The sequence below is a fragment of the Pirellula sp. SH-Sr6A genome (assembly GCF_001610875.1).
Classification (GTDB): Bacteria; Planctomycetota; Planctomycetia; order Pirellulales; family Pirellulaceae; genus JBKCUI01.
Genome location: NZ_CP011272.1, coordinates 519042 through 573244, shown reverse-complemented (window position 1 = coordinate 573244; position 54203 = coordinate 519042). Strand labels below are relative to the sequence as shown.

Here is a 54203-nt window from a genome sequence, read left to right as displayed (position 1 = left end):
CGTGCGTAAGCTCTTCGTTCTTTGTGTCGACCGAATCGTCGATGGCTTTCAGCGTTTGCCGTTGTCCACGCATCGATTGGGTACGTGCTATGAACGTCGGGCGAGATTCGACTGGCTTGTCCTTGTCGCTTGGCAAAACGACATCGAACGATTGGTTTGGTTCTAATGCAATCGGCATAGGTGCTACTAGGTTGCTGCGGTAAAGGTAATGGATGCTTCTTCATCGATAGTCGATCCGTTTCGGTTGCAGGCCCATTCGATTTCGTCGATGGTGATTCCTGCTCGATCGCCTGGGTTCACTGCAACAATCTGTGCCTTTGGTGCAGCGAAAGTAATCTTGCTGTTCGTCGGTCCATCAAGATCCCAGGTTAAAGCGTGCTCGCTCATGTCAAGAAGCTTCCCGTATCGGTCTTGGCTCGCTACGCTCAACGTCTGCGGATTCGCAGTGACTCGTACTGCACGGTCAGTGACCATGAAGTACTCGATGCCTTGAGCGTTTGCAGCGCACTCGATCGGTGTAACCGTGTTGCCAGCATCAAGCGTGATGTTTTCCAAGCACAATGCGATGCTGTTCCAAGTCGTGGTACTCGAAGCGTATCGCAATGGCATTTCGGTCGGATAGGTTGGGGAGACCATAGCCGTATCGGTAGTAGTTTGCAAAAGACCTTGGAAGGTGAAGTTGAACACTGCCGCTCGCCCAGTCGGACAATTGACGGTAAAGGTTCCGGATGCACCGGAAAGCAACCACCGAATACCGTCGTTGTAGACAGCCGCAGTCAGTGTCTTGACATTCGCTCCAGGTGCCTCTGTGCGAGGGGTGTAGACCTGTCCCGATTTCACCCAGCCGCAAGCAGGTAAGAACGCATCAGCCCATCCTGGCTCGGTCGCTGTGCCATCCCAGCCTGAATCGATCGAGAACGAAATAGTTCCCATTCGCATGCCCGGGATCGAAGACATGCGAGCAAACCCGCCTGGTGCCTCGCGATCCTCAAACGCAACGTTCTGTTGGAACGTGATGTTGTACGCATTGAAAGCCGCTTCTGCCGATGTCAAAGCCTCTGCGGTGCCTGGCGTCGTTTCGATTTTGGCGGCAAGCAATCGTTTCCGTCTTAGTTTTGGCATCTGTTAGTTTCCTTGTTGGTTGCCGCGAAGTTTGCCTTGTGATTTCAGAATCAGGAATCTGATTCGTCGTTGAATTTGTTTCGGCAGTTCTTCGCGTGCTACTCGTTCAGCGAGTGCCGGAATCCCTGCTGCTTCGTATCTGTCACCCGGAGCTGGCCCATTCATTCGAATGATTCGACCACGTGCCTTTCCTTCACGCTTGAAAACGTGGCCCTTGTATTTGTCGACGATGAACAAGTCTCGTTGCACCGACCTATAATTGAACTTAGGATCGATTCGGAAACTGACTCCGCCTTTTCGCGTGTTCACCTTGCGAGCCCCAAAGTACTTCAGCGGAATCGGGAATCCGTAAAGCAAAAGAATCGTTGCACGCAAGCTATCCACGCTCGCTTCCCGTCTCGACTTGATCGCCTTTTTCAGGATCTTCGACGGAACAGCGAGTTCTTTTCTTAGTGCACGTGAAGCCTGTATCCGCACCTGCTTAGCGGTCTGGTTGATCGCCTTGTGGACTTCCTTTCGCATGTCCTTTCCTAGGTTGCCGAACAAGTCCCGCAACCTCTGAACGGAGCCTTCATCGATCTTGATTTCCATACTAAGACCTCACTTGATATGGGTCGTTTTCGGAAACTCGATAGGTAATCGAGATTGGCAGGTTGACCCCATCAAAGGAACCGTCTGCTTGGATTGCTTCCATGCTTTGCCATGTTGCATCGATTGCCTTATCGCCGAATGTGTGCCAACGGCTATCGACTGCGCAGACCGCTTTTTTGACGTCTGCTGCAAACGTGTGAATGACCTTATCGATTGGTTCACACTTGCTTTCGTCGTTTTGCACATGGAGGTAAAGGTTGAAAGTGATTCGCCAAGCCTGTGCCGGTGGATTGCCTTCGTGGTCCAGTTCGGGAACTCGATCGTGCGAGGCGTCAGTCATAACGATCTGACGGTCCTTAATCGTTCGGTCCTCTAGTCGTCTCGGACGAATGACCTCTCTGACCTTCGTGTTATAGATCGTGTTGTTTACCATCGGCGTTAGACGCAGGTAAAGCGTTTCCGCAATGCTCTCGACAACGGTTGTTTGACCTATCGACATTCCAGTATCAGCATCCCTTCGTCATGCGAGACAAGACGAACGATCGCGCGTCTAGCAGGATCTTTTCCGATTCGGTCGGAGAACTCGAAAAAGTCTCCGCCTAGGTTAAGCTCCTCCGAAGTGATACCAGTCTCCGCGTTATTGGCGACATGGATCTCGAACAACGGAAGAACGTAAGCGCCACCGTCTTCATTGACTCCCGCATAGCTCTGACGGTCCACGACTGCGCGAATAGTACGAGCCCCGCCGTCTCTCTTGTGATAAACAAGAGTTTCGGCGAAGTCGTCTAGGTTGCAGAAAACTGCAACCGCATCTTCTTGCATCACGTCATGGAGCGTCATGGAGACTAGGATCGCTTGCAAATGACTGACACGTAATCAATCGTCACGGAGTCCACGTTTGTGTTTGCTGCTTTCTGCAACTGAATGATCGGTTGCAATCCAGCAGAGTAACCAGACATGTCAAAGACCTGCGAAGCTGCAACGCGAGCACCGTCGATGTAGAACTTGACGCTCGACTTTCCACCTGTGAAGTCGATATAGAACCGCTTGTACGTGGTTCCGAGAGTAACTCCGCTGGAGATGTCGTCAACGTCGCGAGTTCCATCGTCGGTCTCGCAGTAAACAACGGTTGTGCTGTTTGCACCTTCCATGCGAAACCAAGCGTTGGCAGCAACATCGTTTGCCGTGTCGCTTCTAGCAGATCCAAGACCAAAAGTAAGAATGGAACCGCTGGTGAAAGTCGCTGCGCCAATCTTGACGCGCATCTCGATTGACTGAATCAGATCGATGTCGAAGTCAAGTGCGTCCCCAAAGTGAAGGGCAACCACTTCGGCTTCGTTCGTACTAACGAGAGTAAGAACGGCTTCCGAAGTACCCTTGGTGTAGGTTGGGGTTCCAGACGACGAAACGTCATCAACGAGCCACGGAGATGCAGGATCTGCCGAAGTTGGGAACGTAGCGACAGTTCCGTTGAAATCGTCGCTCCATTCCTGGAAATCTTTAATACCAGCCATTTGTTTTTGTTCCTTGTCGGATTTTGTTTTGTATCGGAAAGACCTCGCCACCTATGCAGCGAGGTTATTTTTTGCCACTAGACAGGTCACGCAGAGTTGCGGAACAACCCACGCCAATCGATCGCCTTCGCACCCATCGTCTGGCGAATCCTGTACTTGTAGGTGTCGGTGTCGAAGTCTTCCTCTGTGTCGATCACTGGGCTTTCCTCACCTTGCAGGAAGGTGATTTCGACGGTATCGACCTGCGAAGGATCGGCAGCCAAGTACCAATTCGTGGAGCTTGCAGCGTCCAAAAGAGGCTCGGCAACAAGCGTTAGGTTCTTACGTTGTCCGCCTGGTCCGTAGATGTTCAGCGTATTGCTGTTACCAGCAGCACTACCACCTACAACAGGGTCGGAGAACGAGCCAAGAAGCTGCATTGCTGTCGCTTCGTAGTTGACCGGCACAATCAAGTAGCGAGGCTCGATGTTGAGAATAGCACTGGTGTTGAGACCAGTTTGCTTTCGCATTTTGAGGAACCCTGCGTTGAGTGTCGCCACGGCTGGAGCCGCTGCACTTCCAGACGTGTTATCGCCAGAAGCATGGCTGGAGCTGAACAGTGCGTTACCGTCGCCCATTGTTGGGTTCGAGGTCAGAACGCTATAGACCAACGCGTTTTGCGTGCGTCGTGCAGCAACACCCATTTTCGCGGTCGTTCGGCTGATGGCGTCCAAATCATCATTGATGATTGTTTCCCAAGAGACCGTAAACTCTGCACCGTACTTGCTGATCTGGTACGACTCTTTCGAATCGCTCATTCGGTTTTCTGGGTACTTCGCGTTTTCCGGAACCATTTCCAGGTTCGGGAATTCGCTTATCCGAGTACGGTAAATAGTCTTCAAGTCTGGAACAGAAGCAGCTTGACGCGCCCACATGCTCCAGGTGTATGGTGCTTCTTCGTACTCAGCCAGAAGCGACTTATTGATTGCATCCAAGAGGATGTTCGGGAAGCTGCCAGTGGTGTGGTACGCGGACCGCATCAGGATGTTGTGATTCTTGAGAACGCGAGGGTTACCCATCGCGGCCAGAACAACATCCTTCCTCGACATTCGCTCGATCTTTGCTCCGCTTCGAAGCAAACATTCGCGTGCGATTTCGTCCAATGGCTTGTTGACGAAATCTTGACCTCCTTCCAGTTTCAACTTCTTGGAAGCCTTGTTATGGCTTCGCATGATGATCCCGGCACTTACGGCACTGGCGAACTTGTCGTCTGCGCTCTCAGTGATCCGAACGTCAGCACCGACCGACGTTCCTAATGGTTCAGTTGCCATACGTTCAATGATCCTTTTTCGAGCGTCAGAAACACTTACAAAGCCATCGCAAAGCTCGTCTGCAAAGGAACGCTCAATCCTTGCGAGCTTGACGGCGGCTTGAATTTCTTTTCGGCGTGCAGCATCGGCATCGAGTGCACGTTTGATTTGCAACTCTGCGTCTTGCTTGCTGCGTTCGATTTTCTGATTTCCCATGCTGTTCTCGACCTTCTCAACAGGTGCAACAGGCGATTCGGCAGGTGCAGCCTCTGCTTGCTGCATGTTTTCTACTACAGGGTTTTCCGTCGACATGTTTTCAACAGGTGCAGCCTGTTCAACTGGTTCCATCTCCATCTTGGTCATCAACCAAGAAAGGATTTCGGTTGGGTCGGTAACGCCTTCTGGCAGACCCATAGAGGACAACTTCGCCATCTGGCTACCGTCCATAAGTTCTCTCCTTTGGTCTGCAAAAGACCGTTTGACATAGGAATAGTTGTCAGCGCCTGTAACGCATAACGTTGCGTTCATTGGTCGCCAACGGGAAACGATGATCGCAGGGCCTTCAACAAGAGTGCCCGCTTGTGTCGTGTAAGTACGCCCAGGAGAAAGCTCAAAGGCTTCCAGCGTCTCGGCGGTAATCGAGAAGTCGGTAAGGTGTCCCTCTTCGTATCGCGTCGCGATCTTTTGCGACTCTGGATCGCTCGCGAATAGTGGACGCGCTTGGAACTCAGACCCTACGATCGAAATATCTTTGAGCGATCCGAAGACGTTGTGAACGGTCGTATCGTCGTGCGAGTCAACGATCGGGATCGAGTGATTCCCTGGCCGCATCTCGCAACCAGCCATTTCAAGGACATGGACGATCGGCTTCTTGTTTTCTGGATGCAAATGCTCAACAGGGTTCTCCGTGGCGATCACGGCGAGACCATCGGTGAGTGACTGGAACTGCCTCTTGATGACAGAGCCACCGGCGAACACAACAGGCTTTCTCGCGTCCAAGTCTTTGCGTCTTTTGATCAATGCGGATTTATTCACTGGCGACATCCTCCGCAGGAATTGGGTTGTCTACCGTTCCATCCGAGGCATCTGCGACGATCGCCTCGATGTTCTTTTCCGTCAGTCCGATCATGCTGAGTTGTGCTCTCGCAAGGGCTGGAGACATTGATCCGTCCGAGAGGCCATTGAGCACATCTTGGAGGGCCTTGCGGTTTCTGTTCCATTGCAAGCGAGAGAGTCCCATCCATTCGCCGGTCGCTCCCTCTGCGTCTTCTTCTGCTCGCACTTCATCCGCTGGCCCCGATGCTCCGGTTTGAGCGGCCATCATCTGCGCGGTCTGCTCCTCCGAAGTCAGCAAACCGAGCTTCATGCGAAGTTTCTTTTCCTTGCTCGCTTGGTAGAAGGTCGCACGCCAGGACCGACCACGCGAGCCAAGCTCGTCTTGGTAAGTCGACATGTAACGATCGATGGATTGCTGCGCGGCTGTTTGCTCTGCTGCCGGATCGACCCATTCTTGCTCAGGCAATTGCCATTCAACTGGAGCAACACCACGGCGGTCTTCTAGTAGTTCGGATGACGTAGGAAAGTTCTCTGCGTTCACAACGGCAGCCTTGTTGCAGAACTCGTCCCAGACTGGTTGGCAAAGATGCCAAACCATGTAGTTTTGCCATCGCTTGTATCGAGTGCGATCTTCCAGCTTGCTAGTTCGGCTGGAACTGTACGAAGTGTTCGAGAAGTCTTTTGCAACCGCTTCGTAATTGGTGCCAGTGCCAGCAGCAATACCGCGAAGCATCAGAGAAATCCACGGCTCCGCTGCGCTGTTAGGTCGCGATGGGTTGATAACTTCGATGGACTCTTCAACGCCGATCCTTGTTACCATCCCTGGCTCAAGATATTCAAGCGTGTTTCCGTTGTTGTCCGTCGACTCATCGCCAGTGGGATTCTGTAATCCACGGCTCGGAGTGTTTGTCTTAACCACTACTCCAAAGCAAGACGCGACAGCAGATGCTTGCAGTTCGTTGTCGATGTAGATTCCCAGGTCTCGCATTGGAGACATCACAGGAGCAAACCAACTAACGCCGCGAGTTTGACCGATTCTGTCCAGTCGGAAAAGATGAATCACTTCATCCGCTGGAACTCGCTCAGGAACTTGGTTACCAACGCTGTACGGGCTGTTCGGGTGTTGCTGGTAGATCCAGTACGCTACAGGTCTACCTTTCTGATCAACCTCGATTCCACGTACTACTCGGTTTCCTTCCGCACGCGCCATCGACGACTTGTACGTGTCGCGCTCTAAGGATAGACGGTCGGCTTCGATCAACTCCAATGCCAACGGAACAGGGCGGGTAATTCCGCGATACTCTTTGCCGGGAGTCCGAATCTTCCGAATGAGAACTTCGCCAGCCTCGACAATCTCTCGCTGTGCGATTACCTGGATTTCCGCAAAGGTCAACTGCCCGTTGATGTCTGCGACTTCGCACCATTCAGCCCATAGCTTTTCCCGCGACTCGTTAACGTCTTCTACGTCTTCGCCATCCTTGGTTTCGTACACGCTTTGGAGCGTGATTCCGTCACCGATGACGTTTGAAACAATGGTATCAACAACGTTCCATGCGTAAGCATTATTTCGAACCATCGAGCGAGCCCAAGCACGCATGGCGTCAGCACCATACGGACCCATCAGTTCTTGGTCGGCTGATTGGTTCTTTGGTTTGGTGCCTGATGTTAGACGGTTCGATTCCGCGCCAGCGTAGCTTCGCTGCAATACTTTTCGAGCTTGTGCGCGTCTGAGACCTGCCGTTGGAGAAACGTAACCGATAATGCGATCTAGGACGTTCATCGAGGTCGCCCGATCTTCGCAAGCGTGAACATCCCCCCGCCAGACTGCCTAGCCAGTTCAGTCTGCAACATACGGCGTTGCTCAAACAGAGAATCTAGGTCGAGCTTAGTAACGTTGCGAGAACCAATAGCGTAAGACTGCACGTTGCCCGTAAGCAACTGCTCTATTGCTGTCTCGACCTGGTTAAGAAGATTTGCGACGTCTAAAGCCATGCCTACAACGGTAGGCTAGCCATATCGATTGGTCACGCATCGCAATAGCGTATTTACCAGCTAGCTGGTAAACGGGTTAGACTTTTTGCTTCCATGTGTGACCACAATTGCCGCATTTGCAATAGCGAAGGTTTCCCGCAGTGTGGTAGACGAATGAATAGCTAGTCTCTGGATCTTCCCGCAGTGCAACGCACATCGAGCAATCTTGCGGAACAAACTTCTGCCGTGCCTTTGGTTGTTCTTGGGTTACAGGTTGAGTTTGCTCGGTCTCTTGCTCTTTTGTTTCCATTTGCCGCCGTTGCTTCCTTGTCATTGTCGCCACCATATCGCTAGTATCTCCTCTTAGGTATCCAGCCGCCCGGACGTGTTCGGAAGTTCTTGTTCTGCCTGTGCGTGTCTTGCCGCTGCTGTCTTGGCTTCTCCGGTCCCTTCACCATCGCCGTTACTTCCTGTTCTGATGGTGCCAGCAACTTGATACCGTAGATTTCCGAAGCAGCCGCCGCCATGTAAGTCGCATCTAGCCAATGGTTATCGTCTCGCTTGCTATTCCAATACGTCTTGGTTCCCTTACCCTCGACGAACTCAGTAACCAACTCTTCCGCTGTAATGTGTTGCGAATAAAGAGAGTGGCGACTGTCGGATTGATAAAGCGATAGCGAACCGCGTCGAAGCATTAGGTTTTCATCGAATGGCGGAGTAAGGAACCGTTCGTGTACCCACTGCTTCCAGTAGTCCGTGTCAAGTTCGTACAACGCAACCCGCTGCGCTGGCAAAAACTCTGCGTGCAAGTTCTCGCCAACGAAAATCCTGTTCGTCTCCGCCTTCTTCTTCTTGTAGCTTCCAATCCCCTTCGATGGATGGAAGATTCCTCGCACCTGTCGGCAGAACTCGTAAGCGCAATTGGTAAACGTTCCGGAGTCAACCAAAACGTGGTCTATCCTTCGTGGAACGCCTGTAGCGTCAACGAACGCTTTCTGTTGCAACTCCTCACGCCAATCAAGAAGTGCAGCGAGAATATGCGGCTCCGCGCCGTAGCGATCCTGCGTGCGGTCGGTCCCAAGAACAGACTTGAAGCCGTAATCAACAACGCAACCTCCTGCACCATGCCACCACGCGCAGATAACCCAATGGCAGTAATACTTGCCAAGGTCGATTGCCGCTGTCACGCATTGCGTGTTCGCAGGTAGTTGCCGCTTAGACAAACCGTTCATTCGCGATGCTACGGTTTCGGGAGTAAGACCGTTTCCGACTGGTCCCGCTTCTTCCGGTGGGTCGTTGTCAATCTCTGTCGCTACTGCTTTCTTACCGAAGTCCGCGACGCGGTTGTAATAGCTCTGTATGGCGGAAAGCTCCATTGGCTCGCCATCCGCGTGAATCTTTTTGGAGTAGCTATACGGGTTCGATATTTCGCAACCGTGCTCGATCTCCTTTTGATTGTCCCGCCAAAAACGAAACGCTTCTCTTGCTTGCGGGTCATCCGCTTTACGTTGCTGCCGCATGTCGATGTACTGCTCAACCAAATCGATGCGGTCTGGTGGCTTAATCATTTTGCGATAGCGGCGACCGTTGAACGACGGCTTTTGCTTGCGGTCTGTGTACTTGTATGCGTTGCACTTTCTGTTTAGCGTTGTGCAAAGGTAGACCCGTGCGATACGTTCCGCAGAAGCCCCCATCCCACCAATATCCTCTTCGATGATGGATTCAATCTTGGCGATCTGTTCATCGGAACGAACCGAATCTTTGTCCTCAACATCATCGATAATCCCGACCGTAGGACGACGCGACCGGAACTTCATGCCGCGAATCTTGCCTTCTATCCCGACCGCCCCCATCACCTGGCCGTTGGCAAGTGATTCCATATGGTCCGGCCAGTGTGGTAGCAATCTCTTGGGAATAGTCGGCAAGCAAAAGAACTTGTCAGAGATTACCATTCGAATGTACTCACCTCCGACCGTCTGCAATCGTGCGTTGGCAGTGGCAGCACCTATCGCAAGAATCGGAGCTGCGATCTCTGGAAAGTCGGCTGCAAAATCATCGGAGTCAGCGATCCGGTCGACCAGTTCTCGAAGGTCCTTTGTCGATGCGTCTTGATTTTTTCCGATGACAACTGGGAAAGGCGAAAGACTCTTGAGCATCAAGCAATACGCACCATCCATTGCCAGCGTCGTCTTTCCCTCGCCGCGAGGTGCAGCAATCGCTTGGTCGCCTCCAAAGCGTGCAGCGTTCCAAATAGACCAAAGCATATCCCTACGGTCGCTGGTAAACGCTTCGCTGTACGTTCTTGGGAAGTACGTGGTAAGCAATAGCTCAGGATCTTCTAAGCACGCCAAGCGGCGTTCGTAGTCCGCTGGGACCGGAATGTAAACCTCCCGACCTGCTGCACGCTGCTTTGCCTTGCGCTCGCGGTCGTATGCTTTTTCGTCCCACTTCTTAGGCTCGACTAACTCAACAACATCATCCGACTTCGCGTCCGGATGGTTGCGAATCCATGCTTCCAATTCCTGGACCGACAGGTTTAACAAGTCCGAGCTTGACGGCAGCGTCGAGTAGTTGAAGTTTCCTTGTGTGCTCAGCGTCCAATCTCCTCTGTTCTTCCGCACGCTTTTTGATGTTGATTTGATCAGCAGATTGCAAAGCTTTTGCGGCAGCCACCTGCACTGAATGCTTCTCGCCAAACTCCTGCAAGTACACCAGCCGATCGATAACCTTCTTTCGAATCTCTGGAGTTACCGGCCATTCGTCGTTGATAGCCCTACCTGCCAGCCGAACATCGGCAACGGTGTTAATGTCTACCATTTCCCCCTACCCCAAACCGCCAAGTACCGGACGGACGGAGTTTTTGTAACTTTTTTGGGCGAAGGTTCCGCCGCAAGGCTTTTTAGGGTCCAGGAAGGACCCGTTGACTATGGGGGGGAGTGCCCCCTTGTTTGATTGTGCTATCACGTCTGCTTCTCCACTAGCGCCGTCGTGCAATCGGACATAACACGTGTAATCACTGTGCCGTTGTATTGAACTCCAACGCTCCATCGATATTGCCCAGGCTCCAAGTTCGCAGTGTCCGTGTCTTCAAGATTAAATCGAAGAGTCCACGTACCATCTTCGTTGTCGACCACGGTGCCGGTGACAAGCCAAGTATTGTCTTTGTACTTACCTCCGAATGTGCAGGTGCAGCTACCTGCTACGAATCCAGTCACCTCGTCCACTGTCCATTCGAACCCTCTGCCGTTGGCTAACAGGTAATCATCACCGATGATAATCTTGGCAATGGTTCCATCCGTTGCGACAGCGGCCGATGTAGTAACGCCGTTAGTGGTCTTGCTCAGAAGTTCAAGCAAATCGATTTCCCATTGCAAATTGACTGATGCAATATGGTCATCGAAAGAAGTTGGCGCTGTGGACCCTTCGAAAAAGTACCAAACAGGACCATAAGTGTCATCGTCAACACTGGCTTCAAACTCACCTACTGTTTCCGTTGCAAGCACGCGCAGAGATGCCCAGTTCGCAAAGTTCGCTTGCGAGCCTGGAAAGGCGTAGACAGTAGCGCCGGTAGTGTGAGTTGTGACAATCGTCTTTGCCAAGGTTCCCTCGCGTAGAATGAATCCTTTTCGATTCTACGGGATTGGGTTGCATCAACCAATGGTTTAGGAAATGGATGGTACGTTATGTATCAATAGCGGTTATTTGGTCCGCAATGATTTCAAAACAGACGACATTTGGTCCTCTGTAATTTCCGCGAACACTTCTTCCTCGGATTGCACGCGGAACTGCTTATCCCAATCCGCGTTTCGTCGGTCAAGTTCGTCCGCAATGAATCTCAACACTGCCGCACTCATCGCGACACCACCGGACGCAGGCCAAAAGTGAATGTAGCCACAATCTAGGGGAGCGAAGCAATCGCACTCTTCCAGCTTTTCAATGATGCGTTTTTTAGTTTCTTCGTTCATTTGCTCCGAACTTGTTCAAACGGTTCAATTCCAAACGTCTCGACGAAACATTGCCGCAATTGGCTTTCCATATAGTCCAAAGCGTCTGATGCTCCGTGATCAAATCCGTTTAGTTCGCAATGACGCAAAAGTTTGTGCATGTCTGATGCGAGTTGGGCGGTTCTGATGCTGTAGTTACATATAGCATCCCATCTAGCGTGCTTTGAATTCGCGAGCATTTCGCGTGTTTTTGCTTTGACCAATTCAGTGTAATCGCTTTTCATTTCTGCACGTTCTCCTGTAACTTTACCGACCACTGCCAAACCATACTCGCAGCTCCAGCGAGTTCTTCCGCGTGCTGCTTCGCTTCGTCGTCGCCGATTTCTGCTACCATCGCGTTGGCAACAATAGTCATGTGTTGGCTCAACATTTCCAAGCGTTTGCGTATCGTGAATAATTTGCTTTCGTCGTCGGTCTTTTTCATTTCATCATTGCCTTAAAGTAATCAATCTGCTCGATAGCTCGCTTCAAGTAAACGGCTTGATCAAGGCATTCCTCGTAGGCGTGCTGGAGCCACTCTCGCAGCTCTAGCGGATTCTCTGCGACGGTCTTGCCGTACTTCGCAATCCCCAACGCTTGGCGCTCTGCAATGTCCTCGCAGACTCTCGCTTCGGTCCCTTGTGGTTGTCCTCGCATTGCCGCCAACTCCTGTTCTGGGTCTAGGTTGTTCCAGTTGTTGCCTGGAATTGATCCTATGTTTTTCATTTCTGCACTTGTTCCTGTCTCTCTGCCAGATACTTGGTCACCGTGTATTTGACCTTCCGTCGATCAAGGTGCTTTACCTCTGCGTCCAGATTGGCTTCGTCGCAGAATACTTGCATCCGGCGAACGTCTGGCTTTCCATTGTACTCGCCCTCGATGTGATCCCATTGAACCAGAAACACGAGTTTAGGAGGGTGTACTGATGTCCATGTTGTGTGGGCACTCATTCCAAGCACTCCCTGACCCGCCTTTCGTACTCCGCTTGGCACCATGCCTTGGCGTCCTCTATGTCTAAAAAATCGGGGCAAACGCCACAGTCGAAAGGTGCCATGTACACTATGGCAGACTTGTCTTGGTATCGCTTTATGACGCGAAACTTGCCGAGTGGCGTTTCCGCTGTCCATTCGCTTATGTTTGGGTTTCCTTTGACCCATGCCAATGGCTTGATCTTCACTCCAGACATTCTCGCACCCGCCTTTCGTATTCGGACTGGCACCACGCCTTGGCTTCGGAAACTGACTTGAAGTCAGTAGTGTCGCAATCGAAAGGGTCGATTAACAAAAACGCTCCGTCCCCATACCCATGCAGGTTGATAAGCCCAAATGGTGTTTTGGCATTATGTACGGAATTCAGTGCGTTTCCGTGATCCGCCCACACTAGCGGCTTGATCTTCGGCACTTGCTCAGTCATCGATCCGCCCTCCCTTTGCTTCGTGGATCTTGACCCACACCCAAACCGGAATCGCTCTCGGCTCGCCAACTTCCTTATCCCAATGCACCCACACACCTAGATAGTCCGATACTGCCTTTAGTTTGCGTAACGCTCGCTTTGTGCTGCACCACTGCAAACCATCGATCTCTTTTCCCTGCATAGCATCCCAAGCCAAATGCTCGATTCCGCTGTACCATCCAGCAGCCCAACCATCTTCGCTAATCTCTTGGACCGTTTGCACCATCCACTCAACGAGGCATTGCCGAACAATGTCGGGTATCTTCGGCACGTCTGGCGGGTAATGCTCGCAGCCAGTGGTATAGCCCGCTGGCGAGTCTAAGCATGGTGCACCGCAGTGTTCGCAGTTGAAGCTACTCATTTACGCTCACCGTTACCGAGACAACCTTTCCATACGTCAACAGCCTTTCCCATTCTGTGTCCCTGCAATACCGATCTGGATGCCCGAATCTCCAACCCATGCTTGATTCGAGCATGTTCCACTTAACCTCATCTTCCGTTTTTGCGATCGAATTCAAATCGATACCGCTCGAATCCACGAACGCAAAGCCTCGATAGAGAGGCGGATTGCTTGCTGCGTTTTTTTTGCAACTCATTTTACCCCCAGTGCATTCTTGATTTGTTCCTGGCAAGCGGCGATGCCGTCGTTGTAGGCTTGACGATAGACGGACCTAATGAGGTTTCGAAGTTGTGCCGCGAGAACTTCACCATCCTCTTTTGTGGGCGATTGAACAGGCCATTGAGTACACCAACCATTCACAGAACTGTATACCCAGTAAAGATCGAACTCTTCGACGACTCTGGTTTCGATTCGTGGTGTATGGCTCATCGTCCTACCTTTTTGTTGACGCCGCTAATGCTGATAGGCTCACTCATTAAATGCTCTCCATTCTTCAAATGACTTGACAGCATTGGCGACCAAGGGCGCTATCATTTGCTCTATCCTGGCAATCTCTTCGTTTGTGACGTGGAATCCGCACGTTGGGCACTTGATCCCGAACACGCGAGGCTCACCGGGAATCATCCAGCTTCGTTGCATCAAAACCGGATCGTGTACAGCGTGGCACTTTGGACAGCTACCTTGCGCAAGCTCGCAACGCACAAAGTCCAATACGTCGACATCAACTTTCATGCTTTCTCCATTGCGGATCTCACATCCGCTAGTGTTCGATTACTTAGACAAGTCTCGCTCATCTGCTTTCCGAACTTCAAACCACAAAATGTGCAAAGGTTCTCCTAACTGCAACGGTTCGCCACGACCGTTCAATAATCCGATGTACTTCCTGCCGTCTTCGCCCGTGAAATCTTTGATCTCACCAGTTGCGGCGTCTTTGTATTTCGTTCCTCGATCAATCATGCCTCGGTAAACGTAACCGCCCTCAATTTTGTCTGGCGGTTCTCGCATTGTTTCCGTCCACTCTCGCATAAATCACCCGATTGCAAAATTCCCCTTGCCGTCTCGCTACTCGCTATTTCGCTACTTCATCCTGAACACGCAACTGAATGAACATCGCATCCCACATCGTTACATTCTTTCCTGTCACTCGATTGAACGCTTTCGCTTCCATTGCTGACGAACCCATCCACAATCCAATCACAAACAACACGGCAAGAGGATAGGCAATCCAAGAGCCTTTCCCAAGAATCAACCAATCCAAGAAATCCATAACCATCTCCTAAAATTGTTAGCAACATTACTTGCCGTCTTAACAGCCGCTAGTCTTTGTCTTCGTTCAACAGCAACAGTCCATCTTCTGTCACTCTTCCGCGACGCGGCTTTATCTGTTCCATTTCGCGAGTTGATTCAAGCTCGTCGATCCTGGATCGCATCGACAAAGCAAGCCGAATAATCTCACCGACGCACTCAACCGGAAGGTAGAGAGTGTCATCAGTGCACGGCTGGCACTTGTCGAGTTGCTCTACGATCTTCGCCGCATTGTCATCTCTCATTGTTCTCTCCCTTGCCGATACTCAGGCCGCACTGATTAGTTCGACAACTGTCGCTTCTCTTCCGTTGATCTAAACCGTCGTGTCTTCCAATTGCGTTTAGCTCTTTCCCTTCGAAGTACGCTGACTTCGCTCCACGCATCGTCGCTCAATTCAACCCAGTTTGATCCATTCGCGTTGCAGTCCTCGCTTGCGATTCGACCAAAACGAACGAAACCGATTTCGTTCCACTTTTTCGCGATCTCGACATCAGATTCATTCATATACCTGGAATCGACTCTTCCTGAGTGGTCCACAGACCTAGTCTCAAAGTAGAGAAGGAGCGAAACTTCGGCTTTCTTACTCGCAATCTTCATTACCAACTCTCTTCCATTGCGGCACACTTCGGTGCACGTGGTTATTCGAAGCGGCGTTCAAGACCGCTATTCTTTTTTGACTCTTACTGAAAACTTTCCGTCAATCACCGACACGACACAGGGGACAGCGTTTCCTCTGACTCCCATGTTGCATCGCGCTGCAAAAATCCCTACATCAGTCCTGAACTCAACTCCATAACCTCCCCATATACCTTCGTATTCACCATCAGGAATGCGAAAGTTAGCTGACTTGAGCGTGATGTTATGCAACACGGCATCCATCATTCCTCCGATGCGGTGGTTGGGGCCGCTGTTGTAAGTCTTTGGATTTCCTCCATCACGTCATCCATAGCTTGATCGTAACCTTCGCAGAAATTCCGTTCTGCGTCGTCAGATTCGCCGCTCCAGCAATTGTCCAATCGACTCTTATTTGCTTTTGCGTGCAGATCTATTGCGTTCACGATTGCATTAATTAGCTGTGCAGCGTTCGCGCTCATCACTCCCCCTCTGCGGACTGTGCCGCACTTGTTTTCTTTTTACCGACGAAAGCCAAAAGGTTCTCGGCTATCTCCCTGATCGTCTCTTCATCTGCATCGGTAAGAAATCGCCCATACACACAATTGGATTCGATCGTCAAAACGTGCTTGCCGTTGATGCGAACATCGCACCCCCAATGCTCTACTTTTTTCATCTCGTTCCCCTTGCGTATATCTAGGCCGCACTAACCAAACGTTTTTGCATCCTATCGAATTGTCGTCGATTCGCCACGACTGACACGATCCAACCACTCGGTGGATTCCAACGAAGACGCCAACTCATAAATTGCTGACGTTGCTCCCCAAGATTATTTAAGCAGCTTTTTGTTACTAATTTTTTCCATCGCTTCTTCAATTTGCGAGGATTTTTAATGCTCGACAACATCTTCATGTGTACTTTCCCTCCATCACTTCCAAAATTCTGAATGTGCCGCAATGACTTGCTATTTGGCATCTATGTCCAGCAAAGCCGGAACAATATGCGGAACCCAAAGCTGATTCCAAAACGCCATGAATTGCGGATCTGGTTTTGTTACTCCGTACTCCCACGCCTCACACAAATTGCTTTCGTCAACGTATCCACGCCAGTCGATGTACCCATCTTCGAGTTGCTCGATCAACTCCCATTCATGCCGCGACTTGTCTTTTGACAGATCGCCTTGCCGCCGCATCTGTAAGACAACTTTGCGAAGTTCGCTCACTGTTCCTTCGTCGTCTCGGACATAGAACTTCCCACCAAGAAACTTGCGACCTATGTAGTCGTAGTCGCAAGTAGCTAAGAACTTGGCAAGAGATTGCTTACCGATGGAGTACCAAGCGTAAGACCAGTCGCCGTATTCACTATCCACAAAGACGCGACCTCCAGACTCTCCCTCCCTGGTAGGCATCAATCCGTCCAGTACCACCCTAGCAACACCTAGCGGGCGTCGAACTCGTACTTCCAGCACAGTTTTCTTTTCGCATTCGACGTGTACTTTTTCTTCGGTATTTGCGGACATGTTTCGAATCCCTGCGGCTGCTAAATCGGCACTTGACGGTGCACTGGTTTGTTATTCGAGTAGTCAAGAAATACCTGACTACTGTTCTCGCTGCTCTGACTCGTAATCTTCGCGTCTCTCAATCCAACGCTCAACGTCTGAGAGCCTTTTCGCCAAATGTTCAAGCGTCAGCTTGCCAGCTTCGACTTTTGCAAACGGCTTCATTCTTTCCAGGATCTCATCGCACGCAGTTTGGTATCCACGCGAGAACTCGCCCATGTGGGGCCAAAAAGACTGACTGCGTACATACTTGACCTCGCTGCAAATCCTTGCCAACTCTCCAATTAGCAACTCAATTTGCTTAGAGCCGTTACCGACTACGCAGCCCTGAATAGCTCTGGCGATTAGTTCCTTATCTTCCATTGCGGTCTCCTTTGTTCCAAAGCCCAGCTCTGCGCGGTCTTAAAACACAGAGCTGGGTGTCCGAAATCCCCCCGGACTGGACTTGCTTGTAAGATCGCGGGGCGGGAGTCGAACCCGCACGAGGATAGCTAAGCCTTGTGGCTACCAATTACCACCACCCGCGAATGCGCCGTCTCTCCGGCTGTCACGGTCTCCATGCTTTGCATCCACCGTTCGCTGCTGTCAGTCATGGCCCCGGCGACGATGTAAGCCATCGGTCTCGTCGCTCCACTACTTGGATGGCTAGTGCTCAGTGGATCGGGCAGGATTCGAACCTGCTTCATTCGACGGAGCGATCAACTCCCCGCCAAACTAGGACTCCCTACGCTAATCACCAGATGCCTCCAGTTTTCACGCCGCCGATCCGTTTGGCCGTCTCTCCGACCTGTCACGCCTCCGAAACCATTTGGCATCCTCGACCTGTACCGCATTGCTTTACATCGCAATGCGGCCCCGAATCGTCGGTTGTTTCGTGCCTCCCAATAACCATTTTTCGTCATCTGCGATCGCTGCGTTCCGATCCCAGCTCCGTCAGCAACTTATCGGTCTCGTCGCTGAAAAGGGGCTCACTTGCGTGCTCACCGTTGCCCTCTCTCACATTTGGTATTTCCACTAGCGGCTGGCTACTCCGCACTTCTAAACCATCGCTACAATTTGCGTTTTGCATCGTCTTTTGATCGCGTCTGCAAAGTGCAATGCTTCTTCCATTGTGCATTCGTCGAAGACAACTCGTCCTGTGTCTTCAACAACCTGATAAATCGCAAACGAAGCCTCGCACCAATGCGACGGATGACACCTATCTTTCGTGTCCGTCTTGTACCAAGCATTTGTTTCAGCACAATAAAAACCAAAGCAGTCTTGCTCACCATTATCTTCAAATCGCAAAACAACCTTCCGGCTGCTATTCGGCGGATCGTTAGCTAATCGCATAAAAACCTCTTTTCCCTTTTCTTCCCGCATTGATCAAAACATCTGTCTTATTCGTCGTCTTCCAATCCGGTCTTTTCAAAAAGACCGACATCGACGCTCATAAGCTCCATTTCGTCGACCGGAAGATCGTCCCAATGTCGCGTTATTTCGTACCGGACAGTCACAGCCTGCATCCAGCCACGCGGGCGCAACCTTGACTCCATAATGTTGTTTTCCGAACTGTACTGGTCAATGACACCATCTACCAATCCACATAGCTCGTCCTGCGTCATTCGCTCGGCATCCTCTTCGAGCAATTGCAGGTTCACGCAAACCGGCACCTTGACCTGCACTATCGTTTTCCCGTCTTCTTCTCGCATACCAAAAGCCATCATCACCCCTCCCCTTGCGGCTAAACCATCCGCTATTCTGATTTCTTCGGTCTATTAGCTGGCGGACGCTCGCTCAGCTTCTTTCGAATCTTCCACGGAAGCCTCTCCACGCACGCCTCGCCAATCCATTCGGATAGGCTTACACCTGCCTTTTGTGCTTCCTCTTCAAAAACCCTCCACCAATCTGGTGGTTGGGTTATGTTCTTTCTCTCGTTCGTCACTACGCAACCTTCAACACTTCGTAAATCCTTGGACTTTCCTTCGACTCTTGGCTTATGACGGCCTCTACCTCGTAATTCTTCCCGATTTGGAAAGAACCAGCAACTCGCGACCGAAAAAGAACTTTGTTGTGTACAGTTGCGTTTGGCTTGATGTCGACAATTTTGACCGCAAAGCACGGTGCACCCAAATCAACTTGTCCAAGATACTCCGCTGTAACGCTGTGCACTTCAGTAATCATTTTGCCGTCTCCTGGTTGGTGTCCGTTGCGGTGATGCTGTAATTATACACACACTATCGGCAAGAGTAAAGAACTATGCGCACACTTTTTAGAAAAAGATTCCAGCACCCACAAAAGAGGGGTGCGAGTCAATTGCGGACGTGTTCGGTGCATCGTCTTGTCTGTGACAGGCTGTCAAAAATCAAGTGAGGATGAACAATCCGCTATTGCCCGTCCGCAACGTGAGCTTCAGACCGCACGCAATCGCGCAGCAACTCCGCGACTCTATCCGATGTCACAATCCCTGCTTGCCCTAAGTAGCCGATTGCTTGCTGCATCTCCGGCGAATCCAGAATGATCGGCCAATCATTTGCTACCCACTGCGTGAGCATACCGACTATCCCCTGGACGGTTTCGTCTTGCGAGCCAGCCAGTGTAAGCATCTCACTCGCTGTGATGCGAGCGACAAACGCTTTGGCTTCCATGATCCTGGGATTCCACGGCAATGCTTCCTCTAGCTCTGCAATGCGAGCTTGTGCTGTCGCGAGTTGTGCCTGCAATGCGTCCCTCTCTGCGACCGCCGCCGCTGCAAACGCTTCTGCGAACTGTGTGAAGGCAGGATCGGAAGTGTCGGATAGAGGTACGGGATCAAGCTCAATCGCTTTCTCTCCGACTGTCAGCAGGTGGCGAACATGAACGCCCGCGATGGTTCCATCTGCATTAAATCGTGCCAATAATTCGTATGGTGTTGTAGTCATTAGTTAACCAACCAATTCAGCCCGTTTGAGAATACCTTCACCCGAGAAGTTCCGCCGCCTGCAACGTTGCTTCTGTACGTAGTAACGCTGCTATCAGTAACCTGTGCTTCTCTTCCTGCGTTAGAGGAGGCGTTTGGGAGCGTTGCCACGGTGTAAGTCCCTACGGAGAATGTTGCTCCGCATGCCAATGTTCCATTTACGGTGGTCGCTGGGGTGATCGTAAATGCGGATGCGGTTAGCGTGATCTGATTCGAGAAATTGATCGCGAAGGCAAGTTGCGTCAAAGCACTAATACGGAGACCTGGCGCCCCGGTAGTACTAAAAACGAGAGCATTGTTCGCGTTATTCCCCATGTCGATGGTCGATGATGTGCCGGACGACTGCACACGAAGATTCTTGTATGCCACCACAGCGCCGGAATTGCAAGACATTGCGGGTTGGCCATCATACAGAATCAATAGATCATTGTCGTAGTAGCCTGGGTATCCCATGATGACTTGGCCAATTTTCCCAAGCGTAGCCGTTGCATCCGACACTCGGATGCCCTGAAAGTTGGAGCCTTCAGATATTACTGATAGCGACTTCTGGACAGTCTGAGGCTGAGAGAATGTGTTGTTCAAGTTCGTTTGTGGAACGGTCGTAATCAAAGCCCAGGAATTTGAGCCAGTACGCTGCGCGAAGCCTGTACCCGACAATGCAGCAATCGCTGATAGGTCGGCGTCGCTCGGTTGCTTCCCGTCTAGTGCCGTTTGAAGATTCGTAACATCGGAAATCGGATGGCTGTGAACGATGGGAGCAAATGCAGCAACAATCTGTGAAGTTGTCGAGTATTCTGCAAGTGCGGCTTGCAGATCCGCATCTGTCAGCGGCTTTTTCTGTGCGTGGACTTTGCGGTCTGTCATTGGCCTTTTCTCCCGTCGTCTTCGCTCTTCGCCTGGCTTGACTGCGAGAAGAAGACTCGGCCAGCTTCCCATGCGCGAGTCAAAGCCATCTTCCCAAACTTGTCTCTCTCTTCTCCAACAGCGCCTACCAATGCCGCCAGACCAAGTGCAGGCCAATTAAAGGAGCCACTACGAGTAGCACTACCGAAAAAAAGAGTAACAATCCCGAAAGCGATAAACCCGCTTGTGCAACCAGTATTAACGACGTCCCAGATAGAGACACGGCCGCGCTTACGGCTGCTCCTACCCAACGACGCCGCAAAGCCGATGCCCCAGACAAGCGAGTGGAAAATGATTTCCTCTGTGGTGATTCCATGCACTCAGACCTCACTTACTTCCCAGTGCTTTCTTCCGGGCTTCTTCATACGAGTTCTTAGTCAGATACGTGTTGACTTCGAAGCGGAGACCGTCTCCATCTATGAGCTCGAACCACGGATAACGTTTTCCTGCGATCGCATCCTTCAACGGATCAGGGATTTTCCACCCGATCGTTTTCCACACTGGTAATTCGACTCGAACCCACCGGTCGCATGCAGGACAGTCAAACGATGCGGAGTGCACGATTATTGTGGGCTCCACGGCTTTCACTTCCTGGATCGATTCCGACTGCATTGGCTTCGCAATCATCGCCGCCTCCACTGCAGGAATTGGCTTTAACACGATCGGCTTAGGTGCTGGACATCCAAGCACAACAGCCGCCACGACCGCATAGATTCCAAACATCATTGATCGATGGAACATAGTTAAACCCTCAGTTTCGACTTCCAGTCCTCAATTGAAAACTTGCGAGGTTTCGCGGCGGGCATGTCGGAGATGCCAATCATTTCCGTCCATTGATGACGAAGCATTTGGCTGATAGCGTTCGGACTCCATTCATGCCACCCTGGATGCTCACGCGAGCCAACGTTCTGACCCCATGAATTCATAATCCACGCATAAGGCCTCCCTTGTGAGTCCACTCGATCCGACAAGCACAACCCAGCTATCGCGTGCCCACCCATTCCAGGAGAGAAGGATTCCACAACAGCTTTACTCATCGAGTTACCCCAGGCAATACCTATGTGGATTCCGCCTTGCAGGGAACCAGAGAAGGCGCGAAAGTCGTCGTAGGTCCGAATCTGCACCGCGCGCCCGATCTTGTACTTGGCTGCGTTCTCTGTAATCGCTTGCCAATTGCCCGGTCTAGTTGGCTGGTAGCGTCCGGTGTATGGCCACAATGGCTCTTCACAGAGCCCGACGTTCTTCGCCAACTTTACGCCGCCGCTAATGGTGCTTCCACGGTCTCCGTTGATGCCATCAATGCGTTGCGTCTCGTAATAACCCATCGCACGCGAGAGCTGTTGCCGTTGGCCGTTGGTCGCAATGACGTAACACCATTCCATACAGCTCGATAATGCGTGTCCTTGACACGACCCAACAGAGCCTTGGTTCTCAACAGGGATCAATTCGCGAGGGTCTAAACGCTGCTCTTCGTATGATCCAAACAGTGGAACGTTTCCTTCTGCATTTGGAAGCGACGAAAGGAACGCACGGTCCTCTTGTTCAATTGGGTAGCCGCTAAAGTCGCTCACTTGCCAGCCTCCAGTGCTTTTGCGAGTTCTTCCGTTTTGCCAGTGTCGATCGCTTCGGATAAACGATCAACATATGCCTGAAAGTCAGCAATTCGCTTCGTTTCGCTTTCTCTGTTGATCCATTCCAGCTTCGCTTGATCGTCTGCAAAAGTGTTGGCAGTGATGCCTTTGAGTATCGCAATCTTCGATACTCGATCAGCCTCGTAGCACTTCGCGAGGATCTTTGAGATTGGCTCAAGAACGACTGGCTTGTCGTCTTGCTTTCCGTCATCCGTGGAAGGCTTTCCGAGATACAACCAGCCCAGGACACAGACGACCGTCGCAAGGGCGATCGTCTGGCCCGTCCTGGTAGCGAAATCCCAGACGTTAGTTTGCTGCGAAGTTGTCATAGATTCGGCTGACCTGTTGAAGAACAATTGCTTTGAGTGCCGAATCCAACCAAGGCTCCACAAGATTTGGAACACCCGGGATGTCGATCGGTGCAACGTAAGCGTCGTATGCCTCAGCGACTTGTTTCAACAGGTCAGCCTTGGGCGGCAATGGAATGTTCAATCCGCGAAACCATTCACGGAAGTTTTCAATCAGTGCACCGCTTGCAGCAACTTGATTTCCGTTGAAGTTGCTGTGGAGTGCAAACGTATTTACCGGCATGGCTTGCTCCTTTGTGTGAGAGTCAGTACCCGTTCATAGATTCGGATCACCCCCTCTCTTGTGCTTGAGTTGAATCAATCTTATGCGATTGGTCCTCTTGCGTCACGCTTGCCGAAACGGATGGTACGCTGCGTATCAGAGTGATGGAAAGATCTCTTATTTCGTCCGCCTGTTCCTTCGTCCAAAGATGCCTTCCTGCGTGGCTTATTAACGGTCCAGGGATCTTCTCAGACTGTTGCCACCTGCGAATTGTTTGCCTCGATACATCGCAGTGTTTTGCGAGTTCGATTTGCGAATAGACTTCCATGACACCACCTCCTGATTGTTAATCGACCGCCTCAATTATGATTTGCGTTTTCTGCTCGGCTTTCGTTTTGACTTTGACTTGCCGATAGCAGACTTCTTCGACGTACTTTGGAGAATCGTCTGCAATGACTCCGGCATGTACGAGTCCGTCAATTGCTGCTTTGCCGCTTGTCCCGTCTGCGTCTCGCAATCTTGCGAGATACGAAACGATCGTAATACGAACTCGTGAACTGAATGCCGGACCTTTGCGCGTCGCCAGTGATTCATCGCCAGCAATGCGTTCCAGGTAGGCAATACGATCGGCAACTCTAGGACCAACTTTTGCATGACGCACTCCCATTTAGAAATCCTTTGAAAACTCGTTGTCGACCATCGCTGGGATAAACTCATACTTTGGTCCGTTGTATTCGAGAGACAGCTTACCGGTACCGCAATTTCGACCCTTCGCAAGTATCAATGTTGCGTCCTTCGATTGTCTGCTTTCTCGATGCAGCAACAAAACAGCGTCCGCATCTTGCTCGACTGAACCGCTGTTGCGTAATTGTGCAAGCGTCGGTATTGCAATCTGCTTTTCCTTTTCGGAGTCACGGTTCAATTGAGACAACGCAAGTATCGGAACCTTCTCGGATTTTGCTAGTTGCTTTAATCCTTTGCTGACCTTCTCAGTCACCTCCCACGCAGACTTGCGAGAGTCATCGCTGGACACCAAACCGATATAGTCAACCACGACAAAACCTAGTCTCTGCTTCGCGGAGTATTGCTTAACAAGCATCTCTAGCCTGTGCATTGTCAGGTTCGAACGGTCCTCCACATACAGAGGAATTTCGTTTTGATACGCAGTCGCTAATCCTTTCAAGCGATTTACGTCTCCGATTTGCAAAGTCCCATCGAGAATATGCTGCATGTTGATTCCCGTCTCGAACGCCATCGCTCTCGCTACGGTTTCCTGTGCAGACATCTCCAGCGATATGAACAGAGTTTTCGCACCGTCCTTTGCTGCATTGATTGCCATCTGTGCAGCCAATGCGGATTTGCCAACGCTAGGTCGTGCAGCCAAAACGATTAATTGACCATCGCGAAATCCACCCATCTTTAAATCGAGCGTGGATATTCCGCTAAACACTTTTCGAACCGGTTGCTGCGTCTCTTCTGACAACGCCAAGACATCCATCATGATGTCACCGGCTCGGCTCTTCCGCTTCGATAGTTGCGGGATAGATGCAAGTCCGCTGCTAAGCGAATCCGCAACGGAATCCACATCGCAGTCTTCTCGGTCGAGTTTTTCTAACGCATCCGCAGCTAGTTTCAACAGCCTTCGCTTCCGTCGTTGCTTCGTCAACGTGTGAATGTAAAAGTTCTCATTCGACGGCAACCCAGCTTCATTTGCGACCCTAGCAAGCGACGCCGGTGCAATACCACGCTTGCGAACTTCTACGGCTAGCGAAGTTAAATCTGCCATCGGGAAGTTACCACGACGCAACTCGCACAACACCGGCCAAATCTGGCTAGCATCGCTGTCGACGCATCGGTAGTCGTGGAGTTCTATTTCGCATCGATCGATTATCGACGGATGAATAATCATCAACCCGACCAGTGCACGCTCAGCGCGTGTGGTCTCGGTATCGCGAGTCTCAGGTATGCTAAGCATCGAGATCCTCGTATTCGGCTAGTGGGTCATAGACTACTCCAACCGGAGTTTTGCTTTCGTACTTGCCCTCCATGATCTTCGTCACCGAGTCTGGTTTCAAAAACCAATCCAGGTCAGCACGCCAACCCCGATCGTTGTCACCGTTGAGGAACGGCATCTCGACAGCGCGTTCGATTGACTCCCGCCAGTTGTCCAACCACCATCGGTCTTCCAGCCTGGCTCGGAACGCCTTTCGTCGCTTGTCGGTAAGCCGATCCTTTCGCCGCATCCGGTCGTTCCAGATGGTCAAAAGTTCTGTTTCTTCGGATCGATAGACCTCCTCTTTTTCTTCTTTTCTTCTATCTATCTCTATCTCTATCTCTGGTGACGCTGTTGTTACACTTTTTGCGCTACATTTTTGCGACGCCTTTTTTCGATAAACTTGCATTCTTTCCTGTGAATGAGCACGTTTTTTAGCGTTCTCCGACAGGTGCCGATCGTAATTAGGGACTTCGAGCGAGCCATTGCGGACCCGAAGCCAACCAACTTCGATGAGCGTTTGTGCAAATCCGTCGCAATTCAGAAGCGCATCGAGCGCTACAGGTGTTACACCAATTGCGCTACCGGTTTCTAGGTTGTCGTCGCACCAAATCCAGAACCGAACACACAGCCCGAAGGCGTGGTCCAGGTGCAAATTCAGCTTGGACGCAATCCGCAAAACCTCCGGCTTCCGTGCCGTCACCTTCTCCACTTTCACCCATTGAAAGCTCATGACTACGCCTCCATGCCTTCCTGAACGTCCGCAAGCTCACGCAATACCGCTTGCCTACGCACGTCTGTTTCCTCACGCTGGAGCCTACATACATCACACTCGCAGCGTGCGTCTATAACCCCAAACTCGCATTCCAAATCGAACACGTTGTTCATCTTCTGACCTTCCTTTTCTCGGTCCCTTAATTCCTACAAAACCTGACGGCGGGATTTGAACCCGCAACTGCTTAACGCCGTGTTGCCTGGATTAACACCACATCAGGAAAGCACTAAAACAATAACGCTTGGTCGTGTTCTGGCGTCCTGTTTTTGACCGCCGATGTAATATTCTTGCAAGCCTGCTTGTAATACTCTGGCTTTAATTCGCATCCGTAAAAACGCCTTGGGTCGCGTATCGATAGCTTCGTCTTTGGAGACTTGCCACCGACTGAAACAAACCCTTCAGAACCGATTCCAGTGAATGGAGAAAATACAACTTCGTCGGGATTAGAAAACAGCAATACGCATCGACGTATGACTTCCAACTGCAAAGGGCAGATATGCTTTGTATCGTCCTCGCTTTTAGCTGCTGCCGTGTTCAGCGTGTCTGTTTCGTGAATGTCGTCCCAGCAACCTTCCGCCCACTTAATCCAGTCGTTGCGGCTCACCTGATCTTTTGCATTTATCTTGACTGCGTTCTCGCCTGGTTTGCGGAACTTGATCAAGTAGTCTTGCAATGTTCCACGCTGCGCAGACCTGTCGGATTCAAGACCAGCAAATTGCAATTCACGGCTCCGAGTTCGGATCGCTTGTGCTTGCGGATTCTTTCTGACAGACCAGTCATATTCATAAATCAATCCGGCTCGCTCTCCAAGTCTGATATTGATTCCACGGAAATCGCAAAGACCAACGCCGCCGCTTCGCTTCATTCTAGGTATCTGGCAAACGTGGACGATTGCAGCCCTCCCTGGCTTCAACACGCGAGACAAACCACGGAAGAAAAACGAAAGGTGTACTCTCGCTTCGTTGTCCATCGCGTCAACGTTTCCGATGTCAGAAACCGAATCGGTGTATGCGTAAAGCGACGGGAATGGAGGACTGAAAACCGCAAAGTCGATCGACTCTGGCGGCATGTCGTCCAGCATGTGCGGTATGCAATCGCCGTTGTGTACTTCCCACTCTTTATCGTTGAAAACAGGCATGTCCTACCTCTCTGAAAAGTTCTTCTTGCTCTCTAGTGTCCGACTCAACTCTTCCAGCCTTTCGCAAAACGTTTTCGACAAAAGGCATCTCCAATTCCGTAACTGGTATGTGAACGTGCAGAGGTCGCGTTGAACCAATGCGGTTGGATCGTTTCACCGCTTGGTAATACTCTTCGTAAGAATCCTTCAACCCGCTGAAAATCTGGCGGGTGCATATCTGCAAATTCAAGCCGAACCCAAGGATCTTTGGCTTGCTGATCAGAACCTTTGCATCACCAGACTTGAACCGATCGACGTACTCTTGCCGCTTGTGTTCTGGAGTGTCTCCGCTGATTGATACAGCATCAGGAAAAACACGCTCTAGCGACTCCTGCTCTTCGTTGTAGTTGCACCAAATGATCGCTGATTCGTCCGGCCAAGATTCCACCATCGACTTAATAAACGATGGCTTGTTTGTCGCCATGCCCCCTTTGCCTTTGGCGATCTGCGATAGCTTTCCACGCTCTCCAATACCACCGACGCTAGTCGTCAACAGATTTCCAGTTAGTTGCTGTGCTGCTTGTCGCTGGTCGTCCGTTAGGTCGACGTGTTCGATATGAACGTGAATAGGTGGTGTGACTCCGACGTTATCCTTCCATCCGTATGTTGCTGGATTCGTTAGGAAAATGCTCCAGTCTGCTAGGTTTCGGTAAAACGGCTTCAATGCGTGCGGTTTTAACTCCCATCGGTTCTGCGTTTCTCCGCGATTGATAAAGTAGGACGCAAGAAACTCATTGACGGTCTTTGCTCGATCGAGAAAGACAGCATGGTTTGCGAACTCGATTCGATCGTTTGGAGCTGGAGTGCCTGTTGCGCACAACTTCCACTGCAACCCTCTCCCAAGTTCGATCAACCGCAATCCCCAAGCCCCGTAATGACTTTTGAGCATCGAAGACTCATCAAGGATCAGACCTTTTAATTGACCTGCAATCAACCCTTCTCGGATCGCTTCGTAGTTGGTCAATCCGATTTGGCATTCATGTTCGACCGTCGTATTCATCCAGTGGTTAAGATTGCTGGATGGAATGACTCCAACTCGCAAATCTGGATACCACTTCGCCGCCTCATCCATCGTCTGTTTGCAGACCATGAGCGGAGAGACAATCAAAACCTTGCCGTCGCTGGACTTTGCCGCATGTCTTGCAAACTCCAAAAGCATGAACGTCTTTCCTAGTCCGCAGTCTGCAAAGATTGCAAACTTTCGTTTTTGAATTGCAATCCGTGCAATGTCTTTTTGGTAGTCAAACAGGAACGAACTAGGCTGATAGTCTATGTTCGCGTCGATGCTTGAGTACCCAAACGCGGAACTGTATTCATCGGGCACAAATGCCGATGTGCCTTTGAATCGATAAACAGGACATTGCCGAACTTTCAGAAATGTTCGGTAGCTGTCTGTGGAATCGTACTTAAAATCAATAATCATACTTTTGTCAACTTGCTAACCGCCTCTTTCATTTCCTGCTTGCAAACTTGCGGCATCGCTCTCGGTTCAACACCAACCAGCCGTGCCGTCTCGTAAAACGCAACCTTGTTCGCCTCCGCTTCGTTCACCCCGCCATCGATAACCATGATTGCGACGCGCTCGCGGAACAGTTCGATGATGTCGGTGTCGGTCATTGCGTTTCGTCGAAGCATGTCTTGCAGAACTCTGCTGCAATACCGATAAGCCTTCGAAGCGACTCATAATGCCTAGCACCCTCATCGGTTGATAACGATGGCAATTCAAGCTCTTCTAAAAAGGTTCCAAATCGAATCATCTTCTCTCGATCTGGCTTCATTTCTTCTATTCTTTTTGCTTGCTCGGCTGCTTCGATGGCGTCAAGTCGCTCTTGCTCTTTTCTCTCTTCTTCCTCCCATAATCGTTGCTTGATGGCTCGATCTGCCTCTTCTCGTTCCCACTGCTCTCGATCTAGCCGATCCTTCTCAGCTTGAATCGCCGCCCGTTCAGCTTCGAGCTTTTCGCGTTCAATACGCTGCGCCTCTTCGATCTTGGCTCGCTCTTCTGCAAGTCGCTGCCGTTCTATAGCTTGCTCGGCTTCGATACGTTCCCGCTCGATCCGTGCAGCCTCATCGGCCTCTTTCCGTTGCCGATCTAGTTCGGCGCGTTCTGTGGCTAGGCGTTCTTCTTCAATCCGCATAGCCTCGCGTCGTTCAGCTTCTTCCTTGGCCTTCCTCTCTGCCTCTTGCTGCTCAAGACGCTTTGATTCTTCCCAGGCCTGCTTTGCGGCTGCAAAATGACTATCAAACTCCTCGTCGCTCCAGTCAGAGACAACCATTGGATTGATTCGCGAATTGACGGATGCCAATAGCTCTAAACGAGCGTCGATTTTCTTTCGCTTAGCTTCTTCCGCTTCCCGCTTAACCCGTTCTTTCTCTTCGTCCACTCGTGATTTCTCGGCCTTCAATGGCTCTTCTATTTCTTCGAGGCGTTTCGTGAGTCGCTTTGCTTCAGCGTCAACTCTTCGACCGTACTCAAGTGCATCCTCTTTCAGCTCCTTGCGGCACTTCTCGACATCAGTCCGAAGAGTTCGGCACACGGCGATTGCCTTTGTGCATCGCTCATAGTCCTTGCTGTCGAGGATCTTTATCCCTGTGAACTCGGCTCGGATTTCGTCAATCTTTGCATCCGATACGCGATACAAAACCGGAACAGACCCACTGACTATCAACTCTTGTTTTGTTTCAACTACAGTAGCCATAAATCACCTTTAGGTAAGAAAATTAAATGCCGGTGCACGTCCACGTTCCAAGACGCCACCGGCTGCACCGATTGGGCGAGTGAAGCAACCCGGCTCAAGTGCGCACCAGACCATTCAGGGTGTTCAGCTCCACCACCCAAGGCAGCCCAGCCTTTGTCTCAGTCAAATAAAGTCCCTTGCATCGGTTTCGCTGTGACAGCAACACTGATGTTGCCGCCTACCTCGACTAGCTTGCCGCTGTCGATTAACGATTGCAGTTCACGTCGCCAATGCTCAGCACTAGCACGCGGCCATGCTGCACCGCTTTCGCCTAGCATGGCTAGTTCTCCAGCAAGCTCGTAAATGCTCGACGGCTGTGCACCGCGAACGAATTGGAGGAGGTCGTCGGTCATTAAAAAGGAACCTCGACGTCTGCCATTATGCGATCTCTGATGTACCGCAGAAACCGAACCTCTTCCGTCGTGATTTCTTCGATTCCCCTTCCAAGAGCACCGTCGTAAATCACTTTTTCGTCAGTGCCGGTATTGTGGTGCGTCAGAAGATGTGACTCGATTATCATGCTGATGCAGGAAAGCCTTGAGTTGAGTCGAACTCTCTCCTTATCCGCCTTTGTACGCAACTGGTCTAGCAATTCATCCTGACGCTTGACCTTTGACTCGCACAGCGATAAGTTGCGAATTGCGATGTCGAAATCGTTTGCGAGCTGCTGGTACTTATCAGCCCATTCATCGCAAATCTTTTCTTTTGCGTCCAACATCACCTGGAGTTGTTGTTTCGTCGGTGTCTTCATGATTACTCTGTGTCTCCCGTTTCGTTCGCACCAATCAGCGGCATAGCAGCCTTGGAGAGCCTCTGCGTGACCGCCACGCTCACCGCATCGATAATCCTGTCGTCGTCTCGCTCCATAGCGTCCGCTTGCTCTGGAGACAAAGGCAGCCACTTGGAAGCCCGACGATAAACGGTCTTCTTCGCCATCTCGGTATAGTGGTCTTTCCACGGTCCCGAATTTCCTGACCTCGACTTCGCCTTTATCGCGTCGATTTCCGATGCCGTCATGACTTCGTGCTTCTCGATTCCGTCAGCCATCGTTACCACGCAATAGGCAGCTCGAAAATGTCCCTTGTGTTCCGGCTTATTTGCGTCGTCTCGGAACTCCCAAGGAATATGCTGGCAAACAGTCCCTAGCGAATAAACAAAGATGTCACCCTCAAAAACAACATCGGCATGGATCTTCTTGACCCATCCGCTTCGATACGCGAGAGTCACTAAACCCTTGTAATCCAAGACCAGCGTGCACTCAGTCCCGTAAGGAATGAGGTGCGCGTGGCGTCCGTCTGGCACCAGTCCCCAAGAGGACAAATCCAAAAGGCAACGCATGAAGCTTTCTGGCGTGCAATCGGCTAGCTTCGGAGTTCGGGACACTGCGTTGAGTGCAATACGCATCACTCGCTCCGGTGCCATGTGCTTGGGTGCAACGCTGGCTATCTGCGTCTTCAACGCGTCGCTCTTTAGCCAGTCCTTAATTCCGTTCGGCTTCTTTGCAATCGCCGTTTCCGGCTTCGCTTCTTTCGTTGCTTCACTCACTTACTTGCTCTCCTTCGTATTGATAAATCCCACTCTGATACCAACGTGGCAACGACAACGTGTTGATGCCCTTGGAAAACTCTGGTGACCAGTCGTCGTTTGCGAGTCGTACTCGATACTCTGCAATCAACGTCTCCAGTTCTTGCTCTCCCTTTTCGATTGCATCGAAATCCAGCTCGTAGATTGCCGATTCAAATGGTGCAGAAGTCTCAACAACGACGAACAGGAATCGGAAGTACTCGCCATACTTCTCCTGCAATGCGTGGCGATAGAACGCCGCTTGCCGATGGTAGCCATACTCCGCGACAGACTTGGAGAAAGCTGCTGGGCTGGCACCCTTTGCGGTCTTGATGTCGAAGCAAAGACGAGATCCAACATGCACCATGTCCGGCTTGCATCGGCAATCATAGTTTGCGAAAGTAAAGTCGATTCGCTCTTCTATGACCGACTCGGTAATTAGCTTTGCGAATAACTTAAAGTCTTGGTGCCATAGAATAGAACTCGCACAAAGCGACGCAAGCTGTGCATCTGCTTCGGTAACCAATTCCTTGCCAATCGCCAACTCCTGCGACTGAGCCCACGCTGCTTTTCCTTCCTTCGTTCGCCTGTCAACCTTCGGTGCAATGTAGTACCGATTAGGAATCTCCTCCGGCTCCAGAACAAGCGTATGCAGATAGCTACCAAATCGCATTGCGTCCGTTGGCTCTTCCGCCTCTCCGAGTATGTACCGCTGGTAAAACAGCCTTGGCGACCTCTTCAATAGCGACATCATCGAGTTGCTAATGCGGCTCGTGTCCGCATGGTATTCAGCATCGCTTTTCATCTCACTGCTTTCTTTCTCAAAGGAAAACTCGTGCACCCAATTAACTCTTGCGTTAAATCGTCGTAGGAGCGACCGCCCCCAACAGTCCCGTCTTTGTTTCGCTCGGACTCGACGCCGCTTTCGGAAACGATGACAAGCTTGCGTAGGTACGGGTCGTATCGCTCGACGTACCAGACAGCTCCGTCGCGAGCGACCCAGAACTCGGTGGGGAATGGTCGGATTGTCATACTCTGAACCGTCCTTTCCTCACGAAGTTTGTCTTCGCTCGGCAAATGCACCCTTTGCACTCGCCGAATTCAATAGTCTTCTTGTCCGCCAAACAGCCACACTCAGTGCACCGCTGCACGTCTTTCGGCTCTCGCTTCTCGTTGTTTTTCGGCTTCTTCTCCGACTCAATGCGGAGCTGCCGTTGAACTTTAATAATTTCAAACGCAGGGAAATCCATCTCCGCTATTTGCTTCGCTGTCGCGCCCTGTCGCAACAAAGTGCGAATCTGTACTGCACGGTCACTAGCCTTGCTGTATGGATTGACTCGCTTGATGCTCATACGCGAAACCGACCTTTCCATTGCTCGTTGACAATCTTCCGCGTGTGGCATCCCTGACAAACGCCATTAACAAAACACGGCTCGTAGCTCTTGTGACCGCATTGCTTGCAGCGTTTGCTAGGAGTCTTTTCATCGGGAAGCCTTTTGCTCCGCTCGTACTGCTCGATCGCTTTATAAACAAGCGTGCCTTTAAACCCCATCGCACGAAGTTCGTCCTTCGTCAAACCGTCGTGATACAGTTGCTTAATTCGCCGTAGCAATTCAAGATCGATGTTCATCATTTGCATCTAGACTCCACTAACGCTTCCAGCTCGATAGCCTTTTCGCAGTAATGCATGTATCCGCTTTGATCAGACAGGCACGTCAGCACGCTGATATTGCCGCTGAACTCTTTAATCGCAGCGTCTTCGAGTTGCTTTCGGTAAAGCTCAATACTGTGCTGCTTCGACAAACGCGAATGACGCTCGACGATTTCGTATCGTTCAATGGTCTCGCTGTACTTACCAATGACCTCAGCGTCGTGAATCTCGTTCAGCGGAACGTGAAGAGGTGCGCGAGCGACACCAAAGTATCGCGTGACTCTTATGTAGAAATAGAAAATCTCCGGCTCAAGAAAGTTAAACAGCCCCATTGCTTGCAAGCTCCTTTGCTTTTTGTTTCTTCTGATAGACTTCTTGTCGGAAGATCGGAATGTCTTTAGGTGCAGTTACAGCCAACCGAACCTTTCCACCTCGCACCGCAACGACTTCAACAAACACGTCGTCGCTGATCCGAATAACCTCGCCAACCTTCCTCGATAAAATCAACATCCATAAGCTCCTTGCTCAAACAGAATCCTTACCAAACCCTACAGCCCAACATCGGGAATCGAACCCGACTACAGACCACGCCCAATAATCTGTAGCCACGCCAATGGTGTTGGTGGATAACCTCGCCATGCCCTACCATGCCCAGCCAAGCCGGACCCAACCACGCCGCACCGAGGTTAGCTGCGACGCATCAGCAAGATTCCGCTCTCGCTGCCAAAGTGGTTCGGAATAATCGAGGCCACGCGATAACCGGCCGCTTCGAATTCTGGAATACGCTCACGCTCCAGCTCGGAGATAATCACGCTGGAGAATGGAGACGCGACGTCGTAAGCGTGCACGCTCTTGCCGGTCACATTGCACTTGCGTCTCCCGACAATGCGAATAAGGCCCATCGCGCAAAGATCGCTCGCTCTGCGTCGTATCGATCCGATCAACCCGATGTTGCTACCAGCGAAGTGCACGGCTACCTCGTTCGCAGTCGCAATACCAAGCACGCGAATCGTGCTCAGAAACTGGCGGCATCGAACGTTCAGCTTGTCAGCGATCTCGTCCGCTGCGTCGTGGCTCGTCTGTGGGTCGCTGCGACGAGCAAGCACGCTCACCGCAGTTGCCTCCTGTGCTCTTTCCGCGAATTCGAAAAGATCCATGACCAGTCCTCCGGTCTTAAGTCGTTAATCGACTTGGTTGGCAGAACGCCAAAGAAGTCGTTGTGGTATTCGGCTGGCGGCTCGTGTTCTACTACTTGCCGTCAGCTAACTGAAAAGAACTGTACCAGAATGCGGGACAATTGCAACAGGGATTTACGGATTTTCTTTCGGTCGTCCAGGACCACGCTTTTCGGTCATGTATCGATCGCACTCAGACCGCAAAACAACTAGGTTTTTGCCTAGTTTTTGTGCCTCAATCAGTCCTCTGTAGACATACCGACGTACCGTGTCCTCCGCAAATCCGAGGTAGTCGGCTGCTTCGGCAGTGGTCAGAAAGCAATCATTTTTTGTTTGCAAAGGCATTAGCATGCACCTATTGTAACTGGACGCGGGACAATTACAAACAAAGAAAAAGTTGCTGGGTAGAACTTGATTCCACAACGTGAACCAAACCAGCAACCTTTTCTTTAAGGCGAGGTCGACGGGTCTCGAACCCGCAACCTCCGGATCGACAGTCCGGTGCTCTAACCAATTGAGCTACGACCCCTTACATGCGGAGGATTATAGCCCTAGGTTCGGTCGCTGCAAGCGTACTTGAAGAGTTCCTAGTGCGTTTTTTTATCGACCGTAAGAGCGGGAGTTCCGGTTGTTCCGGCCGAACAAAATGGTGGGTTTAGGAAGGTGGAATGGGGCTTATTTCGAGGAGCCTGGTTCGCTCGATTTCAGTGTCGTTCCACCGGCGGATGCAGGGCGATCGGGAGTTTTGTTCTCACGACGATAGTCCCAAGGAGCCTTCGGGGTTGGCGTCGACCATAGCCCCAGTTTTTTCGATTTCGCCATCTCTTCGATCGCCGCCAATTCCTTGGATTGGTTGTAGCGTTTGAAATGCCACGCCATTCCCAATCGAAGCATTTCTGAGTTGATGTGAGTTTTGTTTTTATCGGTGACTTGCGCGAGCAATCGGCCGTAATTGTCCTTAGCCGTCCAGGACACTGTGACCACCGAATCGACCGGGAGCAATTTGGCGAGCGCCTGCTTGGATTCCGGTCCGTGGGCTTGAACCAGTTCGGGTGCGTCGATCCCTTCGATTTGCAATTCCATAGCCACCGGTTCCGGTTTGCGAAGCTCGAGGACGGACACCGAATCGCCATCGATCACTTTTTGGACGACGACCGTTGTCGTATTCATTTTTTCTACCTTGGTTTGCGCCTCAGAAGGTGAGTTCGAATTTTGAGCGTCGCAGAGTCCGGCAGTCGCAGCGAATACGGAGAAGGAAGCACAACGTATCGGCAAGGAAAGAAATGCCATGATGTATTCCGGTTTCGGAGGGATCGGTTTAGCGAAGGTACATTCCAAGGGCATCATTGGCGATGCGTCGAATGGTCCAGTGCAATATAACGGTTCGATCACGTCGACATGCTGGAGGGAGCGCCGCGCCTCCGCTAATTTTTGATGAAACATTTTCCAGAAGACAGCAAGGTAACAGAATGGCCCGGCGGGTAACCTGTTTTGTATCAGGTAGAGTACAAGGAGTCGGATTTCGATTTCACACCAAGGAAATTGCTAAGAGGTTTCTGGTGGTGGGTACGGTACAAAACTTGGAGGATGGTCGAGTGAAGATTGTCGCGGAAGGAGAGCTTCCAGAAGTCGAACAGTTTCTCGACGCAGTCGAGAATCCCATGGCTGGAAATGTGACCCGATCCGAGCGGTTTGAAAGCGAAGCATCCGGTGAATTCAACACGTTTGCCCCTATCTGGTAAACTGGTTTGGGTCCCTTTTGCGTCGACGACGACTCCTGCCACACTCCCCCGCACCCCAGTCGGCATCCCCCCTCGTTCGGAACATATTATGAAAAAGCTCAAGGCTGGCGGTGGCTGGCAAGCGGTTCGCTATACCTTTCGCAAAGGCATCGAAGCTGGTGGGCTGTGGAAGCTCTACAAGGCGTTGCGTTCCCGCAATGCGTGCAAGACCTGTGCGCTCGGAATGGGGGGCCAGCACGGCGGAATGGTCAATGAGCACGGTTCGTTTCCCGAAGTGTGTAAGAAGTCGATTCAGGCGATGGCAGCCGACATGCAGCCAGCCATCACCGCCGACTTCTGGAAGAAGCATCCGATCCATCAAATGCGGCAATACACACCCCGGCAGATGGAGATGAGTGGCCGATTGATCCAGCCGATTCTTTACGAGCAAGGCGCGGAGTCGTATCGCACCGTCACTTGGAACGAAGCGTTGGATCGGATTGCGGCACAGCTCAAGAAGCTGACCCCCGACGAAACCTTTTGGTACTTCAGCGGCCGCAGCAGCAATGAAGCTGGGTTTCTGCTTCAATTACTCGCCCGGCTCTTTGGGACCAATAACGTCAACAATTGCAGCTACTATTGCCATCAAGCGTCCGGGGTTGGGCTTCAATCGACGCTGGGAACCGGAACCGCGACGCTCGTTCTCGATGATTTAGAGGAGTGCGATACGGTTTTTATTATCGGTGGAAATCCACCGAGCAATCATCCTCGTCTCATGACCACACTCATGCACGTGAGAAGGAGAGGAGGGAAAATCATTGTGATCAACCCTCTGCGTGAATTGGGGTTGATCCGGTTTAAAGTGCCCAGCGATCCCATCAGCATGTTGTTTGGTACCAACATTGCGACGCACTATTTGCAGCCACATATTGGAGGCGATCTCGCCGCGATGGCGGGTATTGCGAAGGCGGTTCTTGAGCTTGGTGCAGAAGACACGTCGTACATGCGAGAGTATTGCGATCGATGGGAAGAGTATGTTGCCGGTATTCGCTCCACGAGTTGGAAAGAGATTTGTGAAAAGAGCGGTCTGACCGAGAAGGAGCTGCGGCAGGTTGCCGATGTGTATGCGGAGAGCAAAGGTTCCGTTTTCTCTTGGACAATGGGGATCACTCACCATACGCACGGTGTGGAGAATGTCCAAGGAATCGTCAATCTCGCCTTGCTGCGCGGCATGATAGGTCGCAAGGGGGCTGGCATGATGCCGATTCGCGGTCATTCCAACGTGCAGGGTATCGGTTCGGTGGGAGTTACTCCCAAGTTGAAGGATGAGATCTTCGATAATCTGCAAACACATTTCGGCGTGCGGCTACCGACTCAACCGGGGCGCGATACGCTCGAGTGCATGGAGGCGGCAGCGAGAGGAGAGATCAAGTTCACATTCTGCTTGGGAGGGAATCTTTACGGCTCGAACCCCGATTCTCAATTTGCGGATAAGGCGATGGCTTCTCTCGACATGTTGGTCATGTTGAACACGACGTTGAACACAGGCCACGCGAATGGCTTGGCGAAAACGACCATTGTCTTGCCTGTGCTCGCGCGCGACGAAGAGCCAGAGCCCACAACGCAAGAATCGATGTTCAATTTTGTACGCGTCAGCGACGGAGGACCAAGACGGCTGCCAGGTCCGCGAAGCGAGGTGCATATCATCGCCGAATTGGGGAGGCGATTGTTTGGCGATGTTTCCCCCATCGATTGGGGGGAGATGGAGAAGACCCAGACCATTCGGCATTGGATTGCCAAGGTGGTTCCGGGATATGAGCAAATCGAGCATGTCGGCGCGACCAAACAAGAGTTTCAGGTTGGAGGGCGAACGTTCCATACACCTGTATTCAAAACGCCGAATGGTAGAGCCCAAATGGTCTCCCATGCACTCCCCGAGCTTTCGGTATTAGGCCCTAACCAATTGCGATTGATGACCGTCCGATCCGAGGGGCAATTCAATACGGTGGTGTATGAAGATTACGATCTTTATCGGCATCAAGAGCGTCGCGATGTGATACTGATGCACCCCGAAGACTTGAAGAGAATGGGGCTCGAGCACGATTCGTTGGTTACCGTGACGAGCGAGGCTGGTCAGATGCGAGGTATTTTAGCTCGCGGCTATGACGACATCCGAGCCGGTTGTGCGATGATGTACTACCCGGAGTCCAATGTGTTAGTCCCTCGATCGGTGGATCCGAAGTCACGTACTCCACGATTTAAAAACATAACCGTCACAATTGCTGGCGAAGGCAGGGGTTAGAATGCGCATTTCTCGACGAACGATACTCAAGCAAACTGGTTACGCGCTGGCCGCCGCATCGGTACCGTACCAGCGTGTTTCTGCCTCCCTGGTAAACACCAAGGAGTCGTCGCTCACGATCGGGATCGTTGCGGATCCCCAGTATGCGGACATACCGACTTTAGGGACAAGGCATTATCGACAGTCGATCCGAAAGTTGACCGACGCGGTCGAGCACTTCAATGAGCAGCGTGTTGGGATGGCCGTCAATCTCGGGGATTTGATCGATCGCGATTGGGATAGTTTTGAAGCCATGAAGAGCGTGTTGAGCAAGGCCGCGCAGCCTTTCTATCACGTGTTAGGTAACCACGACTTTGAAGTGCAAGAAGCGAAACTACGCGAAGTTCCCGATCGAGTTGGCATTCCAGCCAAGTTTTATCGTGTCGCTGCGCCAGGTTGGCGTTTTTTGTTTTTGGATACGAATGATATCAGCATGTATGCCTCTGCCGATAACATGGACGAGCGACGCGAAGCGGAAAAGATTTTGCAGGAAGCCAAGGAGCAGAAGTTACCGCAAGCGCAGAGCTGGAATGGCGCGATTGGGAGCAAGCAGTTGGCATGGATTCGCGAGGAGTGCGTTCAGGCAAGCAATTCCGATGAGCGCGTTCTGCTTTTTGCGCACCATCCGATTTATCCCGATAACAGCCACAATCTCTGGAACGCAACGGCACTGAAGGAATTGATCGCGGAGCAGCGGGTGATCGCAGCGTGGATGAATGGTCATAACCATGCTGGGAACTATGGTGTTTGGGAGGAGGTTCCGATGATCACCTTCAAAGGGATGGTCGAAACCGAGTCGTCCAATGCATATGCGGTTCTCACACTAGAGCGGGATGGCTTGGACATCGCAGGCACAGGCCGCGAGCCATCCCGCCGAGTTGCGTTCCGAAAGGTGTAGTATTCGGAACATTCAGGCTGGATGCCGGGCCTAAAGTTGGGCCTTGAGGGCCTCGAGTGCGGGTCCGTAGTTCGGCTCTTGAGCGACTTCCGGGACGATTTCGGCATACACAACTTTGCCGTTGGCATCGAGGACGTAGACCGCGCGGGCCAGGAGTTTGAGTTCGTCGATCGTTAGACCGAACTTCGAGCCGAATTCACCGGATTGGTAATCGCTGCCGACCTTCATCGACTTGATGTCTTCCGCGCCGCAGAATCGGTTCATTGCGAAGGGCAAATCGCGGCTAACGGTAACCGCGTTGATTTTGTCTCCTAGGGCCGCGAGTTCGGTATTGAATCGCTTGGTCTGCAATTGGCAAATACCGGTGTCGAGTGAGGGGACGATGCTCAAGATCGAGGGCTTACCTTTGAGGTCGGCCAGAGTGATTGTTTTGAGTCCGCCTTCGAAGTAGTGGAGTGTGAACTCGGGAGCGTTGGCACCCACTTTGAGTTCGTCTCCGAGCAAGGTCATCGGGGAGCCTTTGAACGTTACAGCGCCGCTGCGTGCCATGGGAAAATCCTGATCTAGAGGAGGTTTTCGTTACAGGGCCAAGTGTCCTAGCCCCGTGCAAATCGATATCTTCGGCGGTACGGCCGGAGCGATTGCGAGCATAGGGGAAATCCGGACTGCGTCAATAGACTCGTGCCAACGGAGCAATCGCTTCGATCGATGTAATCGGAATGGCATTCTGGGAGCCGATTGGATTTTAGGGGAAAGAGATTCATTTCCGACCGAAACGGGGAGGTGGGAGGGTTGGGGTAAGTTTGCAATGGGACCGCAGTCAAGTAGGATAGGGTAGGTTGTGGCCCCTCCTCTAATTCAGTGCGGATACATCTATGCGAATGAAAACTTGGTCCATCGTCGCGCTCGTTTCAGCTAGCTTGTGCAATGTTGCATCGGCACAGGATCCACTTGACGAAATCTACGGCCGCGCCGTCCATCATTACTTTCGCGGGGATGTCGTCACCGCCGAAGCATTGTTGAACGAAGTCATCGCGGCGGGGAGCCAAGATCCTCGTGTCTATTTCTACCGCGGATTGGCGTTGGTGCGAAACGGCCAAGCTGACGCAGCGACCACCGATTTCCAAAAGGGAGCGGACTTGGAGATCGCCGGGAAGAAAGTTGTGAATGTCGGGAAGTCGTTGGAACGAATCCAAGGCCCCCATCGTATGGAGTTGGAAAAGGCTCGATCGCAGGCGAGGCTCGCGTCGCGGTCCAAGGTATTGGAAATCCAGCGTGCACGATACGAAGCGATGCAGAAGCAGGGTGGCGCAGCGGCTGGTGGGTTGGTAGTTCCTCCCCAGGTTGGCGTGCAGCCCTCTCCACTTGCTCCAAACGATCCATTTGTCACGGGGATGAAACGAGGAGAGCCAACGCCGGTTGAGGCACCTGCAACCCTGGATCCCGCTGTTCCGGTGCCAACAGGTACGCAGCCAGCGACCGAAACGACTGTGCCGGCTGGGGATGATCCATTTGGAACTCCTGCGCCGAACACCCCACCCGCATCGGACGATCCGTTCGGAACAGGCAACTAAGGCGCGGGATAAACCCGGCGTTCCAAGTTGCCGTTCGTTTCCATCGACCTAACTGGATTCGCAAGGTCATTGCCGCGGGTTACTTCGGAACCTTGGTGTTCTTCATCAGGATAAGGGATCGGTCGAGACCGTTGCGTCGATCCCTTTCAAAGGTCGGTAGAGTTCTTGCCAGGAATCCTGCAATATCAGAGCATCGCTGTGTGCTCATGTCTCGCACGATTTGAAGCAGGGAATTCTGGTTGAGGTGCGAGTAGGGCATCGTTCGGCGGCTGCGACCCCGGCGTGGGTTCGGTTCATAGACTTGTTCGTCGACGATGTCCGATGTGTACGCGATGAGGATCTCCGATGGCTGCAGGACGAAGCGATGCGGGATGAACGTGGGGTCTGGCGAAGTCGCGATAGGGCTGCAGCTAGCAGCGATCGGTCTAAAACCTCGTTCTGATACCACGAACGCGTGTACGTTCCCCGCGTTGCAAAGAGAGCCATAGCCCGTTTCGGGATTGATATAGAACAGAGCCATCGAGGCTTTCCAGTCGGCATCCTGCATACTCCAGTGGAGATCATTGATCGACTGCATGATGGAACCCAACGAGGCTTGTTGGTTCCACTGCATGCGCGTCATCGACTGGATACTCGTTGCCACCAGCGCCCCCTCGGGGCCTTGCTGATTCGCGTTGCCGACCAGCAAACCCAGCATGCGATTGGGGGTTGCGTCCCACTGGTGAAAACCGCCGCCGAGGCTGCCGTTTTGGAACGTCCAGCCATGCACATCGAAGTGTTCATGGAGGCGTTGCGCGTCGGGAAGCATGCTTGCCTGGGTCACGCTTGCGGTATCGATTTGCTTACGCATTTCTCGCGACTCTTGCAGTTCTTCGCCCAGCAAAGAGTGTTCGATTTCGTTCATGATTCGGCCGGACGCCAAATTGACGATTTCGACTTGGGTAGCCGAGTAACCGCGATTTTTCTCCGACCAGAACCAAACGGTTCCATAGGGCATATTTTGGGAACCGATGGGTGCGACGATTGCGGCACCGAAGTCCTCGGGGCTGGGCCATTCCGGCATCATTTCGATATCGGTGAGGAGAACCGCGTTTCCGAGGAGTGCTTCCAAGTCCCCGAGCGAGCCTTTCAGGGGGCGAGGTGGGAGAGTCAGCCGGCTCTTGGGCAATCCGATACAGGCTCGCATTTTCAGGGAGGTGGTTTCCTCATCGAGCAAATAGATCGCCGCAGCGCAGGCACCGATCGACTTGGAGGCGCTTTCGAGGATGGATTCTAAACGGTCCGCCGTTTCGCGATTTCGGTCTTGGGACGACGTCACTCCAACGGTGGTAGCGAGTTCGGCTTCTTGTCGGCGGACCGTTTCCTCCGCGCTCTCCAAGCGATCGACGAGGCCTTCGATGGCTTGGAGAAGCGATTGTGCTCGATCCATCGACACGGATGGGAGGTCGGAAAGATCGCTTGGATCGAGCAACCCGTCTTGAACGAGCGATTCCACCAGACGCCAGCGCTGGCCTCGAAGTCCTGTCATCACGTGCGGTGATGGGACGGCGCTGGAGTTCTCCTTTTGGGGGGACCGGGATGAGACTGACCATCCCGTGGCTTCGGAGAACGCTTTGAGTACACTGCGAATTTCGTCTTGTTCGAGCCCGGCATAGCTGCGGGAGCGCTGAACGGCAAGGGTGTCTCGCGATGACGAATCTTCGGCGTGGATTTTCAAATGCGACGGATACCTACGTTTCACGGTGGACTCGCTCGGGAAAAACGGATTTGGAAATCGGAAAGCTGTCGGCTCAACAGATTTTGGAGCGGTGAGACGCGGCTTCACGGAGGGTCTATCGTGAAAAGGGGGGCTGGGGGTGATGCGAAAGCTGGGGTGGGTGGGCAAACTCTCCGATTCTCCGCGGACTTTCCGGAATGTATGGAATTTGCCGTCTAGCGTTGCCGACGTTGACCGTGGAGTTCCCCACCCGGTAAAATCTCACGACCTCTAATCAGTAGGAAAACGTATGAGAGCTCCCCGTATTCGCACATTGCTATTGTCCCTCGCACTTTTTGTGCTCGCCGGGATTCCCAGCGCGCTCGCTCAGTCGAGTTCATCGAAGAAAGGGTTGAAGGGATTCACTCTTCCGAGTGCGAACTCCATTCCGTGCACTTTTCAGGCAAGTTACGAGTTGGAAGAAGGAGGAACCCGAGGAGTGTTGCGTGTGACCGCAACTCCTGATCCTGGGTACCACATTTTCTCGGTGACGCAGCCAGACGGTGGACCGGGGCGAACGATCATCACCTCCAAGGATAGGTCGATCAAGCTCGGGACCTTTGAACCGGACCTTCCCCCTCATATCTCGCTCGATGAGGCTGGCTTTGAAGGTTTGCAAGTGGAGTCGCACGAAGGCGCTGTGACGTGGGCGGCATCTATGGAGTTGCCGACGGTACCCGACAAGCCGGCACCCATCGAGCTTTCCATCAAAGCGCAGGTTTGCATCGAAGGGAAGTGCATTCCGATCCTCGGTGAGAAAGTGATGGCCGAGTTCGACAGTTACTATGCCTCGGCAAAGAGTTTGCAAGGGAAAGGTCCCTTTCGTGAGAGCGAATCCTTGTCGGCTTGGACGGTTTCCCTTTCGCATGAGAAAGCGAAACGGGGCGATACCGTTGAACTGATTTTGAAAGGGACGCCGGATCCATCCTTTCATTTTTACAAATACGATTCCATGGATCCATCGGTCGAATCGCGCACGTTGATCGTGCTCAAGCAGAAAGCGGGCATGAAGGCGGGTGCGCCGGTCGCGAGCAAGCCCGTAGTTCACCAAGACATGGGGGCGGGACTCGAAGTCGACTACTACGATGGGGAAGTGGAGTGGCGGATCCCTCTCAAGGTCCCTGCGGACGCGATTCCCAATCGGTACCCCATCAGCGGACAGGTTGGCTATCAGGCATGCAATGAAGGTTCATGCGACCAGCCTCGAGGATTGGAGTTCCGCGTGGAGCTAGAGATCACCGAGAACGAGTCTGTCCCGACCCCGGTATTCGCATCGATCAAGTCGATTCCATACAAGACGATCGCCGAGCTACCGAAACGGAGTCAGTGGATCGATGAACGACGCGTGGCGCTGACGCTCAGTTTGAATGAGATCCTCACGAAGTTCTGCTTGGCCATGCTCGGAGGATTGATTCTCAATGTAATGCCGTGCGTGCTGCCAGTAATCGGACTGAAGATTCTGGGGTTTGTAAGTGAAGCGGCAGGGGATCGACGAACAGCGAGTCGGTTGACCTTTGTTTATGCCATGGGAATCATCTCCCTGATCTTCGGATTGGGACTGCTCAGCGTGGTGGTGCGGCAGGTGACAGGTCAGGCGTATGGTTGGGGCGAACAGTTCGGGTCGGTGGCGTTTCGGATTGTTTCGACTTCCTTTATGTTCGCACTTGCACTGAGCTTTCTGGGCGTTTGGGACATACCGATCCCCGGGTTTGCGACGGGAGGAAAGAGTGCGGAGCTGGCGGGGCGCGAGGGTTACCTGGGCGCTTTCTTCAAAGGGTTGATTACGACGATTTTGGCGACACCGTGCAGTGCTCCTTTCTTGGGAGGAGTGTTCGTCGTCGCGCTCAACCAGCCGTCGTGGCTCGTATTGTTGATATTTACCGGCGTTGGTTTGGGCATGGCATTGCCGTATTTGTTGATCAGTTTCCAGCCTAGTTTGTTAGGGTTTATTCCTAAGCCTGGCCCGTGGATGGAGACATTTAAAGAGTTCCTGGCGTTTCCGATGCTCTTGGCCGTGGTCATGTTTGTCAATGGCTTCACAGGGGATCAGAAGATTGCGATGCTGGCATCGCTGATTTTTGTGTGGTTCGCGTGTTGGTTGATAGGTCGCGTCCCTGCTTGGGCGAGTATCGGACCGAAGCTTCGCAATTGGGGGATCGGCGTGGCCGTTGCGGTGGCGGGATCGATCGGATCTTTCTACATGATGAGTCCTTCGCCATATTCGTTGGCTTGGAAGGCCTATAACGAGGAGACGCTCGATCAAATGGTGGCGGAGGGGAAGACGGTTTTGATCGATTTCACTGCCGAGTGGTGTCAGAATTGCAAATTGAATTTGAACCAAGCCATCCATACCAAGAAGGTGAAGGATTGGGTGGAAAAGAATGGGGTCGTCGCCATGGAGGCGGACATGACCGAATATCCACCCCATATCAAAGACAAGCTCAACGAGTTGGAAAGCATTTCCATTCCGGTTTTAGCAATCTATAAGCCTGGAGATACCGAAACACCTATTGTGCTTCGAGACCTTGTCAGCGAAAAAGACGTCTTGGAAGCATTGAAGGAAGCGGGTCCAAGCCGGGCGTTGGAGTCGGTGCCTCCTTCGCTCCCTACGGCGATGCCTGCTTCGACAGCAGCGAGCGGGCTCGAACCGGTTAATTGAAACTCTGCACCCGACCCGAACAGACTCCTCCAGGAAGGATTGAAATGGACAACCCGTCGCAGCTTGCAAATCTGGAGGCTGCGGAGTCGAAGATCATCGAGTATCTGAAAAAGATAGTTGGTGGGGCTCCCAGACCAGATGATTCGCTAGCAGTGCTTGGAGTGGATTCGGTTGCCATGGCTGAGCTTACGTTCGAGTTGGAGAAACAATTTTCGATCCAAATCGACGACGACATTCTCGATGTCGATACGATTCGCGAACTCACGCATTACGTTCTTTCCCGTCAAAAGCAGTAAACGATGATTGCGAAGCACGGTGATGATTCCGGTGATGATTCCGGTGACGTCATCACTCTTTCTCCCCATTGCGTCGCGCTCACCATTGCGGGTTCTGATCCGAGCGGGGGAGCGGGGCTGCAAGCCGATTTGAAGACATTCCAGCAACTGGGTGTGTATGGAATGTCTGTTGTGACGTTGGTGACCGTTCAAAATACGCTTGGGGTCAGGCGCGTGGAGGTGCTCACACCCGACTTGGTCATCGATCAGATCCGGGCCGTTCGCGAGGATATTGAGCCCTTGGCGGTAAAGACCGGAGCATTGGGTAGCGTCGCGATTGTTGAGGCGGTGTCTGCGGAGATGGCGACGGTCCCTGTGCCGGTCGTGGTCGATCCCGTTTTGGTGAGCAAGCATGGTGATTCGTTAGCGGACGAATCCGTCGTTGTTGCTTACAAGGATTGGTTGTTGCCCCATGCAACGTTGGTAACGCCGAACCGATTCGAAGCGGAGATGCTTTCGGGGGTATCGGTGGATAGCGAAAAAAGCGGAGTCAAAGCGGCCCGCGTATTGCGTGACTTGGGTGCCGAGTGTGTTTTGATCAAGATGGGGGCTTGCGAAGGGAAGTCTCTCCATGTGCTCGCCATGGGGGATCAGGTTGTTTCGCTTTGGATGCCACGGTTGGACGCAAACAATACGCACGGCACGGGTTGCATTCTTTCTGCCGCCATCGCTTGCGGATTCGCCAAAGGGAATGGTGACGTCCAGGAGGTGGTGGAGTTTGGGCTTCAGGAAGTCTTCAAGGCCATCCATGTGAATACCGGGCTAGGACGCGGAATTCATCCGGCAGAAGTCCGCGCGCTGGGGAGCTAAAAATTTGCCGGCGACGCAATGATTCGCTAGAATCGAAAACGCCCCAACATCTTGAGATCGTCCCATAAGATTCCATCCGTTCAGAGATGGGGCTCCGAAAGAGTGCCTTGGAGGAGGTGAGCGATGACGAATGGCGTTCCAGCGCGGATTGTGAACTACGCATTCTTGCAAGAGCTCAAGGAGGAGAACACATCCCTTTGGGATGATGTCGTATTGCTCGGGTCGTACGGTGACGAGCCCTTTAGTGCGGATTGGATCGAGCAGAATGCGGGAAGTTTGCTTCGTCGTCTGCGCGACAAGTTGGCTGGGCAATTTCGAATGGAGGAATGCCTCGCGTACATCCCAGCCCCCGGCGCTCGGCAATCCGAGCAGGTCACCGCGGCGTTGGATCAGCATTTAAAGATCTTATTGCATTGCGTATCGTTGAGCGAGCAATGCGATGATTTTGAGTACGCGGGAAAGCTTGCCAGCGAGACGTTAGAAATCTGGAAGCAGATGCGAGTTCTTTACGAAGAGATCATGGAGCATGAGGCGCTGGAGAGGCGATTGATCCCGGGGGATCGGTTTGATGATGCGAGTGATGCTTCGAACGCCATGGCCCCACCCCGATCCAACTTTTGGACGAGCGTTTCGTTGAGACGATAGCGATCGATCAATAGGTCGACGCGGTGATGAGCTAGACCTCGGGCTGATTCGTGCTAAGTGAGTTTGCAATCTTAGCGATTCCAATCTTAGCGATTCCAATCTTAGCGATTCCAATCTTAGCGATATTGAGCGGTCACTTTTTGGAATCGATCGGCTGCCTCGGCCCAAAGATCGGGCGACTTGGGCTCATAGGTTTGGATATCCGGCATAGCCCGCATCCAGTTTCGAACTTCTTGGATGTCGGAGAATCGGCCGAGGGCAATGCATTGGGTGGCAACGTTGCCCAAGGCTGTGGCTTCGACGGGGCCCGCGATCACGGTTCGATTGCATGCGTCGGCCGTCATTTGGCACAAGAGTTGGTTTTGGACGCCACCACCGACGATGTGGATGGTTTCCAAGCGGTATCCGAGAATCGATTCGAGCCATTCGAGGCAAGTCCGGTATCGCATCGCAAGGCTTTCCAGCAGAGCCCGAGCGAGCCCGCCCGCGTCCGGGATCGATTGATGGGTACCTCGCAGGTATTTTTCAACTTCCGTGAGCATATCTTCCGGGGCCACGAACATCGGGTGTTCGATGTCGACAAAGGTTTGCAGAGGTGCGGCTTGGGTGGCCATGGCGGTCAAATCGGACCAACTGACTTCTGTTCCTTTGCGAAGCCAGGACGTGCGTAGTTGCTGAAAGGGCCAGAGACCTGCGATGTTTTTGAGAAGTCGAACGCTTCCATTGGCGCCCCCTTCATTGGTGAAATTCAAATCGTGGCACGAGTCGCTAAGGACAGGGGAAGCCAGCTCGACACCCATGAGGGACCATGTTCCCGAGCTGATATAGCACCATTTTGGGGTGGTTTCGGCAAACCCTTCGGCTGGGACCGCGATCACCGCCGAACCAGTGTCGTGCGTTGCAGGTACGATGACTTGGCAGCTATCGGGCAATCCCGTGCGGGTACGAAGTTTGGGGACGACTGGACCAAGAATGGTGCCAGGTTGGACCGGTGGCAGAAAGAGGTGTCTGGGTATTTGGAAGGCATCGAGAATGCGGTCCGACCAATCTCGCGTGTTGGGGTCCAACATCTGAGTGGTGCTCGCGTTGGTGGCTTCGTTGACTTTATGCCCCGACAGCTGCCAGTGGAAGAAGTCGGGAATCATCAAAAAGTTTTCTGCGATGTCGAGTTGGGGAGAGTTCTCGACGCGCATGCTCCAAAGTTGATAAAGCGTGTTAATCTCCATGAATTGGAGTCCGCTATGGGCGAAGATCTCTTTTCGGGACAGTCGATCAAACGCTTGGTGCATGAGACCGTTCGTCCGCGAATCTCGGTAGCAAAAGGCGGGGCCAACGAGATCGTCGTTTCGGTCGAGCAGTACATAATCGACGCCCCATGTATCGACGCCGACACTGGCGATTCGATCCCCAAAGCGAAGAGCGGCGAGTCGGAGGCCTTTCTCGACATCGCTCCACAAGCCGACGATATCCCAATGCAAACGGCGTCCGACATGGACCGGGACATTGTCGAAACGGTGTACGTCGTGCAGTTGGATGCGATCCTGCAAGATCTCCGCAGCCAAGACGCGACCGCTGGATGCACCGAGATCGACAGCCAAAACAATATCACCGCTCATGAGCAATTGGATAAAACGCGTAAGGAAGCATTGCGAGGCCTGGAGGGCATCGGGAAATCGAAGCGGTAGCTTACACCAAGATCAATTTTGTTGCGATCCGAGAGTTTCCAGCAGACGGGTGACATACTCCCGATAGACCGGTTCGAGTGCTGGATCGATTCCGATTTTTTTTCGCTGAGGTTCGTCGATCGTCATTTGGAGGTTCACCAAGCTATTCATGGCCGCAATCGCTTGCATTCCTTCCCATTTTTCGACGTCGCAGAGTTGAAGAAGAGTTTCGAATCCTAGGCGTTTCAGATCGGGCTCGGTGGACCTGCAAGCGGCCTCGGCGGCTGGAATGCGAACGCTCGGGTTGGAGTCTTTCAGCAATGCGATGCAAGCGTTTTGGTAATCCGCTCGCGTCGGCTGGTTCGCACCGGCAACGAGGAGGCGCTGAGCGGCCCAATACCGAACGATTGGATTGTCAGAGTCCCGATTGGGAGCTGGGCCATTCAAAGAGGATCCCTGAAAAGCAGCATCGACCAATTCGCTCCAGTTCCAGTTCGAGTCCACCTGATTCGCCTTTACAATCGCTTCGGGAACGACACCTTTGTCCTGCGTCCGAATCATGTGATGGCGGAGTTGATCGCGCAGTTCCTGCTGAACGGATCGAAGTGCTTCGGTTCCGGCAAGGTTGTGGATTTGAAACGGGTCTGACTGCAAGTCATAGAGTTCTTCAGGGGGCTTTGGTTTCCAGAAGGCGCTTTGGGCTTCGTTTAGTTTTCCCTCATCGAAGGCCTTTTTCCAGACTTGGGTGGTCGGCGTTTGGAACATGTAGGTCAAGTAGGTGCCTTGCGGGCGGAAGGGCATGAAGTTCTTAATGTAAAGGTAACGGTCGTTGCGCACGGCGCGCGACATATCGATTCTTTCATCCATTCGGTCTCGAAATCCAAATGCGTACTTCGGTGCATCTGGGATGTTCGTTCCCAGGAAGGGGGTTCCTTCGAGGTACGAGGGAATGGCAGCGCCGGCCAATCGGAGGACGGTGGGAACTAGATCCACAAACGCAATCAATCGATCGGAAGTGCCGGAGGGCTGGTAGGACTCACCAGCGATGGCGCGCAGTTTCTCGGGAACGAAGACAATCATTGGGACGTGGAGACCGCTTTGGTACAACCAACGCTTGCTGCGAGGCATCCCGCTACCGTGATCGCCGAAGTAGAACACGATGGTGGAATCGGATAGGCCATCGGCCTCGAGCTCTTGAAGAACCTTGCCGACTTGTCCGTCCATTTCTTCGATCTTGTCGTAGTACTGTGCCCAGTCTTGACGGACTTCCGGTAGGTCGGGGTGGTATGGGGGGATGGGGACCTTTTGCGGGTCTTTCTTCGCGTCATGGGGCCGTGTTCGAATTTGGCTTTCGTGGGTGGTCGTGAAATTGAAGACCGAAAAGAATGGGGATTGGTTGGGTCGATTGCGCCAGTGCGCTTTGTTGCTCGACGCGTTCCAGGGTTTGGTGGTGGCGTTGAAGTTGTAATCTTCTTTGACGTTGTTGCTGCAGTAGTAACCTTCGGCCCGCAGGAGTTCGGGCAGAAGAAGCGTATTTGGTTTTCGGGTTCCTCGGCTCCGCATGTTCGACGCGCCGAACGAAGTTGCATACATGCCAGTGATGATGGTGGTTCGAGCGGGCGCGCAGACGGGGGCGTTGGACCAGCATTGGTTGAATCGCAACCCCTTAGCCGCTAACGCGTCGATATGAGGGCTTGAGGCGAATCGATCTCCGTAGCAGCCGAGTTGTGGACCATTGTCTTCGGACGTGATCCAAAGAATGTTGGGACGCGCGGGCGAGTTGCCGGGAGAGTTACTTTGTGCGCTCGATAAACTTGGCAGTAGCAGCATCACGAGCCAAGAGCCGAAGATGGGCAACAGACGAGCGGGCAAAGGGATTGGGAGAGGCATGCGACGCGTCCTGGCGAAGGGAGAACAAACGGTGATCGGAGAGCAAAGGGCGAAGAAATTTGGCTATAGTATTCTAGCCTACCCATGAACGATTAGCTGGCTGATCCTAGCCTGTTCAAGTACATCCATGAAAGACCCTGATGGTACAGAATCTTCCGAATCGAACGAGTGCGATCGTATTGATCGGGACAGTGCTTCTCGCGGTCAACATGTATGTCGATCGAGCGGCAGTAGGGCAGCTTCGAAGTTCGATCTCGGCGGAATTTGGTTGGGAGCGAGATGAGGCTGCTTACTTCATCGGAGCTTTTTTCTGGGCGTACGCGTTGGGGCAAGTCCCCGCGGCGGCTTTGGGGCTAAGGTTTGGATTCAAGACAGTATTGACCGTTTTTCTGGTGTTGTGGTCGGGCGCGACGATTCTCACAGGGCTCTCGCAGTCATTTGCGGTTTTGATTTCGTCCAGGGTGGCATTGGGGCTCGCTGAAGCTGGCGCTTATCCCAATGCCAACGCGCTGATACGGGGCTGGTTTCCGGAGCGGCTGCGAGGTCGAGCGTGTAGTGCCGTGACATTCGGAGGCCGTTTAGGCTGGGCTATTTCGCAGTTTCTCACACCGATTTTGGAAGTTGCTTTCTCGAGTTGGCGAGCGGTTTTGATCGTATATGGCGTCGTGGGGATTTTGTTAGCCATTCCCTTTCATCTGCTCGCCAAAGATGGATCGACCACCGATTCACAAAAAGGGGCAGAACCTCCCGATCAAATAGACACTCGAGAGGTGAGCAGTGAACAATACTCTGCACCTGGGGCGGAGGCGTTGACGTTTGGACAGATGTTGGTGGAACCGAATCTCGTTCGTGCTAGCCTCGTTCAGTTTCTACTTAACTTTGGGTGGGTGTTTTTGTTAAGCGATTTGCCCAGCTACCTCACAGGCGAGCTAGGGGTTGGGAAGGTGGAAGCTGGGTTTCTGTCCTCCCTACCGGCCTGGGTGAGTTGTGTTGGGATGGTAGCGGGAGGGATCATCACGGACTGGACATCCCGGCATTTGGGTTTGCGATGGGGGCGTTCATTGCCGATTGCGATGAGTATGTTCGTGTGCGGGATCGTGTCGTTTGTCTGCCCTTGGTTCACCCATCCCCTGAGTTTCGTCGCGTTGCTCAGCGTCATGGCGATTGCCGCAGACATATCGAATCCATCGGTTTGGGCCTTCTCCCAGGATATTGGGGGCAGGAATGCAGGCAAGGTGCTTGGATGGGTCAATATGTTTGGTAATTTTGGCGCGGGACTCAGTCCGGTCGCCATTTCGATGATTCAGCGCCAATTCGGGTGGGATGCTTGTTTCTGGGCCTTTTCCCTCTGCTTCGTCGTCGCCGGTGTCACTGCGTTAGGAATGGATTCCAATCGAAAACTGAATCGGAATCATGCGTAGCTTATGCCTGATTGCCTCCTCTTTATTCCGGCATGTATACTAATCGTTCCTACTGGCTCTCCCCAACCCCTCTCCTATCTCCGCGAATTCATCATGAAATCGAACAACCCATTGAGATCTGCTACTTGGAATCGAAGAACCCTGCTCCAAAGGACCGCCGCAGCAGGAGCGGTTGGAATGGTCGGTTACCACGGCTTGGTCGCAAATGCCTCGTCAGGATCCGCCCAAGAGATCATTGTCGGGGAAGGTCCGCATCGTTATCGGCTGGTGCATCATTGTGTTCAGCTACCAAGTCAGTACACATGGCAAACGACACACAACGTCGCAGTGGATGCCGAAAACAACGTATACGTCATCCACGAAGGTCGCGAGAATCAAAAAGACCATCCATCGATTTTTGTCTTCGACGACAAAGGGAAGTTTATTCGGGCCTTCGGAAGTGAATTCCAAGGCGGGGGGCATGGCATTGAGGTTCGCACCGAGGGGAGTGAACAATTCTTGTACGTCGCCGCTTACCAGCAGGTGAAAGCGTTTGCAAAGTTGACGTTAAAAGGGGAGACGGTTTGGAAGAAGTTCGCACCGACCGAGTCCAAAATCTATCATGCCGACGAAGCGACCCATCCCACGAAGACTTGGGGACCAGATCGATTTTTGCCGACCAATTTTGCATTCCTTCCAGATGGCGGTTTCTTTTTAGCGGACGGCTACGGTGCATTTCACATCCATCGATTCGACAAGGACGGGAAGTGGCTCTCGTCGTTTGGTGGAGCAGGAGACGGTGAAGGGAAATTCAAGACTCCGCATGGACTGTGGATCGACGATCGCAATCCGCAGGCCCCCAAGATCGTCGTGACGGACCGAGCGCACCACACGCTCCAGATCTTTAGTATCGATGGCAAGTACGAGCGGACCATTACAGGTTTTGGATTGCCTGCAAACGTAGATCTTCAAGGGGATTTGTTGCTGGTTCCGGAATTGAAGGCCCGCGTATCGCTGTTGGACAAAGACTACAAGACCGTCGCGACTTTAGGGAGCGATGTGGAGCGAATCGGCGAAGACAAAGGCAATACCATTCGCCGCGACGAGTCGAAGTGGCTCGATGGCAAGTTTGTGCACCCCCATGATGCTTGTTTTGATTTGGCCGGTAATATTTACGTGGCCGAGTGGGTCCAGTCCGGTCGGGTCAGCAAATTGACCAAGATGGCTTAGCGATTCGATCGCACCGCTCTTTCCCTGTCTCGCCATTCAAAAGATCTTGAACTCTTCCCCAGAAAGACACAGTCCGTTGATAAAGGAATTTCAGCATCGGCCACGATCCGGTGCGACTCGAGGAGGTGAGCGGCTGTTGGTTGGGGTAGGTTTTGCCCTCGTATTTGCGATGCTCGTCGGCGGATGCATACGCAGGGCAGAGAATCAGGTAACGATTTACGCGGCGGCGGACCGCGAGTTTGCTTCGCCGATTCTCGATGGTTTTGAGAGACAGAACGCTGGGGTTGAGGTATTGCGTCAGTTCGACGTCGAGGCGAGCAAGACCTTAGGCTTGGTTTCTCGTATCGAAGGAGAAGCCAGTCAGCCCAAGTGCGATTGTTTTTGGAACAATGAAATCTTGCACACCCTGCGACTTCAAAAGCAGGGATTGTTGCAGGCTCGCAAATGGAAGATCCCAGATGCGTGGCCCAAGTCGTTTCGAGCCGCAGATGGAAGTTGGGTGGGGATCGCGGCCCGTGGCCGTGTGTTGCTTGTGAATAAGACCAAGCTTCCGGATCGAGAGGCGTGGCCCAGTTCGGTCCTGGAGTTGGCGGATCCGAAATGGAAGAGTCGTTGCGGGATTGCGTACCCCATGTATGGAACGACGGCGACACATATGGCCGTATTGGCGAGTCATGCGTCGAAGATCCTTCCCCCAGTTGGAGTGGTTGGTCCCGAGAAATCTACGAGCGGGGTTTGGAGTTGGGAGCAATGGATTGCGGGAGTTCGTGATAATGCCGTTGTACTGGCTGGGAATAAGCAGGTCGCGATTGCAGTGGGGCAAGGTGATTTGGATTGGTGTTTAACCGATACCGACGATGCGATCGGCGAGGTGGAGTCCGGAAAACCGGTGGAAATCGTGTTTCCGGATCAGGGAGCAGGGGGCATCGGAACCTTGTTCATCCCCAACACGATTGCCGTGATAAACAGGGCTCCCCACCCGGTTGCCGCCGGTTTGCTCGCGGACCATTTGGTCAGCGAAACGGTGGAGGGGAGGTTGGTGATGGGGAATGGTGCTCACTTCCCCCTATGGCCCGACGCGAAGGAGCAGTCCCGCGCTTCGCCCAACGCGCCGGTCCGTTGGGCAGAGGTCGACTTCCAGCTTGCTGCCGATGGCTGGGAGTCCCTGTCGGTAGAACTTCCCAAGATCTTTTCCTCGGCACCTTGAGCGTTGTTCCAGGCTGCCTTCCAGGCCGTTTGAGTACTTTTGCGCCCCGCTAATGCTAAGATGGTGGAAACGGCGGAAGCGATTGGGTGCGTTTGCTTGTGGCGT

68 protein-coding genes, 2 tRNA genes and 1 pseudogene (1 of these 71 only partly in view) are annotated in these 54203 nt (G+C 52.5%); 12 read left to right on the top strand and 59 right to left on the bottom strand.

The genetic code is table 11. The features are described from left to right. From VN12_RS02115 to VN12_RS02040, 15 genes are all read right to left on the bottom strand, one after another. Window positions 1-178: the start of a hypothetical protein gene (locus VN12_RS02115; RefSeq protein ID WP_146675285.1), read on the bottom strand. The gene continues 182 nt to the left of window position 1, outside the view; only the first 178 of its 360 coding nucleotides appear in the window; it begins with the start codon at window positions 176-178; the stop codon falls past the left edge of the window. 8 nt (window positions 179-186) lie between these two features. Next, window positions 187-1122 carry a hypothetical protein gene (locus tag VN12_RS02110; RefSeq protein WP_146675284.1) on the bottom strand — a complete coding sequence of 312 codons (936 nt, stop codon included), beginning with the start codon at window positions 1120-1122 and terminating at the stop codon, window positions 187-189. Window positions 1123-1125: 3 nt separating this feature from the next. Further along, window positions 1126-1713 (bottom strand): hypothetical protein, encoded by a 588-nt coding sequence (locus VN12_RS02105; protein ID WP_146675283.1) that lies wholly within the window; start codon window positions 1711-1713, stop codon window positions 1126-1128. Between the two features lies 1 nt (window position 1714). Further along, on the bottom strand, window positions 1715-2212 hold the full coding sequence (locus tag VN12_RS02100) for a hypothetical protein (protein WP_146675282.1): 498 nt from the start codon (window positions 2210-2212) through the stop codon (window positions 1715-1717). Continuing rightward, a complete protein-coding gene (locus VN12_RS02095; RefSeq protein ID WP_146675281.1) occupies window positions 2203-2553 on the bottom strand; it encodes a hypothetical protein in 351 nt (116 codons plus the stop codon). Before VN12_RS02095 ends, VN12_RS02100 begins: the two co-directional genes overlap by 10 nt. Before the next feature lie 5 nt (window positions 2554-2558). Continuing rightward, window positions 2559-3227 (bottom strand): hypothetical protein, encoded by a 669-nt coding sequence (locus VN12_RS02090; RefSeq protein WP_146675280.1) that lies wholly within the window; start codon window positions 3225-3227, stop codon window positions 2559-2561. Between the two features lie 86 nt (window positions 3228-3313). Then, a complete protein-coding gene (locus VN12_RS02085) occupies window positions 3314-5551 on the bottom strand; it encodes a hypothetical protein (protein ID WP_146675279.1) in 2238 nt (745 codons plus the stop codon). Next, window positions 5544-7352, bottom strand: a complete 1809-nt coding sequence (locus VN12_RS02080; protein WP_146675278.1) for a phage portal protein — start codon at window positions 7350-7352, stop codon at window positions 5544-5546. Before VN12_RS02080 ends, VN12_RS02085 begins: the two co-directional genes overlap by 8 nt. 541 nt (window positions 7353-7893) lie before the next feature. After that, window positions 7894-10062: a terminase gpA endonuclease subunit gene (locus VN12_RS02070; RefSeq protein ID WP_146675276.1), complete on the bottom strand. Its 2169-nt coding sequence runs from the start codon at window positions 10060-10062 to the stop codon at window positions 7894-7896. Next, window positions 10019-10360, bottom strand: coding sequence for a hypothetical protein (locus VN12_RS02065; protein ID WP_146675275.1), 342 nt, complete (start codon window positions 10358-10360; stop codon window positions 10019-10021). The genes VN12_RS02070 and VN12_RS02065 overlap by 44 nt, the downstream gene beginning before the upstream one ends. Window positions 10361-10503: 143 nt before the next feature. Then, window positions 10504-11142, bottom strand: a complete 639-nt coding sequence (locus VN12_RS02060) for a hypothetical protein (protein ID WP_146675274.1) — start codon at window positions 11140-11142, stop codon at window positions 10504-10506. 99 nt (window positions 11143-11241) lie between these two features. Then, entirely contained in the window at window positions 11242-11508 is a 267-nt protein-coding gene (locus tag VN12_RS02055) for a hypothetical protein (RefSeq protein ID WP_146675273.1), read from the bottom strand. A gap of 259 nt (window positions 11509-11767) precedes the next feature. After that, window positions 11768-11971 (bottom strand): hypothetical protein, encoded by a 204-nt coding sequence (locus VN12_RS02050; RefSeq protein ID WP_146675272.1) that lies wholly within the window; start codon window positions 11969-11971, stop codon window positions 11768-11770. After that, complete coding sequence (locus tag VN12_RS02045) at window positions 11968-12252, bottom strand: hypothetical protein (RefSeq protein ID WP_205855166.1); 285 nt, start codon at window positions 12250-12252, stop codon at window positions 11968-11970. Before VN12_RS02045 ends, VN12_RS02050 begins: the two co-directional genes overlap by 4 nt. Beyond that, window positions 12249-12476 (bottom strand): hypothetical protein, encoded by a 228-nt coding sequence (locus VN12_RS02040; protein WP_146675271.1) that lies wholly within the window; start codon window positions 12474-12476, stop codon window positions 12249-12251. The genes VN12_RS02045 and VN12_RS02040 overlap by 4 nt, the downstream gene beginning before the upstream one ends. 60 nt (window positions 12477-12536) lie before the next feature. Between VN12_RS02040 and VN12_RS02035 the strand changes: the two genes are divergently transcribed. Continuing rightward, window positions 12537-12773: a hypothetical protein gene (locus VN12_RS02035; protein WP_146675270.1), complete on the top strand. Its 237-nt coding sequence runs from the start codon at window positions 12537-12539 to the stop codon at window positions 12771-12773. Between the two features lie 158 nt (window positions 12774-12931). Here VN12_RS02035 and VN12_RS02030 read toward each other — a convergent pair whose 3' ends face one another. From VN12_RS02030 to VN12_RS25595, 40 genes and pseudogenes are all read right to left on the bottom strand, one after another. Continuing rightward, window positions 12932-13339 (bottom strand): hypothetical protein, encoded by a 408-nt coding sequence (locus tag VN12_RS02030; RefSeq protein WP_146675269.1) that lies wholly within the window; start codon window positions 13337-13339, stop codon window positions 12932-12934. Then, window positions 13332-13574, bottom strand: a complete 243-nt coding sequence (locus VN12_RS02025; RefSeq protein ID WP_146675268.1) for a hypothetical protein — start codon at window positions 13572-13574, stop codon at window positions 13332-13334. Before VN12_RS02025 ends, VN12_RS02030 begins: the two co-directional genes overlap by 8 nt. Then, window positions 13571-13807 (bottom strand): hypothetical protein, encoded by a 237-nt coding sequence (locus VN12_RS02020; RefSeq protein WP_146675267.1) that lies wholly within the window; start codon window positions 13805-13807, stop codon window positions 13571-13573. The genes VN12_RS02025 and VN12_RS02020 overlap by 4 nt, the downstream gene beginning before the upstream one ends. A 342-nt stretch (window positions 13808-14149) precedes the next feature. Continuing rightward, window positions 14150-14404, bottom strand: coding sequence for a hypothetical protein (locus VN12_RS02015; protein ID WP_146675266.1), 255 nt, complete (start codon window positions 14402-14404; stop codon window positions 14150-14152). A gap of 43 nt (window positions 14405-14447) precedes the next feature. Further along, window positions 14448-14645: a hypothetical protein gene (locus VN12_RS02010; protein ID WP_146675265.1), complete on the bottom strand. Its 198-nt coding sequence runs from the start codon at window positions 14643-14645 to the stop codon at window positions 14448-14450. A gap of 49 nt (window positions 14646-14694) precedes the next feature. Continuing rightward, on the bottom strand, window positions 14695-14928 hold the full coding sequence (locus VN12_RS02005; protein ID WP_146675264.1) for a hypothetical protein: 234 nt from the start codon (window positions 14926-14928) through the stop codon (window positions 14695-14697). An 849-nt stretch (window positions 14929-15777) separates the two neighbouring features. Further along, window positions 15778-15972, bottom strand: a complete 195-nt coding sequence (locus VN12_RS02000) for a hypothetical protein (protein WP_146675263.1) — start codon at window positions 15970-15972, stop codon at window positions 15778-15780. A 288-nt stretch (window positions 15973-16260) separates the two neighbouring features. Continuing rightward, a complete protein-coding gene (locus VN12_RS01995) occupies window positions 16261-16815 on the bottom strand; it encodes a hypothetical protein (protein ID WP_146675262.1) in 555 nt (184 codons plus the stop codon). 78 nt (window positions 16816-16893) lie between these two features. After that, window positions 16894-17217: a hypothetical protein gene (locus VN12_RS01990; RefSeq protein WP_146675261.1), complete on the bottom strand. Its 324-nt coding sequence runs from the start codon at window positions 17215-17217 to the stop codon at window positions 16894-16896. A 93-nt stretch (window positions 17218-17310) separates the two neighbouring features. Next, window positions 17311-17381: transfer RNA gene (locus VN12_RS25610), tRNA-OTHER, on the bottom strand. A 129-nt stretch (window positions 17382-17510) separates the two neighbouring features. Beyond that, window positions 17511-17578: pseudogene (locus VN12_RS25605) on the bottom strand. A gap of 314 nt (window positions 17579-17892) precedes the next feature. After that, window positions 17893-18216 (bottom strand): hypothetical protein, encoded by a 324-nt coding sequence (locus VN12_RS01980; RefSeq protein ID WP_146675259.1) that lies wholly within the window; start codon window positions 18214-18216, stop codon window positions 17893-17895. Between the two features lie 17 nt (window positions 18217-18233). Beyond that, window positions 18234-18560 carry a hypothetical protein gene (locus VN12_RS01975; protein WP_146675258.1) on the bottom strand — a complete coding sequence of 109 codons (327 nt, stop codon included), beginning with the start codon at window positions 18558-18560 and terminating at the stop codon, window positions 18234-18236. Between the two features lie 217 nt (window positions 18561-18777). Beyond that, window positions 18778-19017, bottom strand: a complete 240-nt coding sequence (locus tag VN12_RS01970) for a hypothetical protein (RefSeq protein ID WP_146675257.1) — start codon at window positions 19015-19017, stop codon at window positions 18778-18780. Between the two features lie 203 nt (window positions 19018-19220). Further along, entirely contained in the window at window positions 19221-19754 is a 534-nt protein-coding gene (locus VN12_RS01965; RefSeq protein ID WP_146675256.1) for a hypothetical protein, read from the bottom strand. Next, entirely contained in the window at window positions 19754-20656 is a 903-nt protein-coding gene (locus VN12_RS01960; protein ID WP_146675255.1) for a hypothetical protein, read from the bottom strand. Before VN12_RS01960 ends, VN12_RS01965 begins: the two co-directional genes overlap by 1 nt. 366 nt (window positions 20657-21022) lie before the next feature. Further along, window positions 21023-21436: a hypothetical protein gene (locus VN12_RS01955; RefSeq protein ID WP_146675254.1), complete on the bottom strand. Its 414-nt coding sequence runs from the start codon at window positions 21434-21436 to the stop codon at window positions 21023-21025. A 2-nt stretch (window positions 21437-21438) separates the two neighbouring features. Further along, window positions 21439-22266: a C1 family peptidase gene (locus VN12_RS01950; RefSeq protein WP_168164149.1), complete on the bottom strand. Its 828-nt coding sequence runs from the start codon at window positions 22264-22266 to the stop codon at window positions 21439-21441. Continuing rightward, window positions 22263-22655, bottom strand: a complete 393-nt coding sequence (locus VN12_RS01945; protein ID WP_146675252.1) for a hypothetical protein — start codon at window positions 22653-22655, stop codon at window positions 22263-22265. The genes VN12_RS01950 and VN12_RS01945 overlap by 4 nt, the downstream gene beginning before the upstream one ends. After that, window positions 22633-22917 carry a hypothetical protein gene (locus VN12_RS01940; RefSeq protein WP_146675251.1) on the bottom strand — a complete coding sequence of 95 codons (285 nt, stop codon included), beginning with the start codon at window positions 22915-22917 and terminating at the stop codon, window positions 22633-22635. The genes VN12_RS01945 and VN12_RS01940 overlap by 23 nt, the downstream gene beginning before the upstream one ends. A 325-nt stretch (window positions 22918-23242) precedes the next feature. Beyond that, the gene (locus tag VN12_RS01935) at window positions 23243-23563 is read right to left on the bottom strand and encodes a hypothetical protein (protein ID WP_146675250.1); all 321 of its coding nucleotides are present in this window, start codon (window positions 23561-23563) and stop codon (window positions 23243-23245) included. After that, on the bottom strand, window positions 23564-24871 hold the full coding sequence (locus VN12_RS01930) for a replicative DNA helicase (protein WP_146675249.1): 1308 nt from the start codon (window positions 24869-24871) through the stop codon (window positions 23564-23566). Further along, the gene (locus tag VN12_RS01925; RefSeq protein ID WP_146675248.1) at window positions 24864-25622 is read right to left on the bottom strand and encodes a hypothetical protein; all 759 of its coding nucleotides are present in this window, start codon (window positions 25620-25622) and stop codon (window positions 24864-24866) included. Before VN12_RS01925 ends, VN12_RS01930 begins: the two co-directional genes overlap by 8 nt. Before the next feature lie 2 nt (window positions 25623-25624). Next, window positions 25625-25777 carry a hypothetical protein gene (locus VN12_RS25600; protein WP_168164148.1) on the bottom strand — a complete coding sequence of 51 codons (153 nt, stop codon included), beginning with the start codon at window positions 25775-25777 and terminating at the stop codon, window positions 25625-25627. 113 nt (window positions 25778-25890) lie between these two features. Then, window positions 25891-26802, bottom strand: coding sequence for a DNA methyltransferase (locus VN12_RS01920; protein WP_146675247.1), 912 nt, complete (start codon window positions 26800-26802; stop codon window positions 25891-25893). Next, the gene (locus VN12_RS01915; protein WP_146675246.1) at window positions 26783-28264 is read right to left on the bottom strand and encodes a DEAD/DEAH box helicase; all 1482 of its coding nucleotides are present in this window, start codon (window positions 28262-28264) and stop codon (window positions 26783-26785) included. Before VN12_RS01915 ends, VN12_RS01920 begins: the two co-directional genes overlap by 20 nt. Further along, window positions 28261-28458, bottom strand: coding sequence for a hypothetical protein (locus VN12_RS01910; protein ID WP_146675245.1), 198 nt, complete (start codon window positions 28456-28458; stop codon window positions 28261-28263). The genes VN12_RS01915 and VN12_RS01910 overlap by 4 nt, the downstream gene beginning before the upstream one ends. Continuing rightward, the gene (locus VN12_RS01905; protein ID WP_146675244.1) at window positions 28455-29540 is read right to left on the bottom strand and encodes a hypothetical protein; all 1086 of its coding nucleotides are present in this window, start codon (window positions 29538-29540) and stop codon (window positions 28455-28457) included. The genes VN12_RS01910 and VN12_RS01905 overlap by 4 nt, the downstream gene beginning before the upstream one ends. Window positions 29541-29698: 158 nt before the next feature. Further along, complete coding sequence (locus tag VN12_RS01900; RefSeq protein WP_146675243.1) at window positions 29699-29932, bottom strand: hypothetical protein; 234 nt, start codon at window positions 29930-29932, stop codon at window positions 29699-29701. Next, the gene (locus VN12_RS01895; protein WP_146675242.1) at window positions 29932-30330 is read right to left on the bottom strand and encodes a hypothetical protein; all 399 of its coding nucleotides are present in this window, start codon (window positions 30328-30330) and stop codon (window positions 29932-29934) included. The genes VN12_RS01900 and VN12_RS01895 overlap by 1 nt, the downstream gene beginning before the upstream one ends. A 2-nt stretch (window positions 30331-30332) precedes the next feature. Continuing rightward, window positions 30333-31124, bottom strand: coding sequence for a recombinase RecT (locus tag VN12_RS01890; RefSeq protein WP_146675241.1), 792 nt, complete (start codon window positions 31122-31124; stop codon window positions 30333-30335). Further along, window positions 31117-31947 (bottom strand): PD-(D/E)XK nuclease-like domain-containing protein, encoded by an 831-nt coding sequence (locus tag VN12_RS01885; protein WP_146675240.1) that lies wholly within the window; start codon window positions 31945-31947, stop codon window positions 31117-31119. Before VN12_RS01885 ends, VN12_RS01890 begins: the two co-directional genes overlap by 8 nt. After that, window positions 31944-32174 carry a hypothetical protein gene (locus VN12_RS01880; protein WP_146675239.1) on the bottom strand — a complete coding sequence of 77 codons (231 nt, stop codon included), beginning with the start codon at window positions 32172-32174 and terminating at the stop codon, window positions 31944-31946. Before VN12_RS01880 ends, VN12_RS01885 begins: the two co-directional genes overlap by 4 nt. Before the next feature lie 316 nt (window positions 32175-32490). Then, on the bottom strand, window positions 32491-32775 hold the full coding sequence (locus VN12_RS01875) for a hypothetical protein (RefSeq protein WP_146675238.1): 285 nt from the start codon (window positions 32773-32775) through the stop codon (window positions 32491-32493). Beyond that, on the bottom strand, window positions 32772-33125 hold the full coding sequence (locus tag VN12_RS01870) for a hypothetical protein (RefSeq protein WP_146675237.1): 354 nt from the start codon (window positions 33123-33125) through the stop codon (window positions 32772-32774). The genes VN12_RS01875 and VN12_RS01870 overlap by 4 nt, the downstream gene beginning before the upstream one ends. Continuing rightward, window positions 33112-33303 (bottom strand): carbon storage regulator CsrA, encoded by a 192-nt coding sequence (csrA, locus tag VN12_RS01865; protein ID WP_146675236.1) that lies wholly within the window; start codon window positions 33301-33303, stop codon window positions 33112-33114. The genes VN12_RS01870 and csrA overlap by 14 nt, the downstream gene beginning before the upstream one ends. A 176-nt stretch (window positions 33304-33479) precedes the next feature. Then, entirely contained in the window at window positions 33480-33950 is a 471-nt protein-coding gene (locus VN12_RS01860) for a hypothetical protein (RefSeq protein WP_146675235.1), read from the bottom strand. A 153-nt stretch (window positions 33951-34103) separates the two neighbouring features. Beyond that, window positions 34104-34313 (bottom strand): helix-turn-helix domain-containing protein, encoded by a 210-nt coding sequence (locus VN12_RS26735; protein WP_168164147.1) that lies wholly within the window; start codon window positions 34311-34313, stop codon window positions 34104-34106. A 110-nt stretch (window positions 34314-34423) separates the two neighbouring features. Further along, a tRNA-Asp gene (locus VN12_RS01850) sits at window positions 34424-34497 on the bottom strand. 146 nt (window positions 34498-34643) lie between these two features. Beyond that, window positions 34644-35138, bottom strand: coding sequence for a thermonuclease family protein (locus VN12_RS25595; protein ID WP_168164146.1), 495 nt, complete (start codon window positions 35136-35138; stop codon window positions 34644-34646). Between the two features lie 299 nt (window positions 35139-35437). Here VN12_RS25595 and VN12_RS01840 point away from each other — a divergent pair, with 299 nt between their 5' ends. The 3 genes from VN12_RS01840 to VN12_RS01830 all read left to right on the top strand — a co-directional run bounded on the left by VN12_RS01840 (window position 35438) and on the right by VN12_RS01830 (window position 38928). Continuing rightward, window positions 35438-35710 (top strand): acylphosphatase, encoded by a 273-nt coding sequence (locus tag VN12_RS01840; protein ID WP_146675232.1) that lies wholly within the window; start codon window positions 35438-35440, stop codon window positions 35708-35710. A gap of 88 nt (window positions 35711-35798) precedes the next feature. Further along, window positions 35799-37991, top strand: coding sequence for an FdhF/YdeP family oxidoreductase (locus tag VN12_RS01835; protein WP_146675231.1), 2193 nt, complete (start codon window positions 35799-35801; stop codon window positions 37989-37991). A gap of 1 nt (window position 37992) precedes the next feature. Next, on the top strand, window positions 37993-38928 hold the full coding sequence (locus tag VN12_RS01830) for a metallophosphoesterase (protein ID WP_146675230.1): 936 nt from the start codon (window positions 37993-37995) through the stop codon (window positions 38926-38928). A 30-nt stretch (window positions 38929-38958) separates the two neighbouring features. Here the strand turns inward: VN12_RS01830 and tpx are convergent, their stop codons facing one another. Then, complete coding sequence (gene tpx, locus VN12_RS01825) at window positions 38959-39477, bottom strand: thiol peroxidase (RefSeq protein WP_146675229.1); 519 nt, start codon at window positions 39475-39477, stop codon at window positions 38959-38961. A 326-nt stretch (window positions 39478-39803) separates the two neighbouring features. Between tpx and VN12_RS01820 the strand changes: the two genes are divergently transcribed. After that, entirely contained in the window at window positions 39804-40502 is a 699-nt protein-coding gene (locus VN12_RS01820; protein ID WP_146675228.1) for a hypothetical protein, read from the top strand. Window positions 40503-40581: 79 nt separating this feature from the next. On the opposite strand, the gene VN12_RS01815 is transcribed toward VN12_RS01820, so the two are convergent. Continuing rightward, on the bottom strand, window positions 40582-42243 hold the full coding sequence (locus VN12_RS01815; RefSeq protein WP_146675227.1) for a PP2C family protein-serine/threonine phosphatase: 1662 nt from the start codon (window positions 42241-42243) through the stop codon (window positions 40582-40584). Between the two features lie 265 nt (window positions 42244-42508). Here VN12_RS01815 and VN12_RS01810 point away from each other — a divergent pair, with 265 nt between their 5' ends. From VN12_RS01810 to VN12_RS01795, 4 genes are all read left to right on the top strand, one after another. Then, window positions 42509-44917, top strand: coding sequence for a protein-disulfide reductase DsbD family protein (locus VN12_RS01810; RefSeq protein WP_146675226.1), 2409 nt, complete (start codon window positions 42509-42511; stop codon window positions 44915-44917). 44 nt (window positions 44918-44961) lie between these two features. After that, window positions 44962-45213 (top strand): acyl carrier protein, encoded by a 252-nt coding sequence (locus VN12_RS01805; protein WP_146675225.1) that lies wholly within the window; start codon window positions 44962-44964, stop codon window positions 45211-45213. A gap of 3 nt (window positions 45214-45216) precedes the next feature. Further along, window positions 45217-46062, top strand: a complete 846-nt coding sequence (gene thiD, locus VN12_RS01800) for a bifunctional hydroxymethylpyrimidine kinase/phosphomethylpyrimidine kinase (protein WP_146675224.1) — start codon at window positions 45217-45219, stop codon at window positions 46060-46062. 123 nt (window positions 46063-46185) lie between these two features. After that, window positions 46186-46707: a hypothetical protein gene (locus tag VN12_RS01795; protein WP_146675223.1), complete on the top strand. Its 522-nt coding sequence runs from the start codon at window positions 46186-46188 to the stop codon at window positions 46705-46707. A gap of 116 nt (window positions 46708-46823) precedes the next feature. Here the strand turns inward: VN12_RS01795 and VN12_RS01785 are convergent, their stop codons facing one another. Together VN12_RS01785 and VN12_RS01780 are read right to left on the bottom strand one after the other, a co-directional pair. Further along, the gene (locus VN12_RS01785; protein WP_146675222.1) at window positions 46824-48323 is read right to left on the bottom strand and encodes a rhamnulokinase; all 1500 of its coding nucleotides are present in this window, start codon (window positions 48321-48323) and stop codon (window positions 46824-46826) included. Window positions 48324-48404: 81 nt separating this feature from the next. Continuing rightward, window positions 48405-50261 (bottom strand): sulfatase, encoded by a 1857-nt coding sequence (locus tag VN12_RS01780; RefSeq protein ID WP_146675221.1) that lies wholly within the window; start codon window positions 50259-50261, stop codon window positions 48405-48407. A gap of 140 nt (window positions 50262-50401) precedes the next feature. Here VN12_RS01780 and VN12_RS01775 point away from each other — a divergent pair, with 140 nt between their 5' ends. The 3 genes from VN12_RS01775 to VN12_RS01765 all read left to right on the top strand — a co-directional run bounded on the left by VN12_RS01775 (window position 50402) and on the right by VN12_RS01765 (window position 54098). Further along, window positions 50402-51682: an MFS transporter gene (locus VN12_RS01775; RefSeq protein WP_146675220.1), complete on the top strand. Its 1281-nt coding sequence runs from the start codon at window positions 50402-50404 to the stop codon at window positions 51680-51682. A gap of 93 nt (window positions 51683-51775) precedes the next feature. After that, entirely contained in the window at window positions 51776-52891 is a 1116-nt protein-coding gene (locus tag VN12_RS01770; RefSeq protein WP_146675219.1) for a hypothetical protein, read from the top strand. A 76-nt stretch (window positions 52892-52967) separates the two neighbouring features. Continuing rightward, the gene (locus VN12_RS01765) at window positions 52968-54098 is read left to right on the top strand and encodes an extracellular solute-binding protein (RefSeq protein ID WP_146675218.1); all 1131 of its coding nucleotides are present in this window, start codon (window positions 52968-52970) and stop codon (window positions 54096-54098) included. Window positions 54099-54203: the final 105 nt, after the last annotated feature.

Coding starts and splice junctions, on each gene's coding strand:
- VN12_RS02110 (WP_146675284.1), bottom strand. CDS start 1,122: ATGCCAAAACTAAGACGGAAACGATTGCTTGCCGCCAAAATCGAAACG.
- VN12_RS02105 (WP_146675283.1), bottom strand. CDS start 1,713: ATGGAAATCAAGATCGATGAAGGCTCCGTTCAGAGGTTGCGGGACTTG.
- VN12_RS02100 (WP_146675282.1), bottom strand. CDS start 2,212: ATGTCGATAGGTCAAACAACCGTTGTCGAGAGCATTGCGGAAACGCTT.
- VN12_RS02095 (WP_146675281.1), bottom strand. CDS start 2,553: ATGACGCTCCATGACGTGATGCAAGAAGATGCGGTTGCAGTTTTCTGC.
- VN12_RS02090 (WP_146675280.1), bottom strand. CDS start 3,227: ATGGCTGGTATTAAAGATTTCCAGGAATGGAGCGACGATTTCAACGGA.
- VN12_RS02080 (WP_146675278.1), bottom strand. CDS start 7,352: ATGAACGTCCTAGATCGCATTATCGGTTACGTTTCTCCAACGGCAGGT.
- VN12_RS02065 (WP_146675275.1), bottom strand. CDS start 10,360: ATGGTAGACATTAACACCGTTGCCGATGTTCGGCTGGCAGGTAGGGCT.
- VN12_RS02055 (WP_146675273.1), bottom strand. CDS start 11,508: ATGAACGAAGAAACTAAAAAACGCATCATTGAAAAGCTGGAAGAGTGC.
- VN12_RS02050 (WP_146675272.1), bottom strand. CDS start 11,971: ATGAAAAAGACCGACGACGAAAGCAAATTATTCACGATACGCAAACGC.
- VN12_RS02045 (WP_205855166.1), bottom strand. CDS start 12,252: ATGAAAAACATAGGATCAATTCCAGGCAACAACTGGAACAACCTAGAC.
- VN12_RS02040 (WP_146675271.1), bottom strand. CDS start 12,476: ATGAGTGCCCACACAACATGGACATCAGTACACCCTCCTAAACTCGTG.
- VN12_RS02035 (WP_146675270.1), top strand. CDS start 12,537: ATGTCTAAAAAATCGGGGCAAACGCCACAGTCGAAAGGTGCCATGTAC.
- VN12_RS02030 (WP_146675269.1), bottom strand. CDS start 13,339: ATGAGTAGCTTCAACTGCGAACACTGCGGTGCACCATGCTTAGACTCG.
- VN12_RS02025 (WP_146675268.1), bottom strand. CDS start 13,574: ATGAGTTGCAAAAAAAACGCAGCAAGCAATCCGCCTCTCTATCGAGGC.
- VN12_RS02020 (WP_146675267.1), bottom strand. CDS start 13,807: ATGAGCCATACACCACGAATCGAAACCAGAGTCGTCGAAGAGTTCGAT.
- VN12_RS02015 (WP_146675266.1), bottom strand. CDS start 14,404: ATGCGAGAGTGGACGGAAACAATGCGAGAACCGCCAGACAAAATTGAG.
- VN12_RS02010 (WP_146675265.1), bottom strand. CDS start 14,645: ATGGATTTCTTGGATTGGTTGATTCTTGGGAAAGGCTCTTGGATTGCC.
- VN12_RS02005 (WP_146675264.1), bottom strand. CDS start 14,928: ATGAGAGATGACAATGCGGCGAAGATCGTAGAGCAACTCGACAAGTGC.
- VN12_RS02000 (WP_146675263.1), bottom strand. CDS start 15,972: ATGAAAAAAGTAGAGCATTGGGGGTGCGATGTTCGCATCAACGGCAAG.
- VN12_RS01995 (WP_146675262.1), bottom strand. CDS start 16,815: ATGTCCGCAAATACCGAAGAAAAAGTACACGTCGAATGCGAAAAGAAA.
- VN12_RS01990 (WP_146675261.1), bottom strand. CDS start 17,217: ATGGAAGATAAGGAACTAATCGCCAGAGCTATTCAGGGCTGCGTAGTC.
- VN12_RS01980 (WP_146675259.1), bottom strand. CDS start 18,216: ATGCGGGAAGAAAAGGGAAAAGAGGTTTTTATGCGATTAGCTAACGAT.
- VN12_RS01975 (WP_146675258.1), bottom strand. CDS start 18,560: ATGATGGCTTTTGGTATGCGAGAAGAAGACGGGAAAACGATAGTGCAG.
- VN12_RS01970 (WP_146675257.1), bottom strand. CDS start 19,017: ATGATTACTGAAGTGCACAGCGTTACAGCGGAGTATCTTGGACAAGTT.
- VN12_RS01965 (WP_146675256.1), bottom strand. CDS start 19,754: ATGACTACAACACCATACGAATTATTGGCACGATTTAATGCAGATGGA.
- VN12_RS01960 (WP_146675255.1), bottom strand. CDS start 20,656: ATGACAGACCGCAAAGTCCACGCACAGAAAAAGCCGCTGACAGATGCG.
- VN12_RS01955 (WP_146675254.1), bottom strand. CDS start 21,436: ATGTTCCATCGATCAATGATGTTTGGAATCTATGCGGTCGTGGCGGCT.
- VN12_RS01945 (WP_146675252.1), bottom strand. CDS start 22,655: ATGACAACTTCGCAGCAAACTAACGTCTGGGATTTCGCTACCAGGACG.
- VN12_RS01940 (WP_146675251.1), bottom strand. CDS start 22,917: ATGCCGGTAAATACGTTTGCACTCCACAGCAACTTCAACGGAAATCAA.
- VN12_RS01935 (WP_146675250.1), bottom strand. CDS start 23,563: ATGGGAGTGCGTCATGCAAAAGTTGGTCCTAGAGTTGCCGATCGTATT.
- VN12_RS01930 (WP_146675249.1), bottom strand. CDS start 24,871: ATGCTTAGCATACCTGAGACTCGCGATACCGAGACCACACGCGCTGAG.
- VN12_RS01925 (WP_146675248.1), bottom strand. CDS start 25,622: ATGAGCTTTCAATGGGTGAAAGTGGAGAAGGTGACGGCACGGAAGCCG.
- VN12_RS25600 (WP_168164148.1), bottom strand. CDS start 25,777: ATGAACAACGTGTTCGATTTGGAATGCGAGTTTGGGGTTATAGACGCA.
- VN12_RS01920 (WP_146675247.1), bottom strand. CDS start 26,802: ATGCCTGTTTTCAACGATAAAGAGTGGGAAGTACACAACGGCGATTGC.
- VN12_RS01915 (WP_146675246.1), bottom strand. CDS start 28,264: ATGATTATTGATTTTAAGTACGATTCCACAGACAGCTACCGAACATTT.
- VN12_RS01910 (WP_146675245.1), bottom strand. CDS start 28,458: ATGACCGACACCGACATCATCGAACTGTTCCGCGAGCGCGTCGCAATC.
- VN12_RS01905 (WP_146675244.1), bottom strand. CDS start 29,540: ATGGCTACTGTAGTTGAAACAAAACAAGAGTTGATAGTCAGTGGGTCT.
- VN12_RS01900 (WP_146675243.1), bottom strand. CDS start 29,932: ATGACCGACGACCTCCTCCAATTCGTTCGCGGTGCACAGCCGTCGAGC.
- VN12_RS01895 (WP_146675242.1), bottom strand. CDS start 30,330: ATGAAGACACCGACGAAACAACAACTCCAGGTGATGTTGGACGCAAAA.
- VN12_RS01885 (WP_146675240.1), bottom strand. CDS start 31,947: ATGAAAAGCGATGCTGAATACCATGCGGACACGAGCCGCATTAGCAAC.
- VN12_RS01880 (WP_146675239.1), bottom strand. CDS start 32,174: ATGACAATCCGACCATTCCCCACCGAGTTCTGGGTCGCTCGCGACGGA.
- VN12_RS01875 (WP_146675238.1), bottom strand. CDS start 32,775: ATGATGAACATCGATCTTGAATTGCTACGGCGAATTAAGCAACTGTAT.
- VN12_RS01870 (WP_146675237.1), bottom strand. CDS start 33,125: ATGGGGCTGTTTAACTTTCTTGAGCCGGAGATTTTCTATTTCTACATA.
- csrA (WP_146675236.1), bottom strand. CDS start 33,303: ATGTTGATTTTATCGAGGAAGGTTGGCGAGGTTATTCGGATCAGCGAC.
- VN12_RS01860 (WP_146675235.1), bottom strand. CDS start 33,950: ATGGATCTTTTCGAATTCGCGGAAAGAGCACAGGAGGCAACTGCGGTG.
- VN12_RS26735 (WP_168164147.1), bottom strand. CDS start 34,313: ATGCCTTTGCAAACAAAAAATGATTGCTTTCTGACCACTGCCGAAGCA.
- VN12_RS25595 (WP_168164146.1), bottom strand. CDS start 35,138: ATGAATACGACAACGGTCGTCGTCCAAAAAGTGATCGATGGCGATTCG.
- VN12_RS01840 (WP_146675232.1), top strand. CDS start 35,438: ATGGCCCGGCGGGTAACCTGTTTTGTATCAGGTAGAGTACAAGGAGTC.
- VN12_RS01835 (WP_146675231.1), top strand. CDS start 35,799: ATGAAAAAGCTCAAGGCTGGCGGTGGCTGGCAAGCGGTTCGCTATACC.
- VN12_RS01830 (WP_146675230.1), top strand. CDS start 37,993: ATGCGCATTTCTCGACGAACGATACTCAAGCAAACTGGTTACGCGCTG.
- tpx (WP_146675229.1), bottom strand. CDS start 39,477: ATGGCACGCAGCGGCGCTGTAACGTTCAAAGGCTCCCCGATGACCTTG.
- VN12_RS01820 (WP_146675228.1), top strand. CDS start 39,804: ATGCGAATGAAAACTTGGTCCATCGTCGCGCTCGTTTCAGCTAGCTTG.
- VN12_RS01810 (WP_146675226.1), top strand. CDS start 42,509: ATGAGAGCTCCCCGTATTCGCACATTGCTATTGTCCCTCGCACTTTTT.
- VN12_RS01805 (WP_146675225.1), top strand. CDS start 44,962: ATGGACAACCCGTCGCAGCTTGCAAATCTGGAGGCTGCGGAGTCGAAG.
- thiD (WP_146675224.1), top strand. CDS start 45,217: ATGATTGCGAAGCACGGTGATGATTCCGGTGATGATTCCGGTGACGTC.
- VN12_RS01795 (WP_146675223.1), top strand. CDS start 46,186: ATGACGAATGGCGTTCCAGCGCGGATTGTGAACTACGCATTCTTGCAA.
- VN12_RS01785 (WP_146675222.1), bottom strand. CDS start 48,323: ATGAGCGGTGATATTGTTTTGGCTGTCGATCTCGGTGCATCCAGCGGT.
- VN12_RS01780 (WP_146675221.1), bottom strand. CDS start 50,261: ATGCCTCTCCCAATCCCTTTGCCCGCTCGTCTGTTGCCCATCTTCGGC.
- VN12_RS01775 (WP_146675220.1), top strand. CDS start 50,402: ATGGTACAGAATCTTCCGAATCGAACGAGTGCGATCGTATTGATCGGG.
- VN12_RS01770 (WP_146675219.1), top strand. CDS start 51,776: ATGAAATCGAACAACCCATTGAGATCTGCTACTTGGAATCGAAGAACC.